The sequence below is a fragment of the Xanthomonas sp. F10 genome, assembly GCF_014206815.1.
Taxonomy (GTDB): Bacteria; Pseudomonadota; Gammaproteobacteria; order Xanthomonadales; family Xanthomonadaceae; genus Xanthomonas_A; species Xanthomonas_A indica.
The window spans coordinates 562,896-618,805 of sequence record NZ_JACHNP010000001.1; the positions used below are offsets into that span (position 1 = coordinate 562,896).

Genomic DNA, 55,910 nt, shown 5'->3' on the forward strand with positions numbered 1-55,910 from the left:
ACGTCGAACTCGATGCCGCCGGAATAGCGCAGGCGCTCGCCGCCGCCGTAGTCGACCACGTCCAGCGGATAGCAGGTGTTGGCGCACGGGTCCGGCGCCAGCCGGTAGCCCTGCTTGGCCACCTCGCCGACCGCGGCGAACTTGATCGGCCCGGCCCAGCCCTGCAGCAGCTCGCCGGTGATGTTGGCGCTTGCCTGGTTGACCCAGGAATCGGCGCGGTTGTGCGCTTTTACCGCTAGGTCGTCGTACTGCGCGCCGGTCAGTGGTTGGTACCAGCGCGACTCGTCCAGGTCGTAGATCGGTGTGCCGTCGGCAGTGCTGCCCAGTTGCGGGCCGAGGAAGTAGGCCGTGGCCTTCTGCGTGTCCACGGTGCGCACGTATTCGTCGACGGTGTAGCGTGCGCGGCCCACCGCCACTTCCCAGTCGAAGCGATCGGCAAGGCGGCCCTTGAGGCCGGCGCTCAGGTCCCAGGACAGTTCCTTGGTGATGTTGGCCAGGTTCTTCCAGCCACCGGCCTCGAAGCGGGTCAGCTGGCGGATCGCGTACAGGTCGCGGTCGCTGCCGGTGTCGTGGAACGGGCCGAGGTAGACGTAGGGCGGGTCGTAGGTCCAGTAGCCGAGACTCTTGGTCGTGGACAGCGTGCTCCAGGCCTGCACGCCATTGTCGAATTCGAAGGTGCCGTACAGATAGGCCGAGCCGCTGTCGCCGCCGCTGGCGGCCAGCCAGTCGGCGTAGTCATGGGCCATGCCGCAGTAGCCGCCGAGGTTGCGCACGGTGTCGCTGTTGTAGTCGTAGCTCAGCCGCTGCGCGTCGATGAACTGGCCGCCGAAGCGTGCGCAGGTGCCGCTGGGCGGCGCCAGGCGCGTGTTGTCGCCGGCATCGACCAGGCTCAGGCCGGTGAATGGATTGAAGCCGTACTTGCGCGCCTGCGCGGTCCAGTTGCTGTAGGACTCGTCGTCCTGATCGTCCATCTTCGGCCGCTCGCCGACCGAGAGCGGATCGCGCCGGGTCCACTGCAGTGCGTAGGTCAGGTTCCACTTGTCGCCGCTGCGGCCGCCGACCCAGGACAGGTCGACCACGTCGCGCCCGCCGGCGGTGGCGGTGCCGCCGCGCAGGCGCACCTGGTTGCCTTCGTAGCCCTGCTTGAGGATCACGTTGATGACGCCGGCGACCGCATCCGAGCCGTAGATCGCCGAGGCGCCGCCGGTAAGGATCTCGATACGCTCCACCGCGGCGGAGGGAATGTTGGCGTAGTTGGCGAAGTTGCTCTCGCCGGCGTAGGGCTGCGGGTAGTCGGCGACGCGATGGCCGTTGACCAGCAGCAGCGTGCGCCCGGGGCCGAGGTCACGCAGGCTCACCGGCGAGGCATTGGGCGTGTGCGAGCCGTACTTGGTGTCGGCCTCGACGCTGCCCTGCTGGTTGAGCGTGCTGAGCACGTCGTAGACGGTGAGAAAGCCTTCCTGCTGGATCTGCTGCGCGCTGATCGTCAGCACCGGCTCGGCGCCCTCCACCTCCGAGCGCTTGATCCGCGAACCGGTCACCACGACCTGGCCCAGGTCGGTGGCGGCGGCCTTGGGCGCGGCGGTGTCGGCGTCCTGCGCGCGCGCCTCGACGGCGCCGTACAGCGCCAGCACGATGCCGAACGCAAGCGTGGTGGATGAGCGAAGTGGCATGCGATGTCCCCCGGCGGCGGATGGAAGCAGCGCCGTGCGAACACGACCTGCGGCGTCCTCTTCGCTGCGCCGCGCCCATGGCCGAGCCGCACGTGCCGCGGGCACGCGCCACCCTGCGCCGGCCACGGCGCACAGAAGAAGACGAACATGCGGGCGTGCAGATCCCCCTGGACGCCCGTGCGCCCTAACCTGCATGGCGCTGAAAACGCTGTCAACACGCGGCCGCATCACGCGTGTAGACGATTGCGTGTTGTGCGCGATTCGCCGCGCAGCGCGCCGATTCCCGCCGCATTGCGGTCGCGGGCAGTGCCAGCCGCAACGCTGGCGGAGACGCTGCTGGCAACGATGGGCTGACGCGCATTGCGATCGCGTGCCCCTCTCCCGTTGGGAGAGGGGTTGGGGTGAGGGTCCGGCGCGGCGTCTCGCGTTGTTTGGCGCATGGCGGGACGCCTAGATTTCTCATCCCGCCTGTCGGGGCACTGCCGCCTGGCGCGCCTGTGCCGCGCCTCGGTTGGGGAGATCGCGCGAGCGCGGCTGCAGGCAGCTTCCAGAATGCACTTCGCTGCTTGTCGCTGCTTGTCGCGGCTCGGCGAGACACGCCGTTGCCCTCGCAGGAGCGGCTTCAGCCGCGACGGGCATTGCCGGTAACGCTTCATCGCGGCTGAAGCCGCTCCTACAGCATGGTTCCCTCGTCTTTGCCGAAGTGCCCTACAGACGCTCGCCAAGCAGGTTCTGCGGCGACGCGACCGGTGGATGCGCCGCGGCGTGGCCAGGGCGTACGAACGCGCGGACAAGCGCATCGGCATGCCACCATGTCGATGGCACAAAAAAAGAGCCCCGCATCGCTGCGGGGCTCCTTTCGATTGCGTGGAACAGGTCGGCCGAAGCCGGCTGGATCAGAAATCCATGCCGCCCATGCCGCCCATGCCGCCACCCATGCCGCCCGGCGCGGCCGGCTCTTCCTTCTTCGGGGCCTCGGCCACCATCGCTTCGGTGGTGATCATCAGGCCGGCGATCGAGGCGGCGTTCTGCAGCGCCGAACGGGTCACCTTGGTCGGATCCAGGATGCCGAACTCGACCATGTCGCCGAACTCGCCGTTGGCGGCGTTGTAGCCAAAGTTGCCGCTGCCTTCCTTGACCTTGTTGAGGATCACGGACGGCTCTTCGCCGGCGTTGGTGACGATCTCGCGCAGCGGCGCTTCCATCGCGCGCAGCGCGATCTGGATGCCGTGGGTCTGATCTTCATTGGCGCCCTTCAGCTCGCCGATCGCGCTCAGCGCGCGCACCAGCGCCACGCCGCCGCCCGGGACCACGCCTTCTTCCACCGCCGCGCGGGTCGCGTGCAGGGCGTCTTCGACGCGCGCCTTCTTTTCCTTCATCTCGATCTCGGTCGAGGCACCGACCTTGATCACCGCCACGCCGCCGGCCAGCTTGGCCACGCGCTCCTGCAGCTTCTCGCGGTCGTAGTCCGAAGAGGTCTCTTCGATCTGCGCCTTGATCTGCTTGATGCGCGACTCGATCGCCGAGGTGTCGCCGGCGCCGTCGATGATGGTGGTGTTCTCCTTGGAGACCTGCACCTTCTTGGCGCGGCCCAGGTCCTTGATGGTCGCCTTCTCCAGCGCCAGACCCACTTCCTCGGAGATCACGGTGCCGCCGGTCAGCACGGCCATGTCTTCCAGCATCGCCTTGCGACGATCGCCGAAGCCCGGAGCCTTGACCGCCACGACCTTGACGATACCACGGATGGTGTTGACCACCAGGGTCGCCAGCGCCTCGCCTTCCACTTCCTCGGCGACGATCAGCAGCGGCTTGCCGGCCTTGGCCACGCCTTCCAGCACCGGCAGCAGGTCACGCACGTTGGAGATCTTCTTGTCGTGCAGCAGCACGAACGGGTCGTCCAGGTCGGCCTGCTGGCTCTGCTGGTTGTTGATGAAGTACGGCGACAGGTAGCCGCGGTCGAACTGCATGCCCTCGACCACGTCCAGCTCGTTCTCCAGGCCCGAGCCTTCCTCGACCGTGATCACGCCTTCCTTGCCGACCTTCTTCATCGCGTCGGCGATGATGTTGCCGATCGACTCGTCGGAGTTGGCGGAGATGGTGCCGACCTGGGCGATGGCCTTGTCGTCGGCGGTGGGCTTGCTGATCTTCTTCAGCTCGGCCACGGCGGCCACGACGGCCTTGTCGATGCCGCGCTTGAGGTCCATCGGGTTCATGCCGGCGGCGACCGCCTTGGAACCTTCGCGGATCAGCGCCTGCGCCAGCACGGTGGCGGTGGTGGTGCCGTCGCCAGCGTTATCGGAGGTCTTGGAGGCGACTTCCTTCACCATCTGCGCGCCCATGTTCTCGAACTTGTCGGCCAGTTCGATTTCCTTGGCGACGGAGACGCCGTCCTTGGTGATGGTCGGGGCGCCGAAGCTCTTCTCGAGCACGACGTTGCGGCCCTTCGGGCCCAGGGTCGCCTTGACGGCATTGGCGAGGATGTTGACGCCGCGCACCATGCGCGAACGGGCGTCTTCACCGAAACGGATATCTTTGGCAGCCATGTGTATTGCTCCGGGATTCGTGATTGGGGATTAGGGATTCGCTAGAGCGGAATTCGGGGGAGATGTCGGGTCGCGCGGCGCCTGGCGCCTTTGCCAATCCCGAATCCCGATTCCCGAATCCCGCGATCGGCGGCTTCAGCCGACGATCGCCAGCACGTCGTCTTCGCGCAGCACCTTGTACTCGACGCCTTCGGCCTTGTAGCTGGAACCGGCGTACTGGCCGTAGATGACCTTGTCGCCGACCTTGAGCGCCGGGGCGCGCACGCTGCCGTTGTCCAGCGGCTTGCCGGCGCCGACGGCCACGACTTCGCCCTTGGTGGACTTTTCCTTGGCCGAATCCGGGATCACGATGCCGCCGGCGGAGATTTCGTCGGCTTCGATCGGCTTGACTACGACGCGGTCGTGAAGCGGCTTGATGCTCATTGAGAGAGACCTCTTAAGTGATTGATTGGTCTAGGAAAGGCCGGCGATGTTAGCACTCGCCCATGACGACTGCCAGCAACGCTCGCGAAAAAACCCGGTAGCGCCGGGATGCGCCTGATGTAGTGCCGTGGCCGGCGCTTTCAAGGGCTGCGGGCAAAAAATTTTTGCCGAAGACGTGCCTTGCGTGCCAAGCAGTGACCGAATCCCGTCACAGTGTCACAGAGGCAGGCTAGGCTGAGCCCGGACCCAGGGGGGGATCCGTCACCAAAAGGAGTTGTCGATGAAGCCATCCGCCGTTGCGCTGCCGCTGGCCTGCCTGCTCGCCCTTGCCGGGCCGGCCCAGGCTGCCGTATTCATCAATGAATTGCATTATGACGATGCCACCGCCGCCGGCGACACCGACGAAGGCGTGGAGATCGTCGCCACCGCCGGGGAGAGCCTGAGCGGCTACCGCGTCTATCTGTACAACGGCAGCAACCCGAGCTCGGCCACCGCCTACGCCAACAGCGCGGTGCCGGCCGGCAACCTGGTCAGCTGCGGCGGGCAGGTGCGCATCGCCACGGTCAGCTATGCCAGCAACGGCATCCAGAACGGGCCCAACGATGGCCTGGCGCTGGTCGACGGCAACGGCAAGGTGGTGCAGTTCCTCAGCTACGAGGGCAGCATCACCGGCGGCGGCGGCCCCGCCGCGGGCATGACCAGCCAGAACCTGCCGGTCAGCGAGAGCAACAGCACCCCGGCCGGCACCTCGCTGCAGCTGCGCGGCAACGGCAGCGCCGCGGCCGATTTCAGCTGGAGCGACAGCGCCACCAGCACCTTCGGCGCCTGCAACAACGGCCAGACCTTCGCCGGCGGCAGCAGCAATGCCGCGCCGACCGTGACCGCCACCACCCCGACCCAGGGCGCCACCGACTTCCCCGCCGCCGGCGACCTGGCGGTGACCTTCAGCGAGGCGGTGAGCCTGGCCAGCGGCGCGTTCGGCCTGAGTTGCCAGCAGTCCGGCAGCGTGGCGCTGACCTACCCCAGCAGCGGCACCCAATTCGCGCTGTCCACCAACACCGCACTGAAGGCCGGCGAGAGCTGCACCCTGAGCATCGTCGCCGCACGTGTGAGCGATGCCGACGGCGCGCATCCGGCGCAGGACCGCAGCGTCGCCTTCAACGTCGCCAACGGTTCCGGCGGCGGCGGCAGCGGCGCCGGCACCTATTATTCGCACGTCAACACCTCCAGCCCGAGCCAGCTGCGCTGCTCGCTGCACGAGACGATCAAGGGCCATACCGTCTACCCGTACAGCAGCAGCTCCGGCACCGATACCTGGGCCATCCTGGAGATCGCCGACGAGGATCCGAACAACAGCCAGCGCGTCCTCGACGCCTACCGCAACCGCAGCTACGCCAAGGGCACCGACCGTGCCGGCAGCGGCAGCGGCCTGAAGTACAACCGCGAGCACAGCTGGCCGAACTCGCTGGGCTTCGGCACCTCCACCGGCAACAAGGGCCTGCCCTACGCGCCGTACACCGACACCCACATGCTGTACCTGACCGACGCCACCTGGAACGCCGACCGCGGCAACAAGCCCTACGCCAAGTGCGACAGCAACTGCGGTGAGCGCGCCACCGAGGCCAACGCCGGCTTCGGCGGCGGCAGCGGCCGCTACCCGGGCAATTCCAACTGGGTGCGCACCCCGGACGGCAACAGCGGCACCTTCGAGGTGTGGGACCACCGCAAGGGCGACATGGCGCGTGCGGTGATGTACATGGCGATCCGCTATGAAGGCGGGGTCGACGCCAAGACCGGGCAGTCTGAGCCGGACCTGGAGCTGACCGACGACCGCAGCAAGATCGTCAAGACCTCGTCCTCGCCGGCCTACATGGGCCTGCTGTCGACCCTGATCGCATGGAGCCAGCAGGATCCGCCGGACGACGCCGAGCGCGCCCGCAACGAGGTGATCTACAGCTTCCAGGGCAACCGCAACCCGTTCATCGACCACCCCGAGTGGGCGACCTCGTCGCTGTTCACCTCGGCCAAGCCGGCCAGTTGCCAGTTGCTCAACTGAGCCGTGTTGCCTCGCCCGCTGCGGCTGCAGCGGGCGGGGATGATCAGCCATTCGGCTGCTGAAAAGCCGGGGATGTGCGAGTTGGGATTGGGGATGCGCGGCGGCCGGCCATGGACCGGCGCCGCCAAAGCGCGGCCGGCATCCCTATACTGTCGGCCGCATGTCCGCGCCCGCCCTCCGCTTGCTGCTCAGCACCTGCCCCGATCCGGCCAGCGCCGCGCGGGTCGCCCAGGCGCTGGTCGACGAGCGCCTGGCCGCCTGCGTCAGCCGCCTGCCTAGCGTGCAGTCCACCTACCGCTGGCAAGGCGCGGTGGAACAGGGCGAGGAAGTGCTGCTGCTGATCAAGACCGCCGCCGACCGCCTGCCTGCCCTGCAGCAGCGGCTGTGCGCGTTGCATCCCTACGAAGTCCCCGAACTGGTCGAACTCGAGGTCGCCGGCGGCCTGCCGGCCTACCTGCAGTGGGTGCATGCCGAAACCCGTGAGGAACCGTAAGCCGATGACCCTGCTGCACCGCCTCGCCGCCCTGTGCCTGCTGGCCGTGGCCGCCTTCCCCGCCCTGGCGATCAGCGAAAAGGACTTGCTGCCGGTGGACCAGGCCTTCGCGCTCAGCGCGCAGGCGCCCGAACGCGGCCGCATCGCGCTGCACTGGGACATCGCCAAGGGCTATTACCTGTACCGGCACCGCATCGCGGTCAAGGTGATCGGCGGCTTCAGGCCCAACCCGACCCTGCAGCTGCCGGCCGGCCACAAGAAGACCGACCCGTACTTCGGCGAGGTGGAGACCTACCGCGACGCGCTGAACGCGGTGCAGAGCGGCATCGCCGACCCCGACACCGACCGCGTGCAGGTCGAGGTGCGCTACCAGGGTTGCGCCGATGCCGGCGTGTGCTACCCGCCGCAGAAGCGCCTGCTCGAGGTGACCCTGCCGGCCGCCACCGCCACCGCCACCGCCGCTGCCGATCCCACGCCGGCGCCGGCCGCGATGGGCGGGCTGCCGGGCAGTGGCCTGGGCGCGAGCATTGGCGCCAAGCCGCTGTTCGGCGCCGGCGCCGGCGCGGTGCAGGGCCTGCCCCTGCCCTCGGACCAGGCCTTCCACTTCGAAGCCATCGTCGGCGACGGCAATACCCTGCTGCTGCGCTTCACCCCGGCGCCCGGCTACTACCTGTACCGCGACCGCACCGCGCTGGCGCTGGAAGGCGCGCCCGGCATCCGCACCGGCATGCCGCGCTGGCCCAAGGGCAGTTCGCACCAGGACGAACACTTCGGCAAGGTCGTGGTGTACTTCGACCAGACCGAGGTCACCGTGCCACTGCAGCGCCAGCGCGCCGACGCCGCCGCCGCGACCCTGGTGGCGACCTTCCAGGGCTGCCAGACCGACGGCATCTGCTACCCGCCGATGACCCGGCGGGTGAAGCTGGCGCTGCCCAAGGGCACCGTCACCCCGGCCGACCAGGCCGAGGTGAGTCCGCTGCTGGTGACCCCGCTGGACAGCCGCCAGGCCGATGCCAACGACGCGGCCGCCGCCACGGCCGCCGACGCCCTGCCGGCGACGCCGGACGCCTCGGCGCACAACGCCGCGCGCAGCGCCGCACCGCCGGCGGCCACGCAGAACCTGCTGTGGATCCTGCTGCTGGCGCTCGGCGGCGGCCTGCTGCTGAACCTGCTGCCGTGCGTGCTGCCGATCCTGTCGCTGAAGGTGCTGGGCCTGGCGCAGAGCGGCGAGAGCCGCGGCCGCGCCCGCAGCCATGCGCTGTGGTACACGCTGGGCGTGCTCGCCTCCTTCGCCGTGGTCGGCGGCATCGCCGTGGCCGCGCGCCTGCTGTGGGGCTTCCAGCTGCAGCGCCCGGGCTTCGTCGCGGTGCTGGTGTACCTGATGTTCGTGGTCGGGCTGAGCCTGTCGGGCGTGTTCACCCTCAGCGCCAACCTCGGCGGCGTCGGTCAGTCGCTGTCCACGCGCAGCGGCCCGGTCGGCGACTTCTTCACCGGCGTGCTGGCCTGCGTGGTATCCAGCGCCTGCATCGGCCCGTTCATGGGCCCGGCGCTGGGCTATGCGCTGACCGCGCCGCCGGCGATGGCGATGCTGGTGTTCCTGACCCTGGGCCTGGGCCTGGCGCTGCCGTTCCTGCTGATCGGCTTCGTGCCGTCGCTGGCCAAGCGCCTGCCCAAGCCGGGCGCCTGGATGGAGACGCTCAAGCAGGTGCTGGCGTTCCCGATGTACCTGAGCGCGATCTGGCTGCTGTGGGTGCTGGGCAAGCAGCGCGGCGTGGACGCGGTGGCGCTGCTGCTGATCGGCGCCACCCTGCTGGCGCTGGGCCTGTGGTGGTTCGAGCGCGCGCGCTGGCGCGGGCATGCGCTGGGCACCCGCATGGCCAGCGTGTTGCTGCTGCTGGCGCTGCTGCCGGCCTGGGGCGTGACCCGGCTGCCGCCGCCCAGCGCCAGCGTCGAGCGCAACACCGTGGCCTATTCGCCGCAGATGCTCGACCGCCTGCGCACCGACAACCGCGTGGTGTTCGTCAACATGACCGCCGACTGGTGCGTCACCTGCAAGGCCAACGAGCGCAACGTGTTCGACAGCGACGCGTTCCGCGACACCATCAAGCGGGTGGACGCGGTGTACATGAAGGGCGACTGGACCAACGAGGATCCGCGCATCAGCGCCTTCCTCGCCGAGCACAAGGCGGTGGGCGTGCCGCTGTACGTGGTGTACGGGCCCGGCGCGCCGCCGACGGTGCTGCCGCCGGTGCTGAGCCAGGCGGTGGTCGAGGACGCCCTGCTGCGCGCGGCGCGATGACCCCCGCCAGCGCGCGCCTGCTGGCGGTCGCCGCGGTGGCGGCGGTGCTCGGCGTGGCGGCGGCGCACTGGTGGGAACGGCGGACGCCGGCGATGGCCCCGGCAACGTCCGCCACGGCCAGCGGCCATGCGGCAGCGCCGCCGGTCGCCGCGGCGCGCCCGGGCGATCCCGCCCCGGCGCTGCGCCTGCCCACGCTCGACGGCGGCCAGCTGACCCTGGCGCAGTTCCGCGGCCGGCCGCTGCTGGTCAACGTGTGGGCGAGCTGGTGCGAGCCGTGCGTGCGCGAGATGCCGGAGCTGGACCGGCTGGCGCGCGCACAGCCCACCGACGGCCTGCAGGTGCTGGGCATCGCCCTGGACCGTGCCGAGGACGTGCGCGCCTTCCTGCAACGGGTGCCGATCGGCTACCCGATCGCGCTTGAGACCCCCGGCCCGGCCGACGCCAGCGTGCGCCTGGGCGACATCCAGGGCCTGCTGCCGTACAGCGTGCTGATTGACGCCGACGGCCGCATCGTCAGGCAGAAGCTCGGCCCGTTCGCGCCGGGCGAAGTGGAGGGCTGGGTGGGCGGTGGCGCCCAGCCGCCACGCTAGCCGGAAGAGCGCTGGACGCGCTCGCGTAGGAGCGGCTTCAGCCGCGACCAGACATTACCGGTAAAGCCCGGTCGCGGCTGAAGCCGCTCCTACGGACAGCTAGTAACGCGCGGGATCCAGCGCTAGAACGCCAGCCGCTGCGGCGCATCGCCACTGGCACCGCCATCGGCGGTTCGCGCCTGCGCCAGCGTCGCCAGCTCCTCGGCCAGGCGCTGCGCGGCGGCGCGCAGTTCCGGCACCGCGGTGATCTCCCATAGCCCGCCGCGCAACAGCGGTCCCAGGCAGTACAGCCCGGCGACCGGCTGGCCGCCGGCGTCGCGCACCCGCAGCCGCGGATCGACCACCACCCCCAGACCCAGCGGATCGGCCTGCAGCAGGCCGGCTTCGCGCAGCGCCGCGACCAGCGGATGGCTGGTGCGGGCGACGTCGGTATCCAGCCCGGTGGCGCGGATCAGCACGTCGAACTGCTCGGTGCGCGCGCCGCGGTCGGCGCGGTCGCGGATCACCGCTTCCACGGCGTCCTCGCCCAGGCGCGCACGCAGCAAGCGGCCAGCACGGATCCGCAACTGCCCCTGCTGCTGCATCTGCGCCAACGCGGTGGCCGCGGTCGGCGCCAGGCGGTGCCGCGCCACCTCCCAGTACGGCCGCAGATGGCGCAGGAAGCGGGCGCGCGCCGCCGGCGCCAGCCCGCTCCAGAACGGCTGCAGATGCGGACGCAGCGCATCCACCACGCAGCGCCAGTCCTCCACCACCGTGGTCAGCTGGCGCAGGCTGCGCAGCAGGCCGCGCAGGTCGTGGCTGCGCAGCGCCTGTACGACGCTGGGCGGCAGGCTCACCGGCGCGCCCGGCTGCGGCAGGTGCGCCTGCGGCGCCAGGCCGCGCCGCGACAAGGCGGTGATCGCCCCACGGTGGCCGCGCCGGCGCAGGGTCAGGGCCACGTCGGCCATGGTCAGCCCGGTGCCGACCAGCAGCAGCCGCGCCTGCGGCGGCACCGTGTCGAGCACGCCGTCCTGCCACGGCCAGCCGATGTAGCGCCGGTGCACCGCCAGGCGCGGGCCGATGCCCGGCAGCGCCGCCGGCGGCAATGCGCCGATCGCCAGCACCACCACGTCGCTGGCGAAATCCTCGCCGTTGGCCAGGAACACGCGGAAGCCGTGCGGATCGCGCTCCAGCGCCACCGCCTCCTGCGCCAGCGGCACCACCTCGGTGGCCGACTCCGCCAGGGCGGCCGCCAGGTGCCGCTCCAGGTACTGGCCGTACTGCAGCCGCGGCAGGAACGCCATGCCCTGCGCGGCATCCAGCTGCAGCGCCGCGGCGAACCCGCCCGGATCCTGCGGATCCACGCCCAGGTCCTTGGCGCGCACGTTCAACAAATGCTCCGGCCGCGCCGCGCCATAGGCGACGCCGCGGCCGAAGGTGTCGGCCATGCCGACCAGGGTGATGCGGCTGGCGGTGCCCTGCCGGGCCAGCGCCGCGGCCAGCACGTTGCCGCAGAATCCTGCGCCGATGATCGCGATTCGCATGGCACGCACCTTGGCCGCTCGGGGTGTCCTTTGTGCCCCGGATGCGGCGCGCTGGTGTAAATCGCCGGTTAATGCGTGCGCTGCGCGGCATGGCGATCGGGCATCAGCACATGGGCGATGCCCATGAGCAGGTCTGCAGCGCCGAGCGCCAGCCGTCCACTAGCGCGTCGGCGGGCGCTCCACCAGCCCGGGCGCATCGGCGATGAAGGTATCCAGCACGCCGTCGGCGACCTTGACCGGGCCGCCGAAGCGGGTGGCGCCGGGAATGGAGGGAATCGCCGCCGCCTGCGCGGCGAGCTGCCTGGCGGCGGCAAAGGCCTGCCCGGCTGCCGGATCGCCGGCCAGCGCCTGGTTCAGCCCGTCCACGCTCAGGCGCAGCGCGCGGCCCCATAACGCGGTCGCGTCCAGCCACGGCGCCGCCTCGGCCACGAACGCGCCGGTCGCGGTGCCGGCGCGGATGCGCTGCGGCGCAGCCGCCAGGTCGTCGGCGGCGCGCCCCAGCGCGGCCAGTGCCGCGGTGCGGGCGGCCGGATCGCCGTCGGCCAGCGCATCGCGGGCGGCGTCGATCAGCACCTTGAGCCGCGGCGCCTGTGGCTGCCAGGGCAGATGGCCGAAGGTCGGCGCCAGGTGCTGGGTGTCGAAGAAGGTGAGCAGTGAGTCGGCCACCAGCGCATCGCCGCCGGCCAGGTCGCGCGCGGCCGCGCGCCAGGTCCGCGGCGCGTCGTAGCCGCGGTCGTTCCAGGCGAAGGCGAGCAGCCCGGCCACCGCCGGCCGGCTGGCCACTTCCTGATTCATCGGGTTGGCCACGATGCCGCTCAATTCCGCCGACAGCCCGGCCTGGCGGCGGTCGTACGGCGCCAGCAGCAGGCGCCCAGCGGTCTCGGCGAAATCGTTGACCGGGTAGTTGTCCCACAGCAGCGTCTTGCGTCCGAACGCCTTGGTCGCGTTCTTCGCGTCGCTGACCGAGATCGACGCCGGGACCACGTCGGTGCCGGTCCACTGCACCACCACGCGCGGATCCAGCGCCTGCCGCAGCGTCGCCTTGTATGGCGACTCGGTGACGTTGAAGTACTCGGTCGGCACCATGATCAGCGCACCGTGGCCGGCCGCGGCGATGTCCGCCTGCACCGCATTGAGCAGCTGCGCCTGCGCGGTGGCCGCGGCCTGTTCGCCGGCGGGGCCGAACGCGGCGGCATCGCCGGGGCAGTTCCACTTGGTGTATTCGATGTCGTCGAAGGCGATGTAGAAGCTGCGCACGCCGCGCGCGCGCAACGCGGCGAACTTGCGCCGGATCGCCTGCAGGTCGGCCGCGTCGCTGTAGCAGATCGACGGCCCCGGCGAGAGCGCGTAGACGAAGTTGATGTGCTCGCGGTTGGCGACTGCGGCCAGCGTGCCCAGCGCCGCCAGCGTGGCCGCCGGGTACGGCGCGCGCCAGCGGTCGCGCGCGAAGGCGTCGTCCTTGGGGCTGTAGATGTAGGTGTTGGCCTTGAAGCGCGCCAGGAACGCCAGGTGCGCGGCACGCTCGGCCATGCTCCAGGGCTTGCCGTAGAAACCCTCGATCGTGCCGCGCACCGGCATCGCCGGCGCGTCGGTCACCGCCACCGAGGCGATGCGCCCGTGTGCGACCAGTTGCCGGAACGTCTGCGCCGCGTGGTACAGGCCGTCGCCGTCGCGGCCGGCCAGCACGATCAGCGCGCCGCGGCCGCGGGCCACGCTGCCCAGCGCATAGCCTTCCGCGCGCTCCGGCACGTCCAGGTCGACGACGGCCAGCGCATCGCGCACCGGTGCCGCGTCGACCGTGCCGAGCACCACCGCCACCGCCTGCGGGTCGCGCGGCAGCGCGCTGGCGCGGCGGATGCGAGAGACCCCGGCCTCGCGCAACACCGCGCGCACCAGCGCGTCGGTGGCCGGATCGGGCGTGCCGGCCTGCACCAGCACCACCGACGGCCCCAGCGGCAGTTCCGGCCCGAGCAGACGCAGCGCAGTGGGCGCCGGGTACACCGCCGGCAGCGTCGCCGGCGCCGCCGCCAGCGCGGGCGCGGCGATCGCGCCGGCCAGCAGCGCCAGCGCCAGGATGGAGCGGGCAAGGCCGCCACGGCCAATTCGGTCGGTTCGCATGCGTCCACCCTCGACTGGTATGTCAGTGATTTTGAAATGGTATATACCACTCCGCGCATCGCTGTGCGCCGTGCGTGGTCCCGGCCGCCATGTCCCTGTCCCATGCTGCGGCGACACTTGCATGGTCCGGCGCAAGATGCGACATAACCGCAGGCCGCGGCGCAGCGCGCTATCCCACGCCGCCGAGGCCGGGCACATGCCCCCGCACGCCGCTGCGGCCGGGCGGAAAAATCAAACGATTGTTTAAAACGCCCGCAACTTCGCCGAACTGGACAGCAATGCCGGCTTCGCGCAGACTGCCGCCCTTTCGGCTGCTTTGTTCCCGATGGCGCGACTGCTGCTGCTGCATGGCCCCAACCTCAACCTGCTCGGCACCCGCGAGCCGGGCGTGTACGGCCATGCCACCCTGGCGCAGATCGATGCCGCACTGCAGGCCCAGGCCAGCGCCGCCGGCCACCAGCTGGAGAGCCTGCAGTCCAACGCCGAGCACGTGCTGGTGGACCGGGTGCAGGCCGCGCGCGGCGACGGCACCGCCTTCATCCTGATCAACCCGGCCGCGTTCACCCATACCTCGGTGGCGCTGCGCGACGCGCTGGCGGCGGTGGCGATCCCGTTCATCGAGATCCACCTGTCCAACCCGCACAGCCGCGAACCGTTCCGCCACCACAGCTATTTCAGCGACCACGCGGTCGGCGTGGTCTGCGGCTTCGGCGCCGACAGCTACCGCTATGCGATGGACGCGGCGCTGACCCGGCTGGGAGCGGCCGCATGAGCCGCACCCGACCGGCGCCCCGCACCCCCGTCTGAGTCCCCGGGCCGCGCGCCCGGTCTTTTTCCGAGTCACCTCACGAGGCCGTTATGGATCTCCGCAAAATCAAGAAACTGATCGACCTGCTGGAAGAATCGAATCTCGCCGAGATCGAGATCAAGGAAGGCGAGGAAAGCGTGCGCCTGGCGCGCACCCCCAAGGGCATGACCGCCAGCGCGCCGCAGTACGTGGCCGCCGCCCCCGCGGCCGCGCCGGCCGCCGCTGCGCCGATGCCGATGAGCTCGCCCACCGAGGCCTCCACCGGCGGCAGCGCCAAGCCCGGCAACGCCCTGCCCGAGGGCCACGTGCTGCGCGCACCGATGGTCGGCACCTTCTACACCTCGCCGGCCCCGGACAAGCCGGCCTTCGTCAGCGTCGGCCAGGCGGTCAAGGCCGGCGAGACCCTGGCGATCATCGAAGCGATGAAGATGTTCAACCCGATCGAAGCCGACGTCTCCGGCACCATCGTCGCGATCCTGGGCGAAAGCGGCCAGCCGGTGGAGTTTGATCAGCCGTTGTTCGTCATCGGCTGAAGAAGCCGGGACTCGGGACCCGGGACCCGGGACCCGGAACAGCAAGAGCGCCGATTCGGCTTTCGCTCCTGCTTTTCCGGGTCCCGGGTCCCGAGCCCCGGGTCCCGAACACCTCCCGCGTTCGGAATCCCTTCCCATGCTCGATAAAGTCGTCATCGCCAATCGCGGCGAAATCGCGCTGCGCATCCTGCGCGCGTGCCATACGCTCGGCATCCGCACGGTCGCGGTGCATTCCACCGTGGACCGCAACCTCAAGCACGTGGCCATGGCCGACGAGTCGGTGTGCATCGGCCCGGCACCCTCGTCGGAGAGCTACCTCAACATCCCGGCGCTGATCGCCGCGGCCGAGGTCACCGACGCCCAGGCCATCCATCCCGGCTACGGCTTCCTGTCGGAGAACGCCGACTTCGCCGAGCGCGTGGAGCAGTCCGGCTTCATCTTCATCGGGCCCAAGGCCGACACCATCCGCCTGATGGGCGACAAGGTCGAGGCGATCCGCGCAATGAAGGCCGCCGGCGTGCCGTGCGTGCCCGGCTCGGGCGGCCCGCTGGGCGAGGACATCGTCGCCAACACCAAGATCGCCCGCGAGATCGGCTACCCGGTGATCATCAAGGCCGCCGGCGGCGGCGGCGGCCGCGGCATGCGCGTGGTGCATTCGGAGGCCGCGCTGAAGGCCGCGATCGAGACCACCAAGTCCGAAGCCAAGGCCGCCTTCAGCAACGACCAGGTGTACATGGAGAAGTTCCTGGAGAATCCGCGCCACGTGGAGATCCAGGTGCTGGCCGACGGCCAGGGCGGCGCCATCCACCTGGGCGAGCGCGACTGCTCGATGCAGCGCCGCCACCAGAAGGTGGTGGAGGAAGCGCCGGCGCCGGGCATCACCGAGGAACTGCGCAACGAGATCGGCAAGGTCTGCGTGGACGCCTGCATCCGCATCGGCTACCGCGGCGCCGGCACCTTCGAGTTCCTGTTCGAGAACGGCCGCTTCTACTTCATCGAAATGAACACGCGCATCCAGGTGGAGCACCCGGTCACCGAGCGCATCACCGGCATCGACCTGGTCTGCGAGCAGCTGCGCATCGCCGCCGGGCACAAGCTCAGCATCAAGCAGAAGGACATCGTCCTGCGCGGCCATGCGATCGAGTGCCGCATCAACGCCGAGGACCCGGAAACCTTCATGCCCAACCCGGGCCTGATCACCGGCTTCCATCCGCCCGGCGGCCCCGGCGTGCGCGTGGACACGCACATCTACAGCGGCTACAAGGTCCCGCCGAACTACGACTCGATGATCGGCAAGCTGATCGTGCACGGCCCCGACCGCGAGACCGCGATCGCGCGCATGCGCGTGGCGCTGAGCGAGATGGTGGTGGACGGCATCAAGACCAACATCCCGCTGCAGCAGCGGATCATGCGCGACAAGGGCTTCCAGGCCGGCGGCCAGAACATCCACTACCTGGAAAAGCGCCTGGCCGAACGCAAGAACAAGTCGATCGCGCTGTAGGAACGGTCGGGATTCGGGATTCGGGATTCGGGATTCGGGATTCGGGATTCGGGATTCGGGATTCGCAAGAGGCTGCGCCGGCGCATGCCAGTGTCACGCAAACTGACGAAAAAAGCGCCACTCCATCCGGAGTGGCGCGACCTGATGGTGACGCGTCGCGGCTGAAGCCGCTCCTACGACTGCCTGGCATCGCAGCGGGCTGGCACACGCGCAGCCCGCCACTCCCGATTCCCCACTCCCGGCTACTTCCCCTGCTGCGTCCCCACCACCGGCTCCACGCCCAGGCTCGAGGTCGGGCTGACGATCATCACCGTCTCGGTGGAGCCGTCCGGCCAGACGATCTGGAAGGTGCTGCCCGGGGCCAGGGTGGAGAACGGCATGCCGCTGTTGGCGCGGTAGATCGCCGCCACCTGCGCGGCGCCGGCGCGGCGCACGTCCGGCGTGGAGCGCGCCGTGGTCAGTTCGACCTTGGACAGGCCGCGGTAGCGCTGTTCGGCGGTGTCGATCAGCAGCAGGCCCGCCGCCGCCGCCGAATAGGCGACGAAGGCCAGGACCCAGAACCAGAATTTGGCGCCGTGCAGCCATCGCCGGTAATTCATGAGCCTGCTCCCGTGCTGTCCACCAGTCGGTTGACCATGTCGTTCATCGTGTCCGTGCCTTGCCGCGGGACCGCGGCGTCGTAAACAAAGCTGCTGAAATCCTGGGTGGGATCGCGCGAGCAGATCCCGCCGTTGGCGCAATAGCGGGTCATCAACTCGCTGTCCGGGCCGCAATCCAATCCCAGCCTGCAGGCGGCCAACTGCCAGGCCAATTCGGAAAACTGGGTGCCGGCCACGCGGCCGTCCAGGCCGTCGTCGCCGCTGGCGGCCAGGCCCATCGCCGGCGCCAGCGCCACGTAGGCATCGGGATCGCCGGAGGCGCGCACCCGCGCCACCAGATCGCGCTTGTACTCGGCGCCGGCGTGCAATGGCTGGCCCAACGCCAGCAGCGCCGCTTCGGCGGCCAGGTTGCCGCCGCGCGCGGCCTGCACGCGCTGGGCGACGATGGTCTGCCGGGTCAGGCCGTCGCCGGGCACGAATCCGGCGCAGCGGCGGCCGACGCGGGCGCGCGCCTGCACCATCTGCGCCGAGATCGGCAGGCGCGCGTCGGCGATCGCGCGGGTGTCGGCGCCATAGCCGATCGGGTCCATCGCATAGCCGGCGCAATAGTCGTAGATGCGGCTGAGCCGCCAGGAGGCCTCGGGGTCGCCGTGCGCGGCGGCGATCGACAGCTGCTGCGCGGCACGGTAGAGATCGGCGCCGCGTTCGCCCTCGGTCTCGCCACGCAGGCGCGCCGGCGTCGACGCCGGCAACAGCGCGCTGGCCGGCGCGGCGGGCGCAGGAGCGGCGGGCGCAGGAGCGGCACCGGCCGCCACCGCAGCCGTCGGCACGGCCGCGGCCGGTGCCGGCGGCAAGGACAGCGCGCGATAGGCGACCACGCCCAGCAACAGCGCGGCGGGCGCCAGCAACAGCCAGGTTGGACGGGACACGACGGGCATGCGCAAGAGAGCCGGACAACGGGCACAAGCGCAGCCGGACCCCCTGTCGCCCGGCCGCTGCGAGCCGGCAGTCTACCCCAGGCCGCGGCCACGGCATGCGCCAAATGCCTGTGGCGGTGCCGCCGCCGGACGAACGGCATGCTGCGCCGGCAAGGCGGCCTTCAGCGCGAGGTCCGCCGCCCGTCTAAGATGCGCGCTTCCCCTTCTTGCCCCACCGACCGATGCCGTTCCTCGAACTGACCCTGCGCTGCACCGACGCCACCCAGCCCCGCTACGAAACTGCGCTGGAGGACGTCGGCGCGCTGGCGGTGACCCTGCTCGATGCCGACGCCGACACCAGCAACGAACGCGCGATCCTGGAACCAGGCGTGGGCGAGACCCCGCTGTGGGGCACGCTGGTGCTGAGCGCGCTGTTCCCCGAGGACCAGGACGGGCTGGTGCTGCTGGCCGCGCTGGAGGCGTTCGACCCCGGGCTGGACTGGGCTCAGGTCACTTTCCGCAAGGTCGACGACCAGGACTGGGAACGGGCCTGGCTGGACCAGTTCCAGCCGATGCGCTTCGGTGCGCGCACCTTCATCGTGCCGTGGAACCACGACCTGCCGGAGGACGCCAGCGGCGCCGACGCCGCGGTGGTGCGCCTGGATCCGGGCCTGGCGTTCGGCTCCGGCACCCACCCGACCACCGCGCTGTGCCTGCGCTGGCTGGACGCGCTGGCCACCGACGGCGTCCTGACGCAGGCGCGCGTGCTCGATTTCGGCTGCGGTTCGGGGATCCTGGCGCTGGCCGCGCTGAAGCTGGGCGCCGCCGCCGCGGTGGGCGTGGACAACGACCCGCAGGCGCTGCTGGCCAGCCACGACAACGCCGAACGCAATGCGGTCGGCGAACGCCTGGCGGTGTACCTGCCCGCCGACGAACCGGCCGCCACTTATCCGGTGGTGGTGGCCAACATCCTGGCCTCGGCGCTGGATGCGCTGGCGCCGACCCTGGCCGCGCGCGTGGCCCCGGGCGGGCGCATCGCCCTGTCCGGCATCCTGCACGGCCAGGAACAAGAACTGCTGCAGCGCTACGCGCCGTGGTTCACGCAACTGCGCACCGAACAGGATGGCGACTGGATGCGCATCGACGGCGTGCGCCACGACTGAACCGCGGGCGCGACCACGCCCGGCAGCACCGGGTGCGGCATTCGCCAGGCCCGAGCGCGGCCCCTTGCTGAGCGCGCCGGCCCGATGACGCAAAGACAGTATCGCTAACATTTCATCGCTGGACAGCGCTGCGAACCAACCGTGGCGGCCGGCGCGGCTATATCTCGCCTCCCCTGCGGAGGTGCGTGTGAACAGCAAGCTGTACGAACGGGTGCGCGAAGCGCGCAAGCTCACCGGCCTCACCCAGGAGGCCCTGGCGCTGGACCTCGGCGTGACCCGCAGCGCGGTGGCGCAGTGGGAAATGGCCGAGGGCACCGCGCCGGCCGTGGAGCACCTGATCGCCCTGGCCCGCCGCAGCGGGCTGAGCTTCGAGTACCTGGCCACCGGCCGCGGCGAGCGCGTGTTCGGCGAACCGATCGCGGTGGACGCCGCCGCCATCGGCGAACTGCGCAACCAATACCAGTTCACCGACCAGCACCTGCGCCTGCTGGAGCGCTTCGAAAGCCTGAGTCCGCGCCAGCGCGCCGGCCTGCTGGACCTGCTCGACACCCGCAAGTCGCGCTGAGCGCGATGCGGCGGATCGCCAAGCCGGCCGCGTCAGCAGGCCCTGGGCGATGGCGGCGCGGCTTTCTGCGCATGCCCCGGTTGGAGGCGGTGTCTTCCTATGGCGCGTTTGGCCATGCGCTGCGACAAACGACAAGTGCTGTGGCGTGCTAGCGCATGGCGTGGAGGCTCGTCGACCCTCGTGACGGCTCTTGCTCCGGCTCTGTCCCGTCCTGGAAGGCCGCAGCCCGTCCGCCGTGCGCTGCACATCCCGCCGGCGCATGCTTGAATACGGCTCTCGCCGTCGCCGCCGTCGCGCATGCCCGATCGCACTCCGCCCCGTCCCAGCCTTGCCACCTTGCTGCGTCAGCCCGATCCGGCCGCCACGCGGGACGCGACCCCGGTCGCGCCGGCGGCGGACGATGACGTGTCGGCAGCCGCGGCGCCGCTGACCGACACCGCAGCGCCGCCGGTGGCGCCGAGCGTCTCGCCCGCGTCTGCGAACGCGACGCCGCTCGAGACCGAGCACGACATCGACACGCACCCCGCCACGCCTGACACGGACGACCTGGAGGCGCGGATGCCAGCGCCCGCGCCGGCGACAGACCCCACGCCGGCACCGGTCCCCGCCACGACCGCGGCCACCGCGACCGCCAGCCCCGCTGCCGCACCCGTTGCCGCACCGAGCTTCCTGCACGGCCCGCGCGGGCGGCGCCCGGTGCTGCGCGCTGCGCCGTGGCAGTGGATCGCGCTGGTCGGGCTGGGCCTGCTGCTGGCGCTGCAGATCCTCATCGCCGATCGCCAGCGCCTGGGCGCCGATCCGCGCTGGCGGCCATGGGTGGCCGGGGTCTGCCAGGTCCTGCGCTGCAGCGTGCCGGCCTGGCGCGAGCCGGCCGCCTTCACCATGCTCAGCCGCGAGGTGCGGCCGCTGCCCGGCCAGGCCGGCACCCTGCAGGTGCAGGCGACCTTCCGCAACGACGCACGCTGGGCGCAGGCCTGGCCGCTGCTGCAGTTGTCGCTGGCCGACGCCGACGGTCGCACCATCGGCAGCCGCGTGCTGCGCCCGCAGGAGTACCTGGGCCGCGCGCGTCCGGACAGCGCCACCCTGGCGCCGGGACAGAGCGCACAGATCGCGTTCCAGGTGCGCGAACCGGCCGCCGAGACTGCGGCATTCAGTTTCGATTTCCACTGAGAACGCTGCGTTCGGGCACTCCGGCATGGCAGCGGCGCAGGCCACGCGCTAGACTCGTCCCCCCGCGCCGGCCCTCCTGCCGTCCGGTGCCGCTGTCATCCGGGGATCCGTCGAACTTGAACGCCGCCACCACTCGTCCTGACTCCAGTCGCGGCGCGCCGAAGCCGCCGCTGCGCGAACACGTGGCGCAATCGGTCCGCCGCTACCTGCGCGACCTCGACGGCTGCGACGCCGACGACGTGTACGAGATCGTGCTGCGCGAGATGGAGATCCCGTTGTTCGTGGAAGTGCTCAACCATTGCGAAGGCAACCAGAGCCGCGCCGCGGCGCTGCTGGGCATCCACCGCGCCACCCTGCGCAAGAAGCTCAAGGAATATGGGCTGGCCTGAGTGAGGCCGGGATTGGGGATTGGGGATTCGGGATGACCAGCCTGCGGCTGGTGGAAGGCCGGGAATCGGGAATCGGGAATCGGGAACCAAGCGTGCTGTCCTGCATGACGTGACTGTCAAGCAATCCGATACGGAGCGTGTAGCGCCTGCACATCGCCCTCGTAGGAGCGGCTTCAGCCGCGACGCCTGAAACCTATCCAGGCGGTATCGAACGCACCACCGCGGCGAAGAAAACACCGAACGCCGAAACGCGCGCCTCGCTACTGTGGGAGGGGCTTCAGCCCCGACGCGACATCGTCTGAAGATGCGGGTGCGGAAGCCTTGCTGTCCTCCTGCGATGCGCTCTCGGTAAAGCATCGCGGCTGAAGCCGCTCCTACGCCCGCACAGGCGCACACGCGCACCGCGCGCCGCTCCAACCAATCCCCACTCCCCAATCCCACCATCCCCACTCCCCGCCCCTCACACCCATCCATAGCGGATCAGGTGGAAGAACACCGGCGCCGCAAAACACACCGAATCCAGTCGATCGAGCACGCCGCCGTGGCCTTCGATCATGTGGCCCCAGTCCTTGATGCCGCGGTCGCGCTTGATCGCCGACATCACCAGGCCGCCGAAGAAACCCATCAGGTTGGCCACCAGCGCCAGCGCGAACGCCTGCAGCGGCGAGAACGGGGTGATCCACCACAGCGCCGCGCCGAGCAGGCTGGCCGAGAGGATGCCGCCGACGAAGCCTTCCACGGTCTTGGACGGCGACAGCTTGGGCGCGATCAGATGCCGGCCCAGCAGCTTGCCCCAGACGTACTGCAGCACGTCCGAGGACTGCACCACGATCACCAGGAACGCGAACAGCAGCAGGTTGCGGTCCTCGTAGCCGGGGATGCGCAGGTTCAGCAGCGCGGGCACGTGCGAGATGCAGAACACGCAGATCATCAGTCCCCACTGCACCTTGGCCGTGCGCTCCAGGTAGCGCGTGGTATCGCCACCGATGGTCGCCAGGATCGGCAGCACCAGGAACGCGTAGACCGGGATCAGCAGCGTGTACAGGCCGTACCAGTCGCTCCACACCAGCCAGTACTGCCACGGCAGCACCACGTAGAACGCGGCCAGCAGCGCGTAGTAGTCGCCGCGCCGGGTCGGGGTGAGGGTGATGAACTCGCGCAGCGCGAACAGCGACACCAGCGCGAACAGCACGATCACGCCGAGCCGGCCGAAGGCGAACGCCAGTGCCACCACCCCGGCCATCACCCACCAGGCGCGAATCCGCGCCACCAGGTTGTCCAGCACCGCGCTGGGCCGCCCGCGTGCGCGCCAGCGCAAGGTCTCGGCGATCAGCGTGGCCACGATCAGCACCGTGGCGATGCCCAGGAACAGCCACACCGTCTGTTGTCGCAGCGAGGATTGCTGCAGGTGGTCGCTCAGCGCGATCGGATTCATCGGGCCGCCTCCGCCTGCTCCGGCGCCAACGCCAACAAGGCCGCGCGCGCGCGATCGAGGAAGGCCTGCTTGTCCTCGCCGGCGCCCAGCCGCAGCGGTTCGCCGAAGGTGGTGGTGCACAGCAACGGCAGCGGCAGCCACATGCCCTTGGGCATCACCCGCTTGAGGTTGTCGATCCACACCGGCACGAACTCCAGTTCCGGACGCTGCCGCGCCAGGTGATAGAGCCCGCTCTTGAACGGCAGCAGGCCGTCCTCGGTGTTGCGCGTGCCTTCCGGGAACAGGATCAGCGAGCCGCCGGCGTCCACCGCCTCGCACAGGCAGTCGATCGGATCGCGCGTGCGCTGCGCGGCCTCGCGCTCGATCAGCACGCCGTTGAATACCGCGTGGATCAGGTAGCGGCGCAGCGCGTCGCGTTGCCAATAGTCGGCCGCCGCCACCGGCCGCACCTCGCGCCGCAGCGGCGCCGGCAGCGACGACCAGATCAGCACGAAATCGCCATGGCTGGCGTGGTTGCCGTAGTACACACGGCGTTCGCTGGACGGCATGCAGCCGCGCCACAGCGCACGCGCGCCGGTGAGCAGGCGGATCGCGGCGCTGCAGCCGCGGGCGATCAGGCGGGCGATCATTTCCACTCCAGTTCGCGCACGATGGCGCGCACGCGAATCACGATGGTGAGGGCGGCGGCGGCGATCAGCAGCCCCAGCGCGACGGCCAGAATCATGCGGGCCAGCATGGCGTGTTGCAGCAGCAGCGCGGCGGCCGCCGCCAACGCGGCCAGCGACAGCCAATGCATGCGCTGCACGCGCGCCATCGGCCCCTGCAGCGGTTCGCGCACCGCGCAGGCCAGGCCGAGCATGCGCACATAGGCGGTGCCCACGCACAGCAGGGCGGCGGCCCAGCCCAGTTCCGCACCGATGCCCAGCACCGGCTGCAGGCCATAGCCCACGCCCAGGCATACCGCCACGTCCGACAAGCGGTCCGGCGCCTCGTTGTACACCGCACCGGCACGGCCGATCAGCTGCGTCTGATGCGCCAGCAGCCCGTCCAGGCGGTTGCACAGCAGTCGCGCCTGCAGCGCCAGCGCCGCCAGCACCAGCAACGCGGCGGCATTGGCCGGCGGCTCGCGCCAGGCCAGGGCGAACATCAGCGCGGCCAGCACCGCGCACGCCAGCCCGCTCCAGGACACGCCGTTGGGCGTGGCCCCGCGCGCGCGCAACGCCAGCGCCAGGCGCCCACGCCACTGCGCGCGCCGCATGTGCCAGCTCGAACCGGCCATCAGTCGCCACCTCCACATCCGCCGCAACCACCACCGCCGCAACTGCTGCCGCCGCCATCGCTGCTGCCGCCACCGCCACCGCAACTGGTGGTCGAAGCGCTACCGCCGCCACCGTTGGACAGCGGCGAACGCAAGGCGTGGTAGTCGGCCCAGGGTGTGGTCATCAGCACGCTGGTGCCGGCCAGGGCCAGCGGCAGCGCCAGGTGCGAACCGGGCGCCAGCGAGGGCGCGGTGACGCCGTCGCGCCAGGCCGCATCGCGCTCGGCCAATAGCGCATCACCGGCGACGCTGCGCCGCGGCGGCGTGAGCAGGAAACCGAGCGCAACGACCGTGACGACCACCATCGCCGCCACCAGGAAACCGATCGGGCGCTGCAGCTGCAGGCCGATACGCAGCTTCAGCAGGCCAAAGGTCCACAGCGCCAGCAACGGCGCGGCGCCGAACAGGCGCGCACACAGCGCCTGGCCATGTCCCAGCCACAGCCCCTTGGCGACCAGCGACCGGCGCAGCGGCGCGGCGTCGCGCCGCAACGCGGCCAGCGCCTGCGCCAGGTGCGGATGCGCGCGCACGATCGCCTGCGCACGCTGCAACGGCGGCGGTGCGGCGACGCGGGTGTGCTCCAGAAGCGCCTGGCGGCGCACGCGCGGGTCGACGTGCAGGCGCACCGCCCCGGCCGCCAGCAGCAGCGCCAACTGTTGATCGGCGACGCGCTCGCTGCCGCCCGCGAGATACGCCAGTTCGGCCGCGTCCAGCGTCGCCTGGGTGTCGCCGCCGCGCAGTGCGCGCACCGCCAGGCGCAGACGCGCGCCCAGGCTCCAGGCCAGGCCGATACCGGCCAGGAACAGCAGCAGGAACGGCGGCCCTGGCCAGTGCAGCGGCGAGCGCGGGCCGTTGCCCTGCCATAGCACCGCAAACAGCAGTGCCACGCCCAGCAGCCAGCCCCACAGGGCAATGCCGCCGCCCGCGGGCAGGACGCGGCGCGTGCCGGCCTGGCGAGGGGCCGGCGTGGTCGGCGCGCCGGCCGGTGCCGGCCAACACGCCACAGGCGGCTCGCCGAAGTGATGCCAGTAGTGCCCCAGCGTGGCCTTGTACTGTGCCTGGAAGCGTTCGGCGTCGGCCGGGTCGCCGCGCCCGGGGTGATGGTGCAGGGTGATCCGCAGCACCTGCGGACAGAACCGTTGCCAGTACTCGCGGGTGTCGGTGAGGTGGGTATGCCAGACCTGGTCGATCAGGGCGCTGGGCGTCACCTCTTCGCCGGCCACGCAGGCCAGGAAGCAGAAGCGCAGGTATTCCTCGACCGCCTGCGCGGCCAGCGCCCGCGACACATTGGCCTCCTTGGCCACGCGGCGCACGAATGCCGGCAACGCCGCCTCGCCCTCCCCGAAACCGTAGGCCTGCAGGCGCTGCCACAGCGCCTGCCGCGCCGCATCGACCTCCGATCGCAACGCTGCTGCAGGTTCATCGGTCATCGTACCCGCCTCCTCATCCGAACCGCGCCATGCACAGCGCCAGCAACAGCATCAGCAGTTGCGCGGCGAAGCACAGCACCTGCCGCCGCAGCAAACCGCGCATGCCCTGCCAGCGCGCCAGCCAGTCGCGCGGCGGTGGCAGCGTGCGCAGCAGGCCCAAGCGCTGCAGCACCACGTCCAGGTCGGCCCCGGCGCGCGCTGGCTCGGCTTCGGCCAGCACCGCCTCGAGCAGTTCCGCATCCAGACCGACCCGCGCCGCCCAGTAGCGCTGCAGCAGGCCGGCCAACACCGAGCCTCCGCACAACGCCGCGGCAAGCATGGCGCCGGTGCCGGCATCCCAGGCGCCCAGCAGCAGGGCCGTCGCCAGCAACACCCGCGACAGCCGATCCAGCGGCGCGCCCTGGCGCAGCACCGCCGCCATCGTGCGCAATTCCAGCGGCGTGCTCATGCCGGCAGTTCCTGCGCCTGCAGCGGCGCCGGCGGCGCGGTGCAGGCGGCGGCGATGGCGGCACGCTGCGCCGGCCCCAGCACGATGCTTGGCGCGCGCGCCCGCAGCAGCGCCAGCGCGTCGTCCACGCTGGTGGCACGGCCGCTGCGCAGCAGCCAGGTGGCGACCGCGGCCGCGCTGCGCGAATAGCCCAGCGCGCAGCAGGCCAGCACCGGGCCGTGCGCGCGCGCCGTCGCGATCGCGTCGGCGGCCGCGCGCAAGGCCGCGGCCGGCGGCGCCACCAGGTCCAGCATCGGCACCACGCGGTCGTGCGCCTGCGCCTCGCGCAACGACAGTTCCGCGCTGACGTCGACCACCGCGGCGAAGCGCGTACGCTCGCCGCGGCCGGGCATGCGCCCGAGCCAGACGCCGTCGGCGATCGCGCGCGGCGCCGGATCGCGCCAGGTCCAGGCGCGCGAGTTGAGCCACGCAGCGGCGAGGTACGGCGCGTACAGCCAGCGCGCGGCCAGGCTCAGGCGGCCGTCGGCGCGCTTTTGCAGGCCGAGCGGGCCGAGCATCGCATAGCTGAGCGCGACCAGCAGCAACGACAGCGCCGGCCACAGCAGCCACCAGCCGGCGCCCCCGAGCGCGCGTGCGGCGGCCGCGCAGGCCGTGCTGCCGAGCAGGTACAGCGCGGCCAGGCGCCAGCGCCGCGGATCGCGCGCCGGTGCCGCCGCCCGCCACGGCGCGGCGATGCGCTCCGGCCACAGCCACACGCACAGCCAGCCGGCGGCCAGGCCGGTGGGCACGTCGAGGAAATGATGCTGGTAGGTGGTCAGCACCGACAGCCCGATCAGCGCGAACCAGCCGTGCAGGACCCACCGCGCCAGCCCGTGCAGATGCTGCGCATAGCGCACCCACAGCACCACCAGCAGCACGATGTGCAGCGACGGCGCCTGGTTGAACGGCTTGTCGAAGCCGAGCAGCACCGCGAACAGCCAGCCGAACACGCCCTCGGTCGCTGGCCGCTCGAAGCTAAAACGCAGCGGCCACAACAGGAAGCAGGCCACGGCCAGCAGCTGCGCGGTGAGCAGGCGCCGTGCATGCGTGTCCAGTTCGGCGCGCGTGCGGCAGACGAAGAACGAGGCCGCGTAGAACAGGTCGATCGACCAGTACGGGACGATGGTCCACGGCCAGAACGGGATGTGGGGTTCCCAGGCGAACGGCAACGACGGCACGTCGGCGCGGCGCGCCGCCAGCGTGTTGGCCAGGCCGTAGCTGAGGAAGAAGAACGGCCCCAGCAGCGCCAGCCAGGCCAGCGCACGCCGCCACGGCCGCGCGGCCGCCATGCTCATGGCGTGATCCGCTGCGCCAGCGACACGGTGAAGATGCCCCAGTCGTCGATGCGCTGCTCTAGCTTGCGGAAGCCGGCCGCGCGCACCAGTTCGTCCATCTCCTGCTGGGTGCGCCGGCGCATCACCCAGGCCGCGCCGCCGCGATGGCTGGTCAGCGCGCGGGCGATGAACTCCAACTGCGGATGCCAGGGCTGGCCGGTGTAGGCCAAGTAGCCGCCCGGCGCCACCGCCGCGGCCACGCCCTGCAGCGAACGCAGCACCTGGTCGTTGTCCGGGAACAACTCGTACAGGCCCGACACCACCGCCAGCGTCGGCCGCGGTTGCAGCGCGGCCAGCGCGTCGCGGTCGAAGGCGTCGCCCTGCTCGAAGCGGGCGATGTCGGCGGCGCCGAGCGCGGCGATCAGCGCGCGGCCCTGCTCCACGTTCAAGGGGCTGAAATCGCGCAGCACGATCGCATCGGCGCGCTGGCTGCCGCCGGCCAGCGCTTCGAGCACGTAGCGGCCGTGGCCGGCGGCGATGTCCAGCGCGCGCACCGGCAGGCCGGCGGCGCGCAGCCGCTGCATCGCCAGGCCCAGCAGTTCGTGCAGATGCTGGCGGCGCACGCGGATGCCGCGCCAGCCGATCGCATCCAGGTAGTTGCGGTCGATCATCCGCCCCAGCGGGCCGCGCCCGGCGGCCTGGTCGCGGTAGATGTAGTCCAGTGTGCTGCCGGAATCGAAGCCGGTCTGCAGGCCCAGGGCGATGCCCTCGGACAGCCGCCCGCCCAGGCGCAGCCCGGCACGCACGCCGCGCCAGCGCAGGTCCTGCAGGCTGTAGCGCTGCGGCGGCCAGGCCAGGCGCTCGGCTTCCTCGAAGGTCGGCCCGCGCCGGTGCGCCTGGCGCAGGCTGGGCAGCGCCGGCGCCTCGGCGAAGCGCGCGCGCACGAAGCGGCGGATCTGCGCCAGCGCCGGCGCGCGGTCGCGCTCGCCCAAGGTGTCGTGGAAGAAGCCGGGCAGCAGGTGACGCTCCTTCACCGGCGAGGACAAACGCTCGTAGAAGCGATCCTGCGGTCCGCGGTGCACCACGAAATCGCTGCCGGACACCAGCAGTTGCACCGGCACGGTGATCGCCTGCGCATCGCCGACCACGCGATCGGCCGCCGCATACAGGCCGAGCAACACGCGCACCGAGATCGGCCGAGTGATCAGCGGATCGTGGCGATAGCTCTCGACCCGCGCCGGGTCGTGGGTCAGCCACTGCGGCTTGACGTAGCTGTTGACGAAAAAGTTGCCGCGCAGTTTCTGCATCAGGGCCAGCCCGGACCGCGCGAACGGCACGTACAGCTTGACCTTGAACGCCGGCGAGGCCAGCACCAGCGCGCGCAGCGGCGGCGCGTAGTCGTGCACCCAGGTGCTGGCGATCACCGCGCCCACGCTCTGCGCCACCACCACGATGTCCTGCACGGCGATGCCGTGGACCTCGCCGATGTGCGCGACGAAGCGGTCCAGGTCGCGCACCAGCGCCGGGAAGCCGGGCGCGTCGCCGCGCGCGCCGGGCGAGCGGCCATTGCCGCGCGCATCCCAGGCGAACAGCGCGCAATCGTCCAGGCCCAGTTCCTCGGCCAGGTGCATGACCCGCCCGGAATGTTCGTGGCCGCGGTGCAGCAGCAGCACCGCCCGCGGCGGCGCCGCCGGCGCGGTGGCCGGCCAGTGCCGGTAGAACAGCCGTGTGCCGTCGAAGCTGGCGAATTCGCTCTCGTTGACCTGCCGCATCCGTTGCCGATGTCCTGTCTGCCGTGAATCCCTGTGCCCCGCGGCCGCGACGGCCGCCCCCACTCAGGCGCGCGTGGCCGCCTCGCGCAATCCGGCGGCGACCCGACGCACCACGGTCGCCACGCACAACAGCGCCACGCCCATGGCGACCCCAGTCACCGTCGCCGCCCCGATCCAGCCGCCGGCCAGCAGCAGCCCCAGCAGGCCGACGACGAAGGCACGATCGCTCTTGCCCATCGGCCCATCGTAGCGGCGACTGGCGCCGACCATCAGCCCGAGCACGCCCGCATATTCGGTCATCGCGGCAGTCAGCGCCATCAGCCACAGCCAGCCGGCGCCAACGCCGGGCACGCCAAGCAGGCTCAGGTACAGCGCCGCATCGGCGACCACGTCGCTCAGTTCGTTGAGGTAGGCGCCCAGCCGCGACTGCTGGCCGAACTCACGCGCCAGCATGCCGTCCACCGCGTTCAAGGCCATCCGCAGCAGCATCCAGACGGGAAGCAGCGCGTACCACAGCGGCTGCGTGGCGCCTTGCGCGTAGACCACCGCGGCGACCAGCAACGACAGCAGCGCCGCGGCCACGGTCACCTGGTTGGCGGTGACGCCGCGCCGGTACACCACGCGCACACCCGGCCGCAGCAGATCCTGGAAACGTCCTTTGAGGGCATAGATCGACACGCGCGTGGTCCTGACGGCGAGGGCGGGGCGGCGACAGCCTAATGCATCGCCGCGGCTGCGCGCGCGATGGCGCGCGCCGCCCGCCCCGCCGCCCGCTCGCCCACGGCAGGCGACGCGCGCGAGGCGACACCGCGGATGGGCGTGGTCGACACGCTGCACGGCGCGATGTCGCGCCGCCTGCGGTACGAGAGCGAAGCTGCCTATAGCCGCACCACCTTCGTCGCAATCGCCTGAAATGGGCCTTCGCATGCACGATCGGCGGGCCGGGCGCGCGCCCCGGCCGGGCGTCGGCGGGCCTCAGCGCCTACAATGGCGGCCCGTTCCGCTGCCCCCGCCCTGCCCCATGTCCTCCGATTTCCTGCCCGTGCGCCGGGCGCTGCTGTCCGTTTCCGACAAGACCGGCCTGATCGACCTGGCCCGCGCGCTGGCCGCGCGCAACGTCGAACTGCTGTCCACCGGCGGCACCGCCAAGGCGCTGCGCGAAGCCGGGCTGGCGGTGAAGGACGTGTCCGAGCTGACCGGCTTCCCGGAAATGATGGACGGCCGGGTCAAGACCCTGCATCCGCTGGTGCACGGCGGCCTGCTTGGCCGCGCCGGCACCGACGATGCGGTGATGGCCGAACACGGCATCGCCGCGATCGACCTGCTCGTGCTCAACCTGTATCCGTTCGAGCGGGTCACCGCCGATGCCAACTGCACGCTCGACGTGGCGGTCGAGAACATCGATATCGGCGGCCCTGCGATGCTGCGCTCGGCGGCCAAGAACTTCGCCCGCGTGGCGGTGGCCACCGATCCGACGCAGTACGCCGAGCTGCTGGCCGAACTGGAGGCCAACGACGGCCGCTTGTCGGCAGCCAAGCGCTTCGCCCTGGCCGTGGCCGCGTTCAACCGCGTCGCCCAGTACGACGCGGCGATCAGCAACTACCTGTCCGCAGTCACCGCCAGCGACGCCGCGGTGCCGGTGCGCAGCCCGTTCCCGGCGCAGATGAACTCCAGCTTCGTCAAGGTGATGGAACTGCGCTACGGCGAGAACCCGCACCAGCAGGCCGCGTTCTACCGCGACCTCTTCCCCACCCCCGGCACCCTGGCCACCTTCACCCAGCTGCAGGGCAAGGAGCTGTCCTACAACAACATCGCCGACAGCGACGCGGCCTGGGAGTGCGTGCGCCAGTTCGACGCGCCGGCCTGCGTCATCGTCAAGCACGCCAACCCGTGCGGCGTGGCGGTCGGCGCCGGCTGCGGCGACGCCTACGAACTGGCCTACGCCACCGACCCGACCAGCGCCTTCGGCGGCATCATCGCCTTCAACCGCACGCTGGATGCGGCCACCGCCAAGGTGATCCTGGACCGCCAGTTCGTCGAAGTGCTGATCGCCCCCGACTACGACGACGCCGCGCTCGAATACGCCAAGAAGAAGGCCAACGTGCGCGTGCTGCGCATCCCCGCCGGCGACGGCGCCTACGGCATCGACAGCAAGCGCGTTGGCTCCGGCATCCTGCTGCAGACCAGCGACGCGCATGTGGTGCCGCGCGATGCGCTGAAGGTGGTGACCCGCCTGGCGCCGACCGAGGCGCAGTTCGCCGACCTGCTGTTCGCGTGGAAGGTGGCCAAGTACGTCAAGTCCAACGCCATCGTCTACGCCAAGGACCACCGCACCATCGGCGTGGGCGCCGGGCAGATGAGCCGGGTGTATTCGGCGCGCATCGCCGGGATCAAGGCCACCGATGCCGGCCTGGCCGTGGAAGGCTCGGTGATGGCCTCCGATGCGTTCTTCCCGTTCCGCGACGGCATCGACGCCGCCGCCGCGGCCGGCATCAAGGCAGTGATCCAGCCCGGCGGTTCGATGCGCGACGCCGAGGTCATCGCCGCGGCCGACGAGCACGGCATCGCCATGGTGTTCACCGGCGTGCGCCACTTCCGGCACTGAGTCGCGGAGCGCTGCGCATGTCCGCTGTCGCGCCCCGTCCGCTCGCCATGCTGGCCCTGGCCGGCGTGCTCGTGCTCGGCGGCTGCACGCCGGCCGCTGCACCCGCCCCCAACGCGGCACCTGCGTCCGCCAGCGCCGCAGCGCCGGCCCACGTCAGCCGCACCGCGCGGCTGCAGGCGTTCCTGCAGCAACGCTACGGCAGCGCCGCCATGCTCGCCGGGCACTGGCCGGGGCAGTGGACCCAGGATGGCGCGAGCCATGCGGTGGACTGGCAGGTCTGCGCCGAACAGCCGGTGGTCATCGGCGACGGCTGGCAGCAGTTGCTGGCGGTGTGCGGCACGCTGCGCGATGCCGGCCATCCGGAGCCGGGCACCATCGACTTCTACGTGCTGCGCCCCGAGGGCCAGGGCTTCGCCGTCGCCGCCGAGCGCACCGGCGGCACCTACGGCAGCAACGGCCAGCCGGGCGAGGTCGGCATCGTCCGCGCCGGCAGCGACTTCTACGGGTTCCGCGTGGAGGACGGTTGGTTCGGCCAGGGCTATGCGCTGCAATCGCAAACGCTGATCCTGCCCGGCCCCAAGGGCCTGGTCGATGCCGGCAGCCTGCGCAGCCACATCGACAACGGCGCCGCCGCCGACTGCGACGCCGCCGATGCGGCAGCGGACTGCAAGGCCGGCCAGTTCGACCTCGACTTCGCCCTGCGCTTCGACGACCGCGACCACGCCGCCCGCGTGTGGCCGCTGCTGATCGAGGAAACCGGTGTGGATTGCGGCCAGCGTCAGGTCCAGCGCGAACACCGCTTCGTGCTGGACACGAAGACCTGGACCTACCATTTCCCCGAAGCGCTGCAGCGCGAAGGCTGCGCATGAGGCACGCGCGCCCGGTGCAGCCGATCCCCTTTCCCCTGCAATCTGGAATTCCGCGATGAAACTGCTCGTCATCGGCTCCGGCGGCCGCGAACACGCCCTGGCCTGGAAGCTGGCCCAGTCCCCCCGTGTCGACGAAGTGCTGGTGGCGCCCGGCAATGCCGGCACCGCCAGCGAGACCAAGTGCCGCAACGTGCCGGTCAAGGTGAACGACCTCGACGGGCTGCTGGCGCTGGCCCAGGACGAAGGCGTGGCGCTGACCGTGGTCGGCCCGGAAGTGCCGCTGGTGCTGGGCGTGGTCGACCGCTTCCGCGCCGCCGGGTTGCGCATCTTCGGTCCCAGCGCCGCCGCCGCGCAGCTGGAAGGCAGCAAGGCCTACGCCAAGGACTTCCTGCAGCGCCACGGCATTCCCACCGCGTTCTACGCCGTGCATACCGAGGTCGAGGCCGCATTGGCCTATGTCCGCGCCAAGGGCGCGCCGATCGTGATCAAGGCCGACGGTCTGGCCGCCGGCAAGGGCGTGATCGTGGCGATGTCGCTGGACGAGGCCGAGGCCGCGGTGCGCGACATGCTCTCCGGCAACGCCTTCGGCGACGCCGGCGCGCGCGTGGTGATCGAGGAATTCCTCGAGGGCGAGGAAGCCAGCTTCATCTCCATGGTCGACGGCCACACCGCGCTGCCGATGGCGACCAGCCAGGACCACAAGCGCGTCGGCGACGGCGACACCGGCCCCAACACCGGCGGCATGGGCGCGTACTCGCCGGCGCCGGTGGTCACGCCGGAAGTCCACGCGCGGGTGATGCGCGAGGTGGTGGAGCCGACCGTGCGCGGCATGCGCGCCGACGGTGTGCCGTTCACCGGCTTCCTCTACGCCGGGCTGATGATCGACGCCAGCGGCGCGCCCAAGGTGATCGAATTCAACGTGCGCTTCGGCGACCCGGAAACGCAGCCGGTGATGCTGCGCCTGCAGTCGGACCTGCTCGACCTGCTTGAGGCCGCGCTCGACGAGCGCCTGCACGCGACGCAGGCGCAGTGGGACCCGCGCCCGTCGCTGGGCGTGGTGCTGGCGGCGGCGCCGTATCCGGAGACCCCGGTCACCGGTGAGCCGATCACCGGCCTGGACGCGGTGCCGGCCAACGCCAAGGTGTTCCATGCCGGCACCACGCTGGACGCGCAGGGCCGCGTGCTCAGCGCCGGCGGCCGCGTGCTGTGCGTGGCCGCGCTGGGCGACAGCGTGGCGGAGGCGCAGCGGCATGCGTACGCCGGCGTGGAGCAGATTCATTGGGCCAGCGAATTCCACCGCCACGACATCGGCTGGCGTGCGATCGCGCGCGAGCAGGGGGCGTAGCACGTCGCCACGTGGAGGAGCGGCTTCAGCCGCGACGAGCGAAGCCCAAAGCACAGCTGACAACTTCACTCGTCGGGACTGAAGTCCCACAAGGATGCCCAGCCCGCTCCCTGTAGGAGCGGCTTCAGCCACGACACGGGCATGACCGGGAACGACGGTCGCGGCTGAAGCCGCGCCTACGGAGGCCCGCACGCGGCCACCATCGCCCTTGCGCTAGCCTGAAACCTCCCCCGGTTCGCGCAACCCCCATGCCCCTCTCCCCGACCCTCCGCACCCGCTTCCGCGCGCTCGCCGCGCAGACCGACGGCATCGACACCGCGGCCTATGCCGCCTGCGGCAAGGATCCGCTCGATCCCATCATCGGCCTCGGCCGCCGTGATGCACGCCTCTGCATCCTCGGCCGCGACCCGGGCCGCAGCGAGGTGGAGCACGGCGAGCCCTTCGTCGGCAGCGGCGGCCAGCTGGTGCGCAAGGCGCTGTACCGGCACCTGCACGACGGCGCGGAGATGCCCGATTTCGCCGCCGGGCTCGAGGCCGGCCGCGTTGCATTCTGGCTCAACACCGTGCCGTACAAGCCGGTGTGCAACAAGGCCTGGTCGATGCCGGTGAAGCGGCGCTTCCACCCGCTGATGCGGCGCCTGCTGCTCGAGCAGTGGCGCGGCCACGCCATCCTCACCCTCGGCCGCGAGGCCTTCCTGTGGTTCGGCATCGACCAGCCGCGCGAGGTGCGCGCGGCGCTGGACGCGTTCTGGGCGCGCGAGGACCGCTTCCAGGCGCAGACCGAGGTGGAGCTGCGCAGCGAGGACGGCCGCCGCACCCGCCGCGTGGTGCTGTCTCCGCTGCCGCACCCCTCGCCGCTCAACCAGACCTGGTACAAGCGCTTCCCCGCGCTGCTGGACGCGCGCCTGCGGCAACTGGACGTCTGAGCGCACTCGCGTAGACGGGCCCGCTCGAGGGGGATCGCATACAGCGACGGTGCGCTATCGTGTCGCGGTGCCGAGCCCCTCGATCGAAACCCGCCTGAGCCGCCTGTGGGCCCATGAAAAGGCCAGCTACGGGCTGCGCGTGTTCATCGCGCTGGCGGTGGCGATGGGCGTGTGCTGGCACCAGCAGCAACTGGAGGCAGTGCCGGCGATCTTCCTGGGCACCATCGCCAGCGCCATCGCCGAGACCGACGACAACTGGCTGGGCCGGATCAAGTCGGTGCTGCTGTCACTGCTGTGCTTTGCCGCCGCCGCGGCCGCGGTGGTGCTGCTGTTCCCGTATCCGTGGCCGTTCGCGGCGGGCCTGGCGCTGTCCACCTTCGCCCTGACCCTGCTCGGCGCGCTCGGCGAACGCTACGCCTCGATCGCCCAGGCCACGGTGGCGCTGGCGATCTACGCGATGATCGGCCTGGACCACGGCAACCAGAACGGCCACGTCGGCGGCAACGCCTGGCACGGCGTGGCCTTGTTGCTGCTCGGCGCCAGCTGGTACGGCGTGCTGTCGGTGCTGTGGACGGTGCTGTTCGCCAACCGGCCGGTGCGCGAGCGGCTGTCGCGGCTGTACCTGGAGCTGGGTCGCTACCTGCGGCTCAAGGCGGCCCTGTTCGAGCCGGTGCGGCAGAGCGACCTGCATGCGCGGCGGCTGGCGCTGGCCGAGCAGAACGCGCGGGTGGTGGCGGCGCTGAACGCGGCCAAGACCGCGATCATCAGCCGCTTCGGCCGCTCCGGCCGGCCCGGCGTGCAGTCGGGCCTGTACTTCCGCCTGTACTACATGGCGCAGGATTTCCACGAGCGCGCCAGTTCCTCGCACTACCCGTACGAGGCGCTGACCGACGCGTTCTTCCACAGCGACGTGCTGTACCGCTGCCAGCACCTGCTGGCCCTGCAGGGCAAGGCCTGCGCGGCCCTGGGCGAGGCGATCCGGCTGCGCCAGCCGTTCGACTACGGCGAGCAGACCCAGCAGGCCACCACCGATCTGCGGCAGTCGCTGGATTTCCTGCATGCCCGCGCCGATCCACGGCAGGCGCGGCTGCTCGGTTCGCTGGAACTGCTGGTGACCAACCTGCACAGCATCGAGCGGCGCCTGGCCGAGGCCGCGCAATCGGACACCACCAGCGACACCCTCGACACCCGCCTGCGCGACTCCTCGCCCCACACCCTGCGCGAAATGCTGCGGCGCATCGGCCAGCAGCTCACGCCCGGCTCGGTCCTGTTCCGGCACGGCCTGCGCATGGCCATCGCGCTGGTGGTGGGCTACGCCATCATGCAGTTGATCCACGCCAGCAACGGCTACTGGATCCTGTTGACCACCGCCTTCGTGTGCCGCCCCAACTACGGTGCCACCCGCCTGCGCCTGGCCCAGCGCATCGCCGGCACCCTCATCGGCCTGGGCGCGGCCTGGGCGCTGATGCAGCTGTTCCCCGGCACCGAGCTGCAGTTGCTGTTCGCATTGCTCGGCACGCTGGTGTTCTTCGTCACCCGCACCGACCGCTACATGCTTGCCACCGCGGCGATCACGGTGATGGCGCTGTTCTGCTTCAACCTGATCGGCGACGGTTTCATGCTGATCTGGCCGCGCCTGCTCGACACCCTGATCGGCTGCGCGATCGCCGCCGCCGCCTCGTTCCTGATCCTGCCGGACTGGCAGGGCCGGCGCCTCAACCAGGTGCTGGCGACGGTGCTGTCCAGCAGCGCGCGCTACCTGGCGCAGGTGCTGGAGCAGTACCGCAGCGGCATGCGCGACGACCTGCCCTACCGCATCGCCCGCCGCGACATGCATAACGCCGACGCCGCGCTGTCGGTGGCGTTGTCAAACATGCTGCGCGAGCCCGGCCGCTACCGCCGCAACCTGGACGCCGGCTTCCGCTTCCTGGCCCTCTCCAACACCTTGCTCGGCTACCTGTCGGCGCTGGGCGCGCACCGCGCCGCGCTGGCCGGCGAGACCGACCCGGACATCGCCCGCGCCGGCGATTACCTGCCGCAGGCGCTGGGCGCACTGGCCGACGCGCTGGCCGAGCGGCGCGCGCTGCCGGCCGCCGACGAACCCGCCGAGATCGCACTGGCCGACGCGCTGGAGCGCGAGGACGGCATCGACGAGGCCAAGCGCCGGCTGGTGCGCAACCAGCTCGCCCTGACCCTGCGCCTGCTGCCCAAGCTGCGTGCCGCCGCGCAGGCGGTCAGCGCCGCTCCGGCGCCGCCGGCGCCGGTGCTGGCCGCGCCGGCCGCACGCTGATGCCCATCCACAGCAAGGCCGCCACCGCCAGCGCCGCACCGCCGATCGCCACCCCGCGCCAGCCGGCGTAGGCGTAGGCTGCGGTGCCGAGGCTGGACCCGACCGCACCGCCGATGAAGTAGCAGGTGACGTAGGCCGAGGTGATGCGGTTGCGCGCGGCCGGATCCAGTTGGTAGATCACGCTCTGGTTGCCGATGTGCACGCCCTGCACCGCCACGTCCAGCAACACCACCCCGGCGATCAGCAACCACAGCGAGTGCGGCGCGCCGAGCAGCAACAGCCACGACAGCAGCAGCATGACCAGGCCACCCCAGCCGACCCAGTGGCCGGCGCCGCGGTCGGACAGCTTGCCGGAGAGATTGGCGGCGAACGCGCCGGCCGCGCCGATCAGCCCGAACAGGCCGATGGTCGCGGTGCCGTAGCGGTAGTCCGGGCCGGACAGCAGGAACGCCAGGGTGGTCCAGAACATGCTGAAGCCGGCGAACAGCAGCCCACCCAGCACCGAGCGCGCGCGCAGCACCGGCTCGTCGCGCAGCAGCGCCAGTACCGAGCCGATCAGGTGCGGATAGGACAGGTGCGGGTTGCCCGGGTGCCGCGGCAGGCCGCGCCACAGCAGGCCCGAGGCCACCAGGATCAGCGCCGCGGCCACCCAGTACACGGTGTGCCAGCCGCCGACGCCGGCCAGCAGGCCGGACACCGTGCGCGCCAGCAGGATGCCCAGCAGCAGCCCGCTCATCACCGTGCCGATGACCCGGCCGCGCTCGTGCGGCGCAGCCAGGGTGGCGGCGAACGGCACCAGGATCTGCGCCGCCACCGAGCTCAGGCCGGTGATCAGGGTGCCGAGCAGCAGCAGCGCGAAGCTGTGGGCCATCGCGCTGACCAGCAGGCCGACCGCGCTGAGCGCATACAGACCGACGATCAGGCTGCGGCGCTCGAAGCGGTCGCCCAGCGGCACCAGGAACAGCAGGCCGGCGGCATAGGCCAGCTGCGCGGTGGTGACCACCGCGCCGGCGCGACGCACGTCGATGGCGAAGGTCTGCGCCAGCACTTCCAGCAGCGGCTGCGCATAGTAGTTGCTGGCCACCGCCAGGCCGGTGGCGATGGCCATCAGCAGCACCAGGCCGCGGCGTATCGGCGGATGTGAGGTCGTGTCCATGGACGGGAACCGGATCGAAGAGAGGGGCGCAGTCTGTGGCGGCAGGATCGATCTTTCAAACGCATTTTTTTCACCACTGCCATCTGCTTTTGAGATAGCGTGAGCGTCGCTGCCGACGGCTGGGTCACGTCGGCGGATCGCGCTCCAAACGGACGCAACGTCCAGACTGGGACACAGCCACCCCGACCGCCATCGCTTTGAAGGAACCCGCACCATGCCCAGCACCGACATCGCCGAGGCGCTGCACCAGCACGGCTACGCGGTGGTCCGCGGCTTCCTGGGCGAAGGCGACATCCCCGACGGCCTGCTGCGCTTCCTGGAAGGCGCCGAGAAGTTCCACGACGGCGTGATCGGCGACCTGCCGGCGGCGGACATGCAGCGGATCCAGGCGCGCATCGCCGCCACCGTGCCGGCCGTGGCCGCGGCCATGGGCCTGGCGATCGCCGCCGACCGCTTCGGCTACTGCGCCATCCGCATCCGCGAGAGCCATGCCGCGCCGAGCCTGCGCCTGCCGTTCGACCAGCACCGCGATCCGAAGACTGCGCCGGGCGGCGCGCTCAACTGGCACCTGGACCACTTCAGCTATTTCCTGCATGGCGACCACCGCAACTACCTGATCTGCTACATGCCGGTGTTCAAGCCCGACGCCGGCCTGGCCAACGTGGCGATCGTCGCCGACGACGTGGTCGCGCGCCTGGATCCACGGTTGCATGAGCGCATCCAGGGCCGCGGCGCGCTGCGCTTCCGCTGCGTGGAGGCCGACACGCTGGACTGGTTCCGGCTGCGTTTTCCCGGGCAGGCCATCGCCATCGGCGACTGGTATGCGATCGAGGACCTGCACGACGCCAGTCCCGGCTGGAAGATCGGCTTCGACCTCGAAGCGCACAAGGTGGTGCCGCAGCTTGCGGTCGGCGACCTGCTGATCATGCGTGCCGACGTCATCCACCGCACCCACGACGCCGGCTGCGACCGCATCTCGGTGCGCTGCGATGCGCTGCCCGCGCATGCGCCGCGGCTGGACACGCTGTGCGGCCTGCTCGGCATCACCCTGCGCTACCCGTTCATGAGCCGCAAGCGCCGCTACAACATCCGCCTGTGGCTGCGCCAGCAATGGCGCAAGCGGCTGGGACGCCCGGCATGAGGCGGCGGCGGCAACAGACCGCGCAGCGACAAGCGGCGCTGCCTGCGAGCAGCGCCACCGCTGCTCGACCGCAACGTCGCCATGGTGCGCGCCAGGCAAGCCCATGCTGACCCTGCGCCAGCTCGAATTCGCCGTCGCCGTCGCCGAGGAAGGCAGCTTCACCGCGGCCGCGCGCCGCTGCCACACCGTGCAATCGGCGCTGAGCCACCAGATCGCCAAGATCGAGCAGGCGCTGGGCGCGCGGCTGTTCGAGCGCGGTGCGCGCCACGTGCGCGCCACCGCCGCCGGCGAGGTGTTCCTGCACAACGCACGCGCCACCCTGCGCGCGGCCGAGCGCCTGCACGAGGAGATGGCGCAGACCCTGGGCACGGTGCGCGGCCGCTTGCAGATCGGCCAGATCTCCTCGTTGAACGCGGTGCAGGTGCCGGCCGTGCTGCGCCAGTTCCGCCAGGCGCACAGTGCGGTGGACGTGCACCTGCGCACCGGCATGAGCGATGCGCTGCTGCTGGAGCTGAGCGAAGGCCGGCTCGACGTGGCCTTGGTCGGGGTCGGCCCGCACGTGGCGCTGCCGCCGCAGCACCTGCTGCTGCACGAGGAAGGGCTGGCGCTGATCGCCGCGCCCGGCAACCGCTTCGCCGCGCGCCGCGAGGTCGCCCTGCGTGAACTGGAGGACACACCGATGGCCGGGCTGACCCCCGGCGCCGGCGTGCGCGGCATCATCGACCGCGCCTTCGCCGCCGCCGGCCTGCGCCAGCGCCTGCAATACGAGGTCACCCACGCCGACCTGCAGCGGCAACTGGTGGCCGAGGACCTGGGCCTGGCGGTGGTGCCGCAGACCATGGCCACCGGCATGCACGGCGTGGCCACGGTGGCGTTGCGCGAGCGCTTCCGCTTCCTCACCTACGCCGTGTGGCGGCCGGACCCGACCCCGGCCGCGCGCGCCTTCATCGCCCTGCTGCGCGCGCGGCGCGACGCCCTCCAGGCCGCGTCGGACACCGCCGGGGCGCGCCGCCGCGCGCCACGCCTGCGCGCGCGGCGAACCTGCTAGGCTGCGCGCGTTCGCAAAGGAGCCTGCATGTCCGCCCACAGCCAGTTCGCCCTGCTGCGGCAACGCCGCTTTCTGCCGTTCTTCGTGGTCCAGGCGCTGGGCGCCTTCAACGACAACGTGTACCGGCAGGCGATCATCGGCCTGCTGTTCTATCTGGGCGTGACCCCCGAGCAGCGCACGCTGTACACCAACCTGGCGCCGGCGCTGTTCATCCTGCCGTACTTCCTGTTCTCCTCGCTGGCCGGGCAGATCGCCGAGAAGCTGGAGAAATCGCGGCTGGTGGTCATCACCACCACGATGGAGATCGGCATCATGTCGCTGGCCGCGGTCGGCTTCCTGACCGAGAACATGGCGGTGCTGCTGGTGGCGCTGTTCTGCACCGGCCTGCAATCGACCCTGTTCGGGCCGGTGAAGTATTCGATCCTGCCGTCGGTGCTCAAGCCGGAGGAACTGACCGGCGGCAACGGCCTGGTCGAGATGGGCACCTCGATCTCGATCCTGTGCGGCATGATCCTGGGCGGGCTGATCTTCCAGATCGCAGGCAGCCACGGGCCGGTAGCCGCGGCCACCGCGGTGGTGGCGCTGGCGGTCACCGGCAACCTGGTGGCGCGCTGCATCCCCAAGGTCGACGCCGGGGCGCCCGAGCTGAAGATCAACTGGAACCCGCTGCCGGAATCGCTGGCGATCATGCGCCTGACCCGGCGCCAGCTGGCGGTGCGCAACGCCGTGCTCGGCGTGTCCTGGTTCTGGTTCGTCGGCACCGTGCTCACCGCGCAGTTGCCGACCTACGCCGAACTCAACCTGGGCGGCGCGCAGGACCTGTACATCTTCGCCCTGGCGCTGTTCTCGATCGGCACCGGCACCGGCTCGCTGCTGTGCGAGAAGCTGTCCGGGCGCACCGTGGAAATCGGCCTGGTGCCGCTGGGCGCGTTCGGCATCAGCGCCTTCATGCTCGACCTGTACTTCGCCCGGCCCGGCGCCGCGCTGCAGACCGGCCTGGGCATCGGCCAGTTCGTGCACCAGGCCGGCAGCTGGCGGATCATGCTCGACCTGGTCGGCATCGGCCTGTGCACCGGCCTGTTCGTGGTGCCGCTGTTCGCGCTGATCCAGAGCCGCACGCCGAAGACGGAGCTGTCGCGCGTCATCGCCGGGCTCAACATCCAGAACTCGCTGTTCATCGTGCTGGCGGCGATGATCGGCATCGTCCTGCAGATGCGGGAGCTGCAGCTGTTCGGCACGCGCATCCCGATGCCCGGGCTGAGCATCCCGCAGGTGTTCCTGGCACTGGCCATCGCCAACGCGCTGGTGGCGATCTGGATCTTCAGCATCGTCCCCGAATTCCTGATGCGCTTCCTCAGCTGGGTGATGGTGCGCACGCTGTACCGGCTGCGCCTGCACGGGGTCGAACGTCACGTGCCCGAGGAAGGTGCCGCGCTGATCGTGTGCAACCACGTCAGCTACATGGACGCACTGGTGCTGGCCGCGGCGATTCCGCGGCCAGTGCGCTTCGTCATGTACTACCGCATCTTCAACATTCCGGTGATGCGCTGGATCTTCCGCACCGCCAAGGCGATCCCGATCGCCGGCGCGCGCGAAGACCCCGAACTGATGCAGCGCGCGTTCGACGCCATCGACGCCGCGCTCGCCGAAGGGGAACTGGTGTGCATCTTCCCCGAGGGCGCGCTGACCAAGGACGGCGAGATCGCCGCGTTCAAGTCCGGCGTGGAGAAGATCCTGGCGCGCCGCGCGGTGCCGGTGGTGCCGATGGCGCTGCGCAACATGTGGACCAGCATGTGGAGCAAGCGCGATTCGCGGTTGCGGCGCATGCGCGTGCCGCGGCGCTTCCGCGCGCATGTCGAGGTGATGGCCGATGCGCCGGTGCCCGGCGCGCAGGCCACCGCCGAGACCCTGGAAGCGCAGGTGCGGCGGCTGCGCGGCGATGCCGCCTGAGCGTGGCGCAGGTGCCGCGGGCGCGCGCTTCGGGTAAATTACCCGCAGGGGAGACGCCACAAGCAGCGGCGTCCATTGCGAAGGACCGAGGACAGTGAATCAGGTCGTACCACCACCAGCGCCCAACGCGACGGGCGTCTATGTGCCCAACAATCTCGTCTGGGCCATCCTCTCCACGCTGTTCTGCTGCCTGCCGCTGGGCATCGTCTCCATCGTCTACGCCTCGCAGGTGGATGGCCGCCGCGCCGCGGGCGACATCGCCGGCGCACGCGAGGCATCGCGCAAGGCCGGCCTATGGGCGATGTGGTCCGCGTTCGCGCTGCCGATCCTGATGGCGCTGTGGTTCCTGCTGTTCGGCGGCCTGGCCTTTCTCGGCAGCCTGACCAGCCACTGACCCTGGGCGTTTCCCGTTTCACCACCCAACCACCGGAGCAACACGGATGAATACCACCGCACCGCAAGTGTCCAACAACCTCGTCTGGGCGATCCTGACCACGCTGTTCTGCTGCCTGCCGCTGGGCATCGTGTCCATCGTCTACGCCGCGCAGGTCAACACCAAGCTCGCCGCGGGCGACGTGACCGGCGCGCGCGAGTCGGCGGACAAGGCCAAGAAGTGGGCGATCTACTCGGCGATCACCTCGGTGGTGCTGATCGTGCTGTACCTGATCTTCATCTTCGCCCTGGGCGGCCTGGGCATGATGCAGCAGTCGTCCATGTCCTGAGGACCGCGGCCGCCGTCGCCTGCGACGGCGGCCGGCCACACGCGCTCGCCTGCCTGCCATGTCCCTGCCGCGCCTGCAGTCCCTGCCCCGCTGGCTGCCGCTGGCCGCACTGAGCGGCGCCGCGGTGGTCGCCACCGTGGTGCTGCGCCGGGTCGATCCCAATGTCCCCGGCAATCCGCTGCCGGGCTGCCCGTTCCGCGCCCTCACCGGCCTGTATTGCCCCGGCTGCGGCAGCACCCGCTGCCTGCACGCGCTGGTGCATCTGGACCTGGCTCACGCCTGGAGCAGCAATCCCCTGCTGGTGGTGGCACTGCCGCTGCTGGCGATCATGGCGCTCAACGCCGCCGGCCTGCGCCTGCGCCCGCTGGCGCCGCTGCTGAAGATCCTCGCCGACCCGCGGCTGTGGCTGTGGGTGCTGCTCGGCTACGCGCTGCTGCGCAACCTGCCCTGGTCTCCCTTCACCCTGCTCGCGCCGCACTGACGGCCCGCCACACCCGCACCGCAGCGACTCGTCTAGACTCAGCAACTGCCGTGCACCACCCATCAAGGAGATCCACATGAGCACCGTCGGCCCCGTCACGCCTCCGCCCGCCCCCGCCTCCGGCGTTCCCGGTCCGGTCCCCAACCACCTGGCCTGGGCGATCATCTCGACCGTGCTCGGCTTCTGCCTGTGCTGCCCGGCGCTGATCACCGGCATCGTCGCCATCGTGTTCTCCAGCAAGGTCAACGGCCTGCTCAACCAGGGCGACCTGGAGGGTGCGCGCCGCGCCTCCAACACCGCCAAGACCTGGTGCTGGGTGACCACCGCGCTGGCCATCATCGGCCTGCTGATCAACATCGGCATGCTCGCCACCGGCGGCATGCAGAGCTACATGGACTACATGCAGCAGATCCAGCACGCGAGCTGATCGGCATGCGCGCCTGGCAACAACGGGCGTGCCTGGGCGCCGCCGCCGCACTCGCGGCCGGCGGCGCCACGCTGTTGTACCGCTTCGACCCCAATGCCGCGAACAACCCGTTCGCGCCGTGCATGTTTCATGCGCTCACCGGCTACTACTGCCCGGGCTGCGGCATGACGCGGGCGCTGCATGCGCTGGTGCATCTGGACCCGGTCGGTGCGTTCGCGATGAATCCCGGCGCGATGCTCGGCCTGGCGCTGCTGCCCGGCCTGGTCGCCTGGAAGGCCGGCTGGCGCGCAGCCTGGTTCGCACCGGTGATCAACGTGGTCTCGCGGCCGAACTTCTGGCTGGTCGCGCTGCCGGGCTACTGGATCGCACGCAACCTGCCGTGGTTCCCGTTCACCCTGCTGGCGCCGCACTAGCCGGCCTGCCGTATCCGCCGCGTCGCGTCGGGTAGCAGACGCGCACCTCCCAGCCCGGCTGATGGGCACCTCTCGTCACGTCGGCACGCGCCCTGTAGCAGCGGCTTCAGCCGCGCCAAGCGTTCCCGACAAGTCCGTCGCGGCTGAAGCCGCTCCTACGCGACAACGTCATGCGTGGCAGAAGCCGGTTGTGGAGGCGCCCTGATGTCGGGAGCAGCCTCAGCTGACCCAGCCGGCGATCACCAGCAGCGCCAGCAGCACCAGCCACAGCAGCAGCACCCGCCAGACCTGGCTCATCGCATCGCGCAGCTCGGGCAGGCGCCGCAGCGCCGGCACCACCATGCCCGCATCACTGTAGTCGTGCGCCTCGGCATCGAGTTCGCCGCGCACGCTGGCGCAGGCCACCGGCCCGAGGAAGCCGCTGTCCAGTTGCCAGCGCTTGCCGCCGGCGGCGCGCCAGGCACCGAACACCGCTTCGAAATTGCCGACCAGGGCCAGCGAAAACGTCATCAGGTGCGCCACCGGCCACTCCATCGCCGCCAGCAGCTGGCGCGCGCCGGCGGCGGTGGCCGGCGGCAGCCGCGACGCATACGGGCCGACCGCGGCCAGCGCCAGCAACCGGTAGCCCAGCGCGCCGAACGGCCCCAGCAGCAGGAACCAGAACAACACCGCGAACCAGCGCCGCAGCGCGCTGACCGCCACCGCCTCGACCAACCCGGCCGGATCGGCGCGCAGCGGCCCGCCATCGGCCTGCAACTGCGCCACCGCCAACTGCCGCGCCGCCGCATCGTCGGCGTCGATGATCGCTTCCACGTCGGTATCCAGGTCGCGCGGCCCCCAGCTGAAGGCCAGGACCGCGATCCCGAACAACAGCGTCAGCAGGCCCAGATGCGGCGCCGCCAGCAACCACTGCAACAGCCCGACCAGCAGCAGCGGCGGCAGCAACGCCAGCGCGATGCCGTAGCGGCCGCGCCAGGTGCTGCCCTCGCCGGCATGCGTGTCCAGCCAGCTCAGCCAGTCGCCGAAGGCGTCGAAGCGGCGCAACGAGGCCACCATGCCGGGCGCGACATGGCCCAGCACCAGGGCGACGATCACAGCGACGAGGGTCGTGAACATGCAGGTCCTCCGGGACCGTTCTGAAACGGATGCGCGCAGCGCGCCGGCGCGGTCAGGCCGGCGCGCCGTGCAGGTACCAGTCCTCGATCAGCGCACGGGCGATGGAAATGCGCGGCGGCAGGCGCAGGCCGTGGCCGTCGTCGGCACTGTCGCCGTGCGCCGCCAGGCGCGCCAGCGCGGCGCCGACCTCTTCGCGCTCGAACCAGCGCGCGTCTTCCAGTTCGCCGTCCACCTGCGGCGTGTCCGCTTCCGCCTGCGCGCTGAAGCCGAGCATCAGCGCGCCCGGAAACGGCCACGGCTGCGCACCGTAGTAGCGGCAACTGCCGGGCCGCACCCGCACCTGGGTCTCCTCGGCCACCTCGCGCGCCACCGTCTGCTCCAGCGATTCGCCCGGCTCGACGAAGCCGGCGATCACCGAGTAGCGCCGCGCCGGCCAGCTCGCCTGGCGCCCCAGCAGCAGGCGCCGGCCGTCGCTGACCGCGACGATCACCGCCGGATCCACCCGGGGATAGTGTTCGCTGGCGCACTGCGTGCAGACGCCGAGGAAACCACCGCGCTGCAGCGCGATGGCACCGCCGCACACGCCGCAGAAGCGGGTGCGCGCCTGCCAGTGCAGCATCGCGCGGGCGTAGGCGAACAGGCCGGCCTCCAGCGCCGGCCACTCGGCGGCGGCGCGGCGCAGGTCGATGCGCTGCGGCGGCGGCGCCCGCTGCGGCACCGCCTCGGCGGCCAGCGCGAACCAGGCCTGGCCGTGGTCCAGGCCGAGGAAGAGCGCCTGCTCCGCCGGCGCGCCAAGCGCGGCGGCGTTGGCGATCAGCGGGCGTCCGTCGGTCTCGGCATGCGCGTGCCCCTCGGCGTCCAGCACCAGCACCCGTGCCTGGTCCCAGGCCTGGCGCAGCGCGGCCGGATCGTTGCGCACGGTATCGGCACGGTCGATCGCGGGACCGGCGAAGGCGAAGGAGTCAGTCGGATCGGACATGCGCCGCAGGGTGCAGGCAAACCGTGCGTCCCGCAAGCCGCAGCGTGTCTACACGCTGAAGCTGCTGCCGCACCCGCAGGTGGTCTTGGCGTTGGGATTGCGGATCACGAACTGCGCCCCGTGCAGGCCCTCGCTGTAGTCCACTTCCGCGCCCATCAGGTACTGCAGGCTGAGCGGGTCGACCAGCAGGGTGACCTGGTCGGTCTGCACCGCCAGGTCGTCCTCGGCGCGGTTCTCGTCGAACTCGAAGCCGTACTGGAAACCGGAGCAGCCGCCGCCCTGGATGTACACGCGCAGCGCCAGCGCGTCGTTGCCTTCCTCGCGGATCAGCTCGCGCACCTTGGCCGCGGCGGCCGCGGTGAAGTTCAACGGCCGATCCAGCGACTGGTAGTCGGGCGTGGGCGCGGCGCCCGGCAGGGAAACAAGAGTGCTCATGGCGGCAGGATGGGGACGGCCGGCGCCCGAATCAAGCCTCGGCGGTCAGCGCGCGCGGCGGCTCGGCGTCGCCGGCGGCCTCGCGATGCGCTTCCGGCGGCGCCAGCGCGGCCAGGCTGCCGGCGTGGATCAGGCGCCCGGTCAGCTGCGCGCCGGCGTTCATCTCCACCACCTGGTAGTGCACGTTGCCCTGTACGCGCGCCTTCGACGCCAGTTCTACGCGCTCGGCGGCGTGCACGTCGCCGATCAGTTGACCGTTGATGATCACCACCGGCGCGCGCACCTCGCCCTCGATGCTGCCGTGCTCGGACAGGGTCAGCGTGGCCGGCGCGCCGTCCTCGGCCACGACCTTGCCGAGGATGCGCCCTTCCACGTAGAGCCCGCCGCTGAACACCAGGTCGCCGCGGATCACCACCTGCGCGCCGATCAGCGTATCGACCACGGTCTGGCCGCTGCTGCGGCTGTTCTTGTTTCCAAACATAGGCTGATTATTCCCCTTTGCCGTTACCGGCCAATGTCCAATCGAAGGTCTGGCTGACCGGCGCCCCGCCGCCGCTCAATACCACCCGCACCCGTTGCGGCGTGAAGCCCTTGGGCAGGATCACGCTGCCATCCAGTTGCTGGAAGTAGCGGAACGAGTAGTCCTGCCCGGGCACACCGGTCTTCTGGTGCAATTCGTCCCAGCCCACGCTGGTCAGCTTGCCGCCGCGCACGCCTTCCACGGTCAGGCGCAGTTGGCCCTGGCTGATCGCACCGCGGTTGAGGTTCTGGGTCAGCACCACGTTGTAGCGCCAGGTGCCGCCGGCCTCGGCGGAAAATTCCACCGAATGCACGCTCAGGCCCTTGCGCTGGCTGGTGGCGCCGACCAGGCGCTCGTAGAAGGCCACGTCGGCACGCAGCCCGGCGATCTCCTCGTCGCGCTCGGCCAGCGAACTCTGCACCTCGTTGTTGGCGGCGCGGCTGATCTGGTCGGAGCGGGCCAGGGTGGCCTGGCGCTGGTTGAGCGTCTCGATCTGCCGCTGTTGCGCCTGCAGGTTGCGCTCGGCCTCGCGCAACTGCGCGCTGACCGCACTCAGCCGCGGTGCGGCCTGGCGGCTGGCCAGCCACCAGGTCAGCGCCAGCGACAGCAGCCACAGTCCGGCCAGCAGCAGCCACAACCCGCGGCCGCGGCGGGGCGCGGCGCCGTTGGGCACGATCTGGAAACGGGGAACGGGTCGGTTCATGCGCGCTGCCGCGCCACCGAGGCGGCGCCGGCGTCGATCCTCGCGGGTCGGCCTGCTGGGCCACCTAGTGTAAGCCACCCTCCTGAGCGGCGCCGGACTGCACCGCATCCCACGCCCCGCCCCGCGGGCTGGCCTTCGCGGCAGGCTTGGCCGATAGTGGCCGGCATCCGTGCAGTTGCAGGAGCGCCTGCCATGACCGACGCCCATCTTTTCGTAATCGGCATCCTGCTGGCCTGGCTGGCCGGCATCCGCGTCTACCTGACCGTGTTCGGGGTCGGCCTGGCCGGCCTGCTCGGCTGGCTGGACCTGCCGCCGGCGCTGCAGGCGACGCAGTCGTGGTGGGTGCTCGGCACCTCCGGCGCGCTGGCGCTGGCCGAGTTCTTCGCCGACAAGATCCCCGGCGTGGATTCGGTGTGGGACCTGCTGCAGACCCTGACCCGGATCCCCGCCGGCGCCTTCCTGGCCGCGGCCACGCTCTCGCCCGACGGCCAGCTCGGCGCCGGCGCGCTGGCCACCGGGGCCGGCGTGGCCCTGACCAGCCACGCGCTCAAGGCCGGGACCCGCGCCCTGCTCAACACCTCGCCGGAGCCGGCCAGCAACTGGATCGCCTCGCTGGCCGAGGATTCGGTGGTGATCGCCGCCCTGGCCCTGGCCCTGGCCCTGGCGCACCCGTGGCTGGCGTTGGCCGTGGTGCTGGCGGCAAGCGTGCTCGGCGCGCTGCTGGTGTGGTGGACGTGGCGCCTGCTGTGGCGGGGCATGCGACGCCTGCTGGCGCCGGCGGCGCCGTCTGCCGCGCCGCAAGGCACGCAGCCTTCGCGAACTTGATCGCATAATTGGACGCGCACCAGGAACCAGACGCGATGCCCGCCAACGACGCCGCTCCGCTTTCCCATCGCGAGGACCCGCGCGCGCGCCATGTCCGCGCCGAAACCCCGCCGCCGCACTACTGGCGCCGCTGGGTCGGCGACGCGCAGACCACGGCGCCCGCTGACCTCGCCGCCGATGATCGCGTGGCCGCTCTCGCGGCCGACTCCACGGCGGCCGCCATGCCGCTGGCCAGCAGCGAGCACGACGACGGCCCGGCCGATGCCAGCGCGGCCGCCTTCGTCGTCGCCGACACCGACGCCGATCCCGCCGCACAGGCCGCGGCCGCAGCCGCGCCCTACCGCGTGCTGATCGTCGAGGACGACCGCGCGCAGGCGCTGTTCGCGCAGAGCGTGCTGCACGGTGCCGGCATGCACGCGCAGGTGCAGATGCAGGCCGAAGACGTGCAGCAGGCCATCGTCGACTACCGCCCGGACCTGATCCTGATGGATCTGCACATGCCGGGCCTGGACGGCATGCGCCTGACCACCCTGATCCGCCAGCAGCCGCAGCACCAGTTGTTGCCGATCGTGTTCCTGTCCGGCGATGCGGATCCGGAGCTGGAGTACGAAGTGCTCGACAGCGGCGCCGACGACTTCCTGACCAAGCCGATCCGGCCGCGGCACCTGATCGCCGCGGTCTCCAACCGCATCCGCCGCGCGCGCCAGCAGGCGCAGCAGGACCACGCCGAGGCGGCGCCGCTGAACAATCCCGAGACCGGCCTGCCGACCCGCGCGCATCTGCTGCAGCTGCTGGACACGACGCTGCGCGCGCGCCGCCCCGGCAGCCTGTACTTCATCGAGATCGCCAGCGCGCTCGGCCTGCGCGAACGCTACGGCTACGCCGCATTCGAGCGGCTGATGGCGCAGGTCGGGCGCCGCCTGGCCGGCATCACCGCGCCGCAGCCGCTGGCGCGGCTCAACGACAACAGTTTCCTGCTGCTGGCCGAGGACGCCGATGCCGACGCGCAGCGGCAGCGCGCGCAGGGCCTGCGCGACACCCTGTCCGGCCACGCCTTCCCGCTGCGCGAGGACGAGGCGCTGCACCTGCGCTGCGCGATCGGCTATGCCGACTTCGGCCATGGCTTCGAGGACGCGGGCAGCGCGCTGGAGGCAGTGGAACGCACCGCGCTGCAGGCGCGGCTGCAGCCGCAGGGCATCGCCGCCTACGTGCCGCCGCGCGCGGACGAGGACCTGCAACGCATCGCCATGCTGGAGGGGCAGCTGGAACCGGCCTACCAGCCGATCGTCGCCGTCGCCGGCGGCGACATCGCCCAGTACCAGGTGCTGCTGCGCCTGCGCCAGCGCGACGGCAGCCTGCTCTCGGCCGGCCAGGTGCTGCCGGCGGCGGAGGCCGGCGGCCGCATCGCCGACCTCGACCAGCAGGTGCTGGACCACGCGCTGGGCCTGCTGCACCTGTACCAGCACGCCACCCCGCCGCTGCGCCTGTTCGTGTCGCAATCCTCGCGTACGCTGGCGCGCACCGCCTTCGCCGAATGGCTGATCGACACCATCGGCCGCCGTGGCGTCACCGGCACCTCGCTGGTGATCGACCTGCGCCTGGACGATGCGCTGGTCCATACCGCCACGCTGCAGCAGTTCTGCGCGCGGCTGATGCCGCTGGGCGTGCAGTTCTGCATCAGCCAGTTCGAGCCGGGCGCCGAAGCCGAGGCCCTGCTCGCGCACCTGCCGCTGGGCTATCTGCGCCTGTCGGCACGCTTCGCCGGCGCGCATGCCGATCCGGATCTGCGCGACCAGCTGCGCGCCACCATCGACCTGGCGCACCGCGCCGGCCTGCTGATCATCGGCCAGCAGATCGAGCAGGCGCAGGCGGCGGCCGCGATGTGGATGGGCGGGGTCGATTTCATCCAGGGCAACCTGGTGCAGTCGGTCGGCGACCAGCTGAACTTCGACTTCCAGAACGCGGTGCTGTAGCCATGTCCGACCGCAGACGCCGGCCGGTTCCGCGGCCGGCGGCCTTCGCCGCGGCGCTCGCCGTCGCCGGCACCCTGCTGGCACTGCCGCCGCTGGCACTGCCGTTGCCGGCGCCGTGGCACTGGCTGGCGCCGCTGTGCATGGCCGCCGCCGCAGTGTTGGCCACCCTTGCCGGCTGCCGCGCGCGCCAGCAGATCGAACGCCTGGATGCGGCGCTGGCGCGTGCGGCGCTGGCCGAGTCCGAACGCAATGCCCTGCAGCACGACGTGCACGCGCGCGCGCGGCTGGAGCAGGAACTGCTGCAGGCCAAGCAGGCTGCCGAGGCGGCCACCCAGGCGGCTGAAGCGGCGGTGCTGGCCAAGGGCGAGTTCCTGGCGACGATGAGCCACGAGATCCGCACCCCGCTCAACGGCATCATCCCGATGCTGGAGCTGATCGGGCGCGGCCCGCTCGGCCTGGACCAGCGCGAGATGCTGCGCGCGGCCAACACCTCCTCGCTGCAGCTGCTGCGCATCGTCGACGACATCCTGGATTACTCCAAGCTGGAAGCGAACCGGCTGGAGCTGGAGATCACCACCTTCAACCTGCGCGAACTGCTCGACGGCGTGCTGGAGCTGATGCAGCGCGCGGCCGAGGCCAAGGGCCTGCGCATGGCGCTGCAACTGGACCCGGCGGTGCGCCTGCCGGTGCGCGGCGATCCGGTGCGCCTGCGCCAGGTGCTGAGCAACCTGCTCGGCAACGCGGTCAAGTTCACCGCGCGCGGCGGCATCGACCTGGGCGTGCGCCGGCTCGGCGAGACCCCGGCACAGCACCTGCTGCGCTTCGAGGTCCGCGACACCGGCATCGGCATCAGCGCCGAGCGCCAGGAGCACCTGTTCCAGGCCTTCACCCAGGCCGATGCCTCCACCACCCGCCTGTACGGCGGCACCGGGCTGGGCCTGACCATCTGCAAGCGCATCGTCGAACTGATGGGCGGACGCATTGGCGTGGCGTCGCGGCTGGGCCAGGGCGCTACGTTCTGGTTCGAGATCCCGCTGCTGAAGGTGATCGGCGACCTGTCGCAGAACCCGGGCGGCCTGCCGCGGCTGCACGCGCTGCTGGTCGGCGCCGACCAGCGCCTGCAGCAGCGCCTGAGCGTGCTGCTGCCGAACTGGGGCGTGCAGCTCAGCAAGGTCGATTCGACCCAGGAGGCGCTGGAGCGGCTGCGCGGCAACGGCAGCGGCGCGCGCCCGGCCTACGATCTGGTGATCGGCGACCTGGACGGCCTGCGGCAGAGCGCGCGCGCCCTGCAGCGTGCTGTGGCGCGGCTGCCGGCACCGCAGACCACGCGGCTGATCTGGCTGTACGGCGAGGCCGACATTCCCGAGGAGATCCGCGCGCACGGCGCGCTGCTGTCGCGGCAGGCCGCCGACATCGACCTGCGCAGCATGCTGGCGCTGGCGCCGGCGACGCCGAGCCTGGCCAGCGAGACCGCCGGCGCCAGCGACGACGACACGGATACGTTCTACCACGACGCCTTCGCGCAGGACGCCAAAGACAGCCCCACGCCAATCCGCGCGGCGGCCGCGGCGACCGCTGCGGCGGAGGCCGATGCGCCGCCACCGCACAGCGGCTACCGGCTGCTGCTGGTCGAGGACAATCCGGTCAACCTGATGGTGGCGCGGCGCCTGCTGGAATCGCTGGGCCACCACGCCGACAGCGTCGAGGACGGCGCCGCCGCGCTGGCGCAGTTGGCGCGGCAGCCGTACGACCTTGTGCTGATGGACTGCCAGATGCCGGTGCTGGACGGCTACGCCGCCACCCGCCAGTGGCGCCAGCGCGAGGCCGAGGCGGCACGCCCGCGCCTGCCGATCGTGGCGATGACCGCCAACGCCATGGCCGGCGACCGCCAGCGCTGCCTCGAGGCCGGCATGGACGATTACCTGTCCAAGCCGATCGACCGCGCGCGGCTGCAGGCCTGCCTGCAGCGCTGGCTGCCGAAGCAGCCGGCGGCTATGCCGGCCCGCGTGGCAGTCGCGCCCGGGGCGGATGCGGCCATCGTCAATGGACCGGCGGCGGATGCGCTCGCCGGCGCGATGCACGTCGAACCGCAGGACACCCACCGCGCCGTCATGCACCCGGCGGACGCTGGCACGACGTCCAGCCCCACCACGACGTCGACTGCCCCGCTGCCATCGCCCGATCACGACAGGCGCGACGTTTCCCCGGCAACGCCTGCGCTGGAACAGGACGGGGCGTCGCGCGGCGCCACCGCGACGTCGACGCCACCGCTCGCCCCGCCGGAGGCAGGCGATCTTGAGCTGCCATCGGCGGTGCCGGCGCCGGTGCTGGACATCGCGGTGCTCGACGAACTGCGCGAGGTCGTCGGCTCGGCCAGCGTGGCGCAGATCGTCGAGCTGTTCCTGGCGGATGCACCGCTGCTGATCCAGCGCCTGGAGCAGGCCGCGGCGACCGCGCAGAGCGACGCGCTGCGCGAGGCCGCGCACACGCTGAAGTCCTCGGCCGCCAACCTCGGCGCACTGGCGCTGTCGGCGGCGGCACTGCGCATCGAGTCGGGCGTGCGCACCGGCACGCTGGATCGGCCCGTGGTCGCGGTCGCCCTGGTGATCGCCGAGTTCGCGCGCGCGCGCCTGGCACTGAGCGGCTACCGCGCCAGCGTCCACGATGCCGCCGAACCCGCCGCGCCGTAACGCGGCATCGCGCGGGTCGCCCCGTGCCTGCAGGCGGCACGATCGCCCGCCCAGACCTGCCACCGAGCGTCGAAGACGCAGACGCACCGCCTGCTGCTTTTCTCGCAGGAGCGGCTGAAGCCGCTCCTACCGTAAGAGGGCGCGGTGCGTGCATGGGCGTCGCGATGCCACCATGACCTTTGCCGTGTCGCATGCTCCGCCTGCGATCGCGCAGAGGATGTCGCGAGAGTCAGATGCGAGGTGTTGCGGTTGATCCGCACAGGAAACTCTCGCCGCGCGCGATGCGGCCGCAGTCGCCGCCGGCTGGGTGCATGCAGGAGCAGCTTCCGCTGCGACCGATCACCATCAATGCGTCGCGGCGGAAGCCGCTCCCAAAGAAACGCGGAGGTCGTGCGCTGCCGATGCCATGTCGGCCACATGGATGCGCGCAGGAGCGGCATGTGCCGCTGTTCGGGATCAGCGGCGACTTTCGGCCCGCGACGCGTCGCGGCGGAAGCCGCTCCAACAAAAGGGCGACGCCGCACGATGCGGATGCGATGCCGTCATCATGGATTCGCGCAGGAGTGGCATGTGCCGCTGCTCGGGATCAGCGGCGACCTTCCGCCGCGTCGCGGCTGAAGCCGCTCCTGCGCGTGCATGGCTGAGCCGATCCACGTCCCGGAGTACAGAGCCCGCACACTCTCCAACGCGGCGCGGGCACAGGCAAGCGCCGCGGCGTCATGCGCCGACGATTCAGTCGTCGAGCTTGGTCAGCAGGTAGTTCGGCTCGCCGATGCGCTCGATCAGGTCGAGCTGGGTTTCCAACCAGTCGATGTGCTCTTCTTCCGATTCCAGGATGTCGGCCAGCAATTGGCGGCTGACGTAGTCCTGGATCGACTCGGCGTAGGCGATGCCGTCGCGCAGGGTGACGGTGCCTTCGCGCTCCAGCGCCAGGTCGCACTCGAGGATTTCCTTGGGGTTCTCGCCGATGCGCAGCTTGCCCAGCGCCTGGAAGTTGGGAAGCCCCTCGAGGAACAGGATGCGGTCCGCCAGCTTGTCGGCGTGCTTCATCTCGTCGATGGATTCCTTGTACTCGTGCTCGGCCAGTTCCTTCAGGCCCCAGTTCTTCAGCATCTTGGCGTGCAGGAAGTACTGGTTGATCGCGGTCAGCTCGTTGTAGAGGACCTTGTTGAGGAACTCGATGACTTTGCTGTCGCCCTTCATGATGTCGCTCGCGTAAATCCGGAAAGCGCAGACTCTAGCGAATCGCGCCGCGACGTGAAGGAACGCGAATCGTGATCATCCCGCGCCGCAGCGCGGCGGATGGTCTCAGGCGGCGCGGGCCAGGCCGCCCAGCACCGGCAACGGCAGCTCGCGGCTCAGCGCGCGCTCCAGCACCTCGCCGGCCATGTCCAGGCAGGAGCCGCAGGTGGCACCGCAGCCCGTGCGCATGGTCAGTTCGGACACGCTGCGGCAGCCGGCTTCGGCGGCTTCGCGGATCTGGCGATCGGTGACCCCATTGCAGATGCAGACGTACACGGCAGGCTTGGCGGCGGACGGCGCGGACTGCGCCTGCCGCCATTCAAACCAAAGTGAGAATGGTTGTCAATTCCGTCCGTTAATCGTTATTAATTCGGGCCGCCCAGGGCCCGCCGCGCTTGCGCGGACGCTTGCGCGGGCGCTCGTGGCCGGCGGTATTGCCCGGTAGCCATGCCTCCTGGGCCGGGGTCGGCATGGCGCGGATGCCGGCGCCGGCGATGGTCTGCGCCAGCGGCGCCAGGTGGCGCAGCGCCCGCGCGTAGACCCCGCGCTTGAACAGCACCACGTGCTCCACCGGGTACCAGAAATCGACCCAGCGCCAGTGGTCGAACTCCGGCGTCTCGGTCAGTTCCAGGTTCAGCTGGCTCTCGTCGCACTGCATCCGCAGCAGGAACCACACCTGCTTCTGGCCGATGCAGACCTGGCGTTCGTTGCGGCGGATGGCCCGGCTGGGCAGGCGATAGCGCAGCCAACCGGGGGTGGCGCCGAGCACTTCCACATGCTCGGGCAACAGCCCGGTTTCCTCGCGCAACTCGCGGTACATGGCCTCCACCGGGGTCTCGTCGGTGTTCATGCCGCCCTGCGGGAACTGCCAGCCGTCCCGGCGCACACGGCGTGCCCAGAACACCTGACCATCCGGCCGCATCAGCACGATGCCTACGTTCGGTCGATAGCCGTCCGGATCGATCACGATGCGGA

General features: G+C 71.1%; 52 protein-coding genes (1 of these 52 only partly in view). 28 read left to right on the forward strand and 24 right to left on the reverse strand.

Annotated features, from left to right (window positions below; all coding sequences use genetic code 11):
* The 3 genes from FHR56_RS02475 to FHR56_RS02485 all read right to left on the reverse strand — a co-directional run.
* Positions 1–1,673: the 5' portion of a TonB-dependent receptor gene (locus tag FHR56_RS02475; RefSeq protein ID WP_237473073.1), read on the reverse strand. The gene continues 1,216 nt to the left of window position 1, outside the view; the window shows 1,673 of its 2,889 coding nt (coding positions 1–1,673); it begins with the start codon at positions 1,671–1,673; its stop codon lies off the left edge, out of view.
* A gap of 896 nt (positions 1,674–2,569) precedes the next feature.
* Positions 2,570–4,216: a chaperonin GroEL gene (gene groL / locus FHR56_RS02480; protein ID WP_010340980.1), complete on the reverse strand. Its 1,647-nt coding sequence runs from the start codon at positions 4,214–4,216 to the stop codon at positions 2,570–2,572.
* Positions 4,217–4,351: 135 nt separating this feature from the next.
* The gene (locus FHR56_RS02485) at positions 4,352–4,639 is read right to left on the reverse strand and encodes a co-chaperone GroES (RefSeq protein ID WP_010340979.1); all 288 of its coding nucleotides are present in this window, start codon (positions 4,637–4,639) and stop codon (positions 4,352–4,354) included.
* 280 nt (positions 4,640–4,919) lie between these two features.
* Here FHR56_RS02485 and FHR56_RS02490 point away from each other — a divergent pair, with 280 nt between their 5' ends.
* The 4 genes from FHR56_RS02490 to FHR56_RS02505 all read left to right on the forward strand — a co-directional run bounded on the left by FHR56_RS02490 (position 4,920) and on the right by FHR56_RS02505 (position 10,077).
* On the forward strand, positions 4,920–6,695 hold the full coding sequence (locus FHR56_RS02490) for an endonuclease (RefSeq protein ID WP_160946172.1): 1,776 nt from the start codon (positions 4,920–4,922) through the stop codon (positions 6,693–6,695).
* Positions 6,696–6,855: 160 nt separating this feature from the next.
* On the forward strand, positions 6,856–7,188 hold the full coding sequence (cutA, locus tag FHR56_RS02495) for a divalent-cation tolerance protein CutA (RefSeq protein ID WP_160946171.1): 333 nt from the start codon (positions 6,856–6,858) through the stop codon (positions 7,186–7,188).
* A gap of 4 nt (positions 7,189–7,192) precedes the next feature.
* Positions 7,193–9,487, forward strand: a complete 2,295-nt coding sequence (locus FHR56_RS02500; RefSeq protein ID WP_160946170.1) for a protein-disulfide reductase DsbD — start codon at positions 7,193–7,195, stop codon at positions 9,485–9,487.
* Positions 9,484–10,077, forward strand: a complete 594-nt coding sequence (locus FHR56_RS02505) for a TlpA disulfide reductase family protein (RefSeq protein ID WP_160946169.1) — start codon at positions 9,484–9,486, stop codon at positions 10,075–10,077. Before FHR56_RS02500 ends, FHR56_RS02505 begins: the two co-directional genes overlap by 4 nt.
* A 122-nt stretch (positions 10,078–10,199) precedes the next feature.
* Here FHR56_RS02505 and FHR56_RS02510 read toward each other — a convergent pair whose 3' ends face one another.
* Positions 10,200–11,600 (reverse strand): FAD/NAD(P)-binding protein, encoded by a 1,401-nt coding sequence (locus tag FHR56_RS02510; RefSeq protein WP_160946168.1) that lies wholly within the window; start codon positions 11,598–11,600, stop codon positions 10,200–10,202.
* A gap of 159 nt (positions 11,601–11,759) precedes the next feature.
* Complete coding sequence (locus FHR56_RS02515; RefSeq protein WP_160946167.1) at positions 11,760–13,718, reverse strand: beta-N-acetylglucosaminidase domain-containing protein; 1,959 nt, start codon at positions 13,716–13,718, stop codon at positions 11,760–11,762.
* Between the two features lie 325 nt (positions 13,719–14,043).
* Between FHR56_RS02515 and aroQ the strand changes: the two genes are divergently transcribed.
* The 3 genes from aroQ to accC all read left to right on the forward strand — a co-directional run bounded on the left by aroQ (position 14,044) and on the right by accC (position 16,560).
* On the forward strand, positions 14,044–14,490 hold the full coding sequence (gene aroQ, locus FHR56_RS02520) for a type II 3-dehydroquinate dehydratase (protein ID WP_160946166.1): 447 nt from the start codon (positions 14,044–14,046) through the stop codon (positions 14,488–14,490).
* 86 nt (positions 14,491–14,576) lie between these two features.
* Positions 14,577–15,059, forward strand: coding sequence for an acetyl-CoA carboxylase biotin carboxyl carrier protein (gene accB / locus FHR56_RS02525; RefSeq protein ID WP_148827977.1), 483 nt, complete (start codon positions 14,577–14,579; stop codon positions 15,057–15,059).
* A gap of 136 nt (positions 15,060–15,195) precedes the next feature.
* Positions 15,196–16,560: an acetyl-CoA carboxylase biotin carboxylase subunit gene (gene accC, locus FHR56_RS02530; protein WP_010343850.1), complete on the forward strand. Its 1,365-nt coding sequence runs from the start codon at positions 15,196–15,198 to the stop codon at positions 16,558–16,560.
* A gap of 242 nt (positions 16,561–16,802) precedes the next feature.
* Here accC and FHR56_RS02535 read toward each other — a convergent pair whose 3' ends face one another.
* Both FHR56_RS02535 and FHR56_RS02540 read right to left on the reverse strand, forming a co-directional pair.
* Positions 16,803–17,159, reverse strand: a complete 357-nt coding sequence (locus FHR56_RS02535) for a hypothetical protein (RefSeq protein ID WP_160946165.1) — start codon at positions 17,157–17,159, stop codon at positions 16,803–16,805.
* Entirely contained in the window at positions 17,156–18,097 is a 942-nt protein-coding gene (locus FHR56_RS02540) for a hypothetical protein (RefSeq protein WP_160946164.1), read from the reverse strand. The genes FHR56_RS02535 and FHR56_RS02540 overlap by 4 nt, the downstream gene beginning before the upstream one ends.
* A 221-nt stretch (positions 18,098–18,318) precedes the next feature.
* Here FHR56_RS02540 and prmA point away from each other — a divergent pair, with 221 nt between their 5' ends.
* The 4 genes from prmA to fis all read left to right on the forward strand — a co-directional run bounded on the left by prmA (position 18,319) and on the right by fis (position 21,363).
* A complete protein-coding gene (gene prmA / locus FHR56_RS02545) occupies positions 18,319–19,239 on the forward strand; it encodes a 50S ribosomal protein L11 methyltransferase (RefSeq protein WP_160946163.1) in 921 nt (306 codons plus the stop codon).
* 187 nt (positions 19,240–19,426) lie between these two features.
* A complete protein-coding gene (locus FHR56_RS02550) occupies positions 19,427–19,804 on the forward strand; it encodes a helix-turn-helix domain-containing protein (protein WP_160946162.1) in 378 nt (125 codons plus the stop codon).
* Between the two features lie 297 nt (positions 19,805–20,101).
* Entirely contained in the window at positions 20,102–20,974 is an 873-nt protein-coding gene (locus FHR56_RS20570) for a DUF3426 domain-containing protein (RefSeq protein ID WP_237473072.1), read from the forward strand.
* Between the two features lie 116 nt (positions 20,975–21,090).
* Positions 21,091–21,363 (forward strand): DNA-binding transcriptional regulator Fis, encoded by a 273-nt coding sequence (fis, locus tag FHR56_RS02560; protein ID WP_010343856.1) that lies wholly within the window; start codon positions 21,091–21,093, stop codon positions 21,361–21,363.
* 460 nt (positions 21,364–21,823) lie between these two features.
* Here fis and FHR56_RS02565 read toward each other — a convergent pair whose 3' ends face one another.
* The 8 genes from FHR56_RS02565 to FHR56_RS02600 all read right to left on the reverse strand — a co-directional run bounded on the left by FHR56_RS02565 (position 21,824) and on the right by FHR56_RS02600 (position 29,757).
* The gene (locus FHR56_RS02565) at positions 21,824–22,798 is read right to left on the reverse strand and encodes a phosphatidate cytidylyltransferase (RefSeq protein WP_160946161.1); all 975 of its coding nucleotides are present in this window, start codon (positions 22,796–22,798) and stop codon (positions 21,824–21,826) included.
* A complete protein-coding gene (locus FHR56_RS02570) occupies positions 22,795–23,427 on the reverse strand; it encodes a lysophospholipid acyltransferase family protein (RefSeq protein WP_160946160.1) in 633 nt (210 codons plus the stop codon). The genes FHR56_RS02565 and FHR56_RS02570 overlap by 4 nt, the downstream gene beginning before the upstream one ends.
* The gene (locus FHR56_RS02575; RefSeq protein WP_184502582.1) at positions 23,424–24,056 is read right to left on the reverse strand and encodes a CDP-alcohol phosphatidyltransferase family protein; all 633 of its coding nucleotides are present in this window, start codon (positions 24,054–24,056) and stop codon (positions 23,424–23,426) included. The genes FHR56_RS02570 and FHR56_RS02575 overlap by 4 nt, the downstream gene beginning before the upstream one ends.
* 20 nt (positions 24,057–24,076) lie before the next feature.
* Positions 24,077–25,546: a TIGR04222 domain-containing membrane protein gene (locus FHR56_RS02580; protein ID WP_160946158.1), complete on the reverse strand. Its 1,470-nt coding sequence runs from the start codon at positions 25,544–25,546 to the stop codon at positions 24,077–24,079.
* Positions 25,547–25,559: 13 nt separating this feature from the next.
* Entirely contained in the window at positions 25,560–25,994 is a 435-nt protein-coding gene (locus FHR56_RS02585) for a hypothetical protein (protein WP_160946157.1), read from the reverse strand.
* Positions 25,991–27,328 (reverse strand): phosphatase PAP2/dual specificity phosphatase family protein, encoded by a 1,338-nt coding sequence (locus FHR56_RS02590; RefSeq protein WP_160946156.1) that lies wholly within the window; start codon positions 27,326–27,328, stop codon positions 25,991–25,993. The genes FHR56_RS02585 and FHR56_RS02590 overlap by 4 nt, the downstream gene beginning before the upstream one ends.
* Positions 27,325–29,079, reverse strand: coding sequence for a bifunctional alpha/beta hydrolase/class I SAM-dependent methyltransferase (locus tag FHR56_RS02595; RefSeq protein WP_160946155.1), 1,755 nt, complete (start codon positions 29,077–29,079; stop codon positions 27,325–27,327). Before FHR56_RS02595 ends, FHR56_RS02590 begins: the two co-directional genes overlap by 4 nt.
* Positions 29,080–29,142: 63 nt before the next feature.
* On the reverse strand, positions 29,143–29,757 hold the full coding sequence (locus FHR56_RS02600; protein ID WP_160946154.1) for a CDP-alcohol phosphatidyltransferase family protein: 615 nt from the start codon (positions 29,755–29,757) through the stop codon (positions 29,143–29,145).
* A 66-nt stretch (positions 29,758–29,823) separates the two neighbouring features.
* Here FHR56_RS02600 and FHR56_RS02605 point away from each other — a divergent pair, with 66 nt between their 5' ends.
* From FHR56_RS02605 to yccS, 6 genes are all read left to right on the forward strand, one after another.
* Positions 29,824–29,991: a hypothetical protein gene (locus tag FHR56_RS02605; RefSeq protein WP_160946153.1), complete on the forward strand. Its 168-nt coding sequence runs from the start codon at positions 29,824–29,826 to the stop codon at positions 29,989–29,991.
* Between the two features lie 109 nt (positions 29,992–30,100).
* Positions 30,101–31,684 carry a bifunctional phosphoribosylaminoimidazolecarboxamide formyltransferase/IMP cyclohydrolase gene (gene purH / locus FHR56_RS02610; protein WP_160946152.1) on the forward strand — a complete coding sequence of 528 codons (1,584 nt, stop codon included), beginning with the start codon at positions 30,101–30,103 and terminating at the stop codon, positions 31,682–31,684.
* A 17-nt stretch (positions 31,685–31,701) separates the two neighbouring features.
* A complete protein-coding gene (locus FHR56_RS02615) occupies positions 31,702–32,553 on the forward strand; it encodes a hypothetical protein (protein ID WP_160946151.1) in 852 nt (283 codons plus the stop codon).
* Between the two features lie 55 nt (positions 32,554–32,608).
* Entirely contained in the window at positions 32,609–33,898 is a 1,290-nt protein-coding gene (purD, locus tag FHR56_RS02620; RefSeq protein ID WP_160946150.1) for a phosphoribosylamine--glycine ligase, read from the forward strand.
* A gap of 248 nt (positions 33,899–34,146) precedes the next feature.
* Complete coding sequence (locus FHR56_RS02625) at positions 34,147–34,824, forward strand: uracil-DNA glycosylase family protein (RefSeq protein ID WP_160946149.1); 678 nt, start codon at positions 34,147–34,149, stop codon at positions 34,822–34,824.
* A 67-nt stretch (positions 34,825–34,891) separates the two neighbouring features.
* Positions 34,892–37,114: a YccS family putative transporter gene (gene yccS, locus FHR56_RS02630; RefSeq protein ID WP_160946323.1), complete on the forward strand. Its 2,223-nt coding sequence runs from the start codon at positions 34,892–34,894 to the stop codon at positions 37,112–37,114.
* On the opposite strand, the gene FHR56_RS02635 is transcribed toward yccS, so the two are convergent.
* A complete protein-coding gene (locus FHR56_RS02635) occupies positions 37,059–38,270 on the reverse strand; it encodes an MFS transporter (protein WP_160946148.1) in 1,212 nt (403 codons plus the stop codon). The genes yccS and FHR56_RS02635 overlap by 56 nt on opposite strands.
* Positions 38,271–38,484: 214 nt before the next feature.
* Between FHR56_RS02635 and FHR56_RS02640 the strand changes: the two genes are divergently transcribed.
* The 8 genes from FHR56_RS02640 (at position 38,485) to FHR56_RS02675 (ending at position 44,452) form a co-directional block, all read left to right on the forward strand.
* Positions 38,485–39,411 (forward strand): hypothetical protein, encoded by a 927-nt coding sequence (locus FHR56_RS02640; RefSeq protein WP_160946147.1) that lies wholly within the window; start codon positions 38,485–38,487, stop codon positions 39,409–39,411.
* Positions 39,412–39,514: 103 nt separating this feature from the next.
* Complete coding sequence (locus tag FHR56_RS02645) at positions 39,515–40,459, forward strand: LysR substrate-binding domain-containing protein (protein WP_160946146.1); 945 nt, start codon at positions 39,515–39,517, stop codon at positions 40,457–40,459.
* A gap of 27 nt (positions 40,460–40,486) precedes the next feature.
* A complete protein-coding gene (locus tag FHR56_RS02650) occupies positions 40,487–42,409 on the forward strand; it encodes an MFS transporter (protein ID WP_160946145.1) in 1,923 nt (640 codons plus the stop codon).
* 94 nt (positions 42,410–42,503) lie between these two features.
* Complete coding sequence (locus tag FHR56_RS02655) at positions 42,504–42,803, forward strand: CD225/dispanin family protein (protein ID WP_048489319.1); 300 nt, start codon at positions 42,504–42,506, stop codon at positions 42,801–42,803.
* Between the two features lie 46 nt (positions 42,804–42,849).
* The gene (locus FHR56_RS02660) at positions 42,850–43,131 is read left to right on the forward strand and encodes a CD225/dispanin family protein (RefSeq protein WP_160946144.1); all 282 of its coding nucleotides are present in this window, start codon (positions 42,850–42,852) and stop codon (positions 43,129–43,131) included.
* A gap of 58 nt (positions 43,132–43,189) precedes the next feature.
* Entirely contained in the window at positions 43,190–43,612 is a 423-nt protein-coding gene (locus FHR56_RS02665; RefSeq protein ID WP_184502400.1) for a DUF2752 domain-containing protein, read from the forward strand.
* A gap of 76 nt (positions 43,613–43,688) precedes the next feature.
* A complete protein-coding gene (locus tag FHR56_RS02670; protein WP_160946142.1) occupies positions 43,689–44,039 on the forward strand; it encodes a CD225/dispanin family protein in 351 nt (116 codons plus the stop codon).
* A 5-nt stretch (positions 44,040–44,044) separates the two neighbouring features.
* Complete coding sequence (locus FHR56_RS02675) at positions 44,045–44,452, forward strand: DUF2752 domain-containing protein (protein WP_160946141.1); 408 nt, start codon at positions 44,045–44,047, stop codon at positions 44,450–44,452.
* A 219-nt stretch (positions 44,453–44,671) separates the two neighbouring features.
* On the opposite strand, the gene FHR56_RS02680 is transcribed toward FHR56_RS02675, so the two are convergent.
* The 5 genes from FHR56_RS02680 to FHR56_RS02700 are packed head-to-tail and all read right to left on the reverse strand — an operon-like array spanning position 44,672 to position 48,205.
* Positions 44,672–45,568 carry a hypothetical protein gene (locus FHR56_RS02680; protein WP_160946140.1) on the reverse strand — a complete coding sequence of 299 codons (897 nt, stop codon included), beginning with the start codon at positions 45,566–45,568 and terminating at the stop codon, positions 44,672–44,674.
* 52 nt (positions 45,569–45,620) lie between these two features.
* The gene (gene nudC, locus FHR56_RS02685) at positions 45,621–46,547 is read right to left on the reverse strand and encodes an NAD(+) diphosphatase (protein ID WP_160946139.1); all 927 of its coding nucleotides are present in this window, start codon (positions 46,545–46,547) and stop codon (positions 45,621–45,623) included.
* Between the two features lie 48 nt (positions 46,548–46,595).
* Positions 46,596–46,982 carry an iron-sulfur cluster insertion protein ErpA gene (gene erpA / locus FHR56_RS02690; protein WP_017908990.1) on the reverse strand — a complete coding sequence of 129 codons (387 nt, stop codon included), beginning with the start codon at positions 46,980–46,982 and terminating at the stop codon, positions 46,596–46,598.
* A gap of 31 nt (positions 46,983–47,013) precedes the next feature.
* Positions 47,014–47,463: a polymer-forming cytoskeletal protein gene (locus FHR56_RS02695; protein WP_160946138.1), complete on the reverse strand. Its 450-nt coding sequence runs from the start codon at positions 47,461–47,463 to the stop codon at positions 47,014–47,016.
* A gap of 7 nt (positions 47,464–47,470) precedes the next feature.
* Entirely contained in the window at positions 47,471–48,205 is a 735-nt protein-coding gene (locus tag FHR56_RS02700; protein WP_160946137.1) for a DUF6776 family protein, read from the reverse strand.
* Positions 48,206–48,397: 192 nt separating this feature from the next.
* Here FHR56_RS02700 and FHR56_RS02705 point away from each other — a divergent pair, with 192 nt between their 5' ends.
* The 3 genes from FHR56_RS02705 to FHR56_RS02715 are packed head-to-tail and all read left to right on the forward strand — an operon-like array spanning position 48,398 to position 53,693.
* Complete coding sequence (locus tag FHR56_RS02705) at positions 48,398–49,030, forward strand: DUF4126 domain-containing protein (RefSeq protein ID WP_160946136.1); 633 nt, start codon at positions 48,398–48,400, stop codon at positions 49,028–49,030.
* Positions 49,031–49,065: 35 nt separating this feature from the next.
* Positions 49,066–51,003: an EAL domain-containing response regulator gene (locus FHR56_RS02710; protein ID WP_160946135.1), complete on the forward strand. Its 1,938-nt coding sequence runs from the start codon at positions 49,066–49,068 to the stop codon at positions 51,001–51,003.
* 2 nt (positions 51,004–51,005) lie between these two features.
* Complete coding sequence (locus tag FHR56_RS02715; RefSeq protein WP_160946134.1) at positions 51,006–53,693, forward strand: hybrid sensor histidine kinase/response regulator; 2,688 nt, start codon at positions 51,006–51,008, stop codon at positions 53,691–53,693.
* Between the two features lie 732 nt (positions 53,694–54,425).
* Here the strand turns inward: FHR56_RS02715 and bfr are convergent.
* From bfr to FHR56_RS02730, 3 genes are all read right to left on the reverse strand, one after another.
* Positions 54,426–54,896, reverse strand: a complete 471-nt coding sequence (bfr, locus tag FHR56_RS02720; RefSeq protein ID WP_160946133.1) for a bacterioferritin — start codon at positions 54,894–54,896, stop codon at positions 54,426–54,428.
* A gap of 105 nt (positions 54,897–55,001) precedes the next feature.
* Positions 55,002–55,211: a (2Fe-2S)-binding protein gene (locus FHR56_RS02725; RefSeq protein ID WP_160946132.1), complete on the reverse strand. Its 210-nt coding sequence runs from the start codon at positions 55,209–55,211 to the stop codon at positions 55,002–55,004.
* Positions 55,212–55,290: 79 nt separating this feature from the next.
* Positions 55,291–55,902, reverse strand: a complete 612-nt coding sequence (locus FHR56_RS02730; protein WP_160946131.1) for an RNA pyrophosphohydrolase — start codon at positions 55,900–55,902, stop codon at positions 55,291–55,293.
* Positions 55,903–55,910: the final 8 nt, after the last annotated feature.

Bases quoted from the DNA above. Each gene is read 5' to 3' on its own strand.
- FHR56_RS02490 (WP_160946172.1), top strand. From the start codon at position 4,920: ATGAAGCCATCCGCCGTTGCGCTGCCGCTGGCCTGCCTGCTCGCCCTT.
- FHR56_RS02680 (WP_160946140.1), bottom strand. From the start codon at position 45,568: ATGTTCACGACCCTCGTCGCTGTGATCGTCGCCCTGGTGCTGGGCCAT.
- FHR56_RS02585 (WP_160946157.1), bottom strand. From the start codon at position 25,994: ATGAGCACGCCGCTGGAATTGCGCACGATGGCGGCGGTGCTGCGCCAG.
- FHR56_RS20570 (WP_237473072.1), top strand. From the start codon at position 20,102: ATGCCCGATCGCACTCCGCCCCGTCCCAGCCTTGCCACCTTGCTGCGT.
- FHR56_RS02575 (WP_184502582.1), bottom strand. From the start codon at position 24,056: ATGCGGCGCGCGCAGTGGCGTGGGCGCCTGGCGCTGGCGTTGCGCGCG.
- FHR56_RS02640 (WP_160946147.1), top strand. From the start codon at position 38,485: ATGCCCAGCACCGACATCGCCGAGGCGCTGCACCAGCACGGCTACGCG.
- FHR56_RS02540 (WP_160946164.1), bottom strand. From the start codon at position 18,097: ATGCCCGTCGTGTCCCGTCCAACCTGGCTGTTGCTGGCGCCCGCCGCG.
- FHR56_RS02675 (WP_160946141.1), top strand. From the start codon at position 44,045: ATGCGCGCCTGGCAACAACGGGCGTGCCTGGGCGCCGCCGCCGCACTC.
- FHR56_RS02700 (WP_160946137.1), bottom strand. From the start codon at position 48,205: ATGAACCGACCCGTTCCCCGTTTCCAGATCGTGCCCAACGGCGCCGCG.
- cutA (WP_160946171.1), top strand. From the start codon at position 6,856: ATGTCCGCGCCCGCCCTCCGCTTGCTGCTCAGCACCTGCCCCGATCCG.
- purD (WP_160946150.1), top strand. From the start codon at position 32,609: ATGAAACTGCTCGTCATCGGCTCCGGCGGCCGCGAACACGCCCTGGCC.
- nudC (WP_160946139.1), bottom strand. From the start codon at position 46,547: ATGTCCGATCCGACTGACTCCTTCGCCTTCGCCGGTCCCGCGATCGAC.
- erpA (WP_017908990.1), bottom strand. From the start codon at position 46,982: ATGAGCACTCTTGTTTCCCTGCCGGGCGCCGCGCCCACGCCCGACTAC.
- FHR56_RS02590 (WP_160946156.1), bottom strand. From the start codon at position 27,328: ATGAGCATGGCGGCCGCGCGGCCGTGGCGGCGTGCGCTGGCCTGGCTG.
- FHR56_RS02580 (WP_160946158.1), bottom strand. From the start codon at position 25,546: ATGACCGATGAACCTGCAGCAGCGTTGCGATCGGAGGTCGATGCGGCG.
- FHR56_RS02565 (WP_160946161.1), bottom strand. From the start codon at position 22,798: ATGAATCCGATCGCGCTGAGCGACCACCTGCAGCAATCCTCGCTGCGA.
- bfr (WP_160946133.1), bottom strand. From the start codon at position 54,896: ATGAAGGGCGACAGCAAAGTCATCGAGTTCCTCAACAAGGTCCTCTAC.
- groL (WP_010340980.1), bottom strand. From the start codon at position 4,216: ATGGCTGCCAAAGATATCCGTTTCGGTGAAGACGCCCGTTCGCGCATG.
- FHR56_RS02515 (WP_160946167.1), bottom strand. From the start codon at position 13,718: ATGCGAACCGACCGAATTGGCCGTGGCGGCCTTGCCCGCTCCATCCTG.
- FHR56_RS02500 (WP_160946170.1), top strand. From the start codon at position 7,193: ATGACCCTGCTGCACCGCCTCGCCGCCCTGTGCCTGCTGGCCGTGGCC.
- FHR56_RS02605 (WP_160946153.1), top strand. From the start codon at position 29,824: ATGGCGCGCGCCGCCCGCCCCGCCGCCCGCTCGCCCACGGCAGGCGAC.
- prmA (WP_160946163.1), top strand. From the start codon at position 18,319: ATGCCGTTCCTCGAACTGACCCTGCGCTGCACCGACGCCACCCAGCCC.
- FHR56_RS02665 (WP_184502400.1), top strand. From the start codon at position 43,190: ATGTCCCTGCCGCGCCTGCAGTCCCTGCCCCGCTGGCTGCCGCTGGCC.
- FHR56_RS02695 (WP_160946138.1), bottom strand. From the start codon at position 47,463: ATGTTTGGAAACAAGAACAGCCGCAGCAGCGGCCAGACCGTGGTCGAT.
- FHR56_RS02710 (WP_160946135.1), top strand. From the start codon at position 49,066: ATGCCCGCCAACGACGCCGCTCCGCTTTCCCATCGCGAGGACCCGCGC.
- FHR56_RS02510 (WP_160946168.1), bottom strand. From the start codon at position 11,600: ATGCGAATCGCGATCATCGGCGCAGGATTCTGCGGCAACGTGCTGGCC.
- accC (WP_010343850.1), top strand. From the start codon at position 15,196: ATGCTCGATAAAGTCGTCATCGCCAATCGCGGCGAAATCGCGCTGCGC.
- FHR56_RS02570 (WP_160946160.1), bottom strand. From the start codon at position 23,427: ATGATCGCCCGCCTGATCGCCCGCGGCTGCAGCGCCGCGATCCGCCTG.
- purH (WP_160946152.1), top strand. From the start codon at position 30,101: ATGTCCTCCGATTTCCTGCCCGTGCGCCGGGCGCTGCTGTCCGTTTCC.
- FHR56_RS02625 (WP_160946149.1), top strand. From the start codon at position 34,147: ATGCCCCTCTCCCCGACCCTCCGCACCCGCTTCCGCGCGCTCGCCGCG.
- FHR56_RS02505 (WP_160946169.1), top strand. From the start codon at position 9,484: ATGACCCCCGCCAGCGCGCGCCTGCTGGCGGTCGCCGCGGTGGCGGCG.
- FHR56_RS02535 (WP_160946165.1), bottom strand. From the start codon at position 17,159: ATGAATTACCGGCGATGGCTGCACGGCGCCAAATTCTGGTTCTGGGTC.
- FHR56_RS02660 (WP_160946144.1), top strand. From the start codon at position 42,850: ATGAATACCACCGCACCGCAAGTGTCCAACAACCTCGTCTGGGCGATC.
- FHR56_RS02670 (WP_160946142.1), top strand. From the start codon at position 43,689: ATGAGCACCGTCGGCCCCGTCACGCCTCCGCCCGCCCCCGCCTCCGGC.
- FHR56_RS02650 (WP_160946145.1), top strand. From the start codon at position 40,487: ATGTCCGCCCACAGCCAGTTCGCCCTGCTGCGGCAACGCCGCTTTCTG.
- FHR56_RS02645 (WP_160946146.1), top strand. From the start codon at position 39,515: ATGCTGACCCTGCGCCAGCTCGAATTCGCCGTCGCCGTCGCCGAGGAA.
- FHR56_RS02485 (WP_010340979.1), bottom strand. From the start codon at position 4,639: ATGAGCATCAAGCCGCTTCACGACCGCGTCGTAGTCAAGCCGATCGAA.
- FHR56_RS02595 (WP_160946155.1), bottom strand. From the start codon at position 29,079: ATGCGGCAGGTCAACGAGAGCGAATTCGCCAGCTTCGACGGCACACGG.
- FHR56_RS02635 (WP_160946148.1), bottom strand. From the start codon at position 38,270: ATGGACACGACCTCACATCCGCCGATACGCCGCGGCCTGGTGCTGCTG.
- accB (WP_148827977.1), top strand. From the start codon at position 14,577: ATGGATCTCCGCAAAATCAAGAAACTGATCGACCTGCTGGAAGAATCG.
- FHR56_RS02615 (WP_160946151.1), top strand. From the start codon at position 31,702: ATGTCCGCTGTCGCGCCCCGTCCGCTCGCCATGCTGGCCCTGGCCGGC.
- FHR56_RS02705 (WP_160946136.1), top strand. From the start codon at position 48,398: ATGACCGACGCCCATCTTTTCGTAATCGGCATCCTGCTGGCCTGGCTG.
- aroQ (WP_160946166.1), top strand. From the start codon at position 14,044: ATGGCGCGACTGCTGCTGCTGCATGGCCCCAACCTCAACCTGCTCGGC.
- FHR56_RS02715 (WP_160946134.1), top strand. From the start codon at position 51,006: ATGTCCGACCGCAGACGCCGGCCGGTTCCGCGGCCGGCGGCCTTCGCC.